Here is a 57,369-nt window from a genome sequence, read left to right as displayed (position 1 = left end):
CCGGCAGCATCGTGATCTATGACGTGCCGCTGCTGGCGGAGAACAAGCTCGCCCCCATGTACGAGGTGGTGATCGTCGTCGACGCCGCCGACGAGGTGCGCCTCGCCCGGCTGATCGAGCTGCGCGGCATGAGCGAGCAGGACGCCAGGGCCAGGCTCGCCGCCCAGGCGACCCGCGAGGAGCGGCTGGAGATCGCCGACATCGTCGTCCCGAACGAGGGGACCCTGGAGGAGCTGGAGGCCCGGATGGACGGCATCTGGGCCGACCTGACGGCCCGCGCCGCCACCTGAGAGGAAAAGCCGTCCGGGGGACCTCGGCGTGCGCGCTGTTCGTCGCGGCGATCCTGCTGGAGCCGCCGATCCGGTTCGCCGCTCTGGGCGGAGCGGCCCTGATGGTCGCCGCCTTCGCCTGGTGCGACCGCTCGAAGCTCACCCTCGCGCTGTTCCCCCGGCGGCTGCTCGTCTTCGTCGTCGGCCTGTTCCTGGTGGTGCCCACCCTGAGCCGGTACGGCCTGGCCTCGGCGAACACCTCGTGGGCTTCCCTCCCCACCCTGTTGTGGTTCGAGTGGTGCCGCCAGATGGGAGCGCGGGTGCCGATGCTCACGTTCGTCCTGGCGGGGACGGCGCTGGTCGCGGTGGGCGTGATCGCCACGGTGACGGTGCTGTTGCTCACGGTCTGAACAGGACGCGGATCATGCGGACGTCCTGATGAAGTCCCTGAAGCCTTTCTTCCCGGGCCCTCGTTGACCTGCGATCACCCTGGTGATCGTGTTGCGAAAGCCGACGTCTCACGCATCCGCCGGGCGATCTCTCTGGCTTCCGGGACTCCCATGGGAGAGAGAATGTCGAAAGCTGTTTTCCACTGGGTAGTGGCCTTTTCGGTGCTGCCGAGTGCGTGTAGCGCATGGGCGAGATGGTCGCGAGCCAGACCTTGCCGATACCGATCTTTAACGGTGATGGCTATATCCAGAGCGGCATGTTGATTCTCCAGCGCTGACTGTTTTTCTCCAATTCCCAGGAGGGCTGTTCCGAGATTCATCAAGATATCGCACTCGGCATACTGGTCTCCCACCTCCCTTATCTGAATAAGAGCCTGTCTGTGCTGTTTTATGGCCTCGCTATATTGCCCTTGTTGTCTGCGTATCCTGCCGATGTTGCTCATGGCGTTTGCTTCAAATCGCCGGTTTCCCACTGCTCTGTTCAGCAGAATCGATTGTTGTTGGAATTCCAGAGCCGTCTCCAGATCGTTCAGGATTTCGTGAACTTCCCCCAGAATCGCCAGCGTGTAAGCCTCGTCGTTTTGGTTTTCTGTCTTGCGGTCGAAGGCCAGACAGCGTTCGAGACAGCGAAGCGCCTCCAGTGGGCGGCCCAACCGGAGATGGGCGATTCCCAGAGTGAACATCGCCGTCACCTCGCCCTGCTCATCGTCAAGCCGCTGGAACAACCCGATCGCCTCCAGACAGCTCTCCCTGGCCTGACGGAAGCCACCGGTCCAGAGCAGGCTGTATCCGATCCGGCCCAAGGCATAGCCCTCGCCCTTCCGGTCCCCGATCGTCCGGCTGAGGTCCAGTGCCTGCCGTTGATACTCAAGACATTCATCTATTTTCCCGGCAAACATGTTCGCCGCACCCAGGGCATTCAGTATCCGTCCTTCCCCATGCTGGTCGCCGACCTCGCGGACGGCAGACAAGGCGGTCTGAAAAACTGTCAACCAATCATCGGTTCTATCCCTGAGGTAGAAGAAGTAGTCCAGCGTGTATGCGATCTGCCACGCGTAACCCGGCCATCCGTGACCCGCCGCGTAGTTGACAGCGGAAATCAGTGCCGGATATTCAATGTCCAGCCATGTGGTGGCGGAACCATAATCGTCAAAGGCTGGAATGCCGCGCGAGGGGGGTTCCGAGACGAGCTTGATCTCGCTGTGGTCGGCATGCACCTGGTTCATGGCGGCTCTGGCGGTGTGCAGATACCAGTCGAACAGCCGGATCAGCGCGCCGTGCCGAGTCGCCTCTGCGTCTTCGGCCTCGCCTTGCTCGCGGGCGAACAGGCTCACCAGGTCATGGACGACGAAACGCCCGTCGGTGCCGTGCTGGACGAGGTGCGCGCCGATGAGCGTGTTGAGAGCGGCGTTCACGGCTCCGATGGACGAGCCGGTCAGGGCGATGACCTCATCGACGCCGATGTCGGGGCCGGGGTGGATGCCCAGCAACCTGAAGGTCCGCCGGGCGGGTTCGGGCAGGCCTCTGTAGGACATCGTGAAAGCGGCCCGGACGCCTATGTGCGGGTCCTCCTCGATGTCCAGCGCCGTCAGCCGGTTCTCCCGGAGAAGCCTGGCCGTGAAGTCGGCGATGGGCAGCGTGGGCTGGCCCACCAGATGCGCTGCGGCCAGCCGCAGTGCGAGCGGGAGATATCCGCAGAGGTGAGCGAGTTCGAGTACGGCGTCGGCCTGGTCGTTGATCCGGTCCTTCCCCAGGACGGCGACGAGCAGTGCCTTCGCCTCATCGGATGAGAGCAGGTCGAGGGTGAGGGTGTCGACATCGTGCGTCGCCGTAAGTCCCCGCAGAGAGTCCCGGCTGGTGATGATGACCTTGCACAGCGACGAGCCGGGGAGTAACGGACGTATCTGTTCCGGCTTGGCCGCGTTGTCGAGCACCACGAGCATTCGTCTGTCCGCCAGAAGCGATCGGTACATCGACGCCCGCTCGTCGGCCTCGTGGGGAATCTGGTCCGTGGCGACCCCGAGCCCCCTCAGGAGCTGATGCAGCGCCTGCGTACCCGTGACCGGCTCTCCCTGGGAGTAGCCGTGGAGGTTCACGTACAGCTGCCCGTCGGGAAACCGGTTCGCCACACGGTGTCCCCACCGCGTGGCGAGCGCGGTCTTCCCGATCCCGGGAGTGCCGGTGATGGCGGTGATCACCACGGCTGACGCACCGTTCCGATCTGCGGAGAGCAGGAGGTCCAGACGTCGCAGACTCTCCTCACGACCGGTGAAGCGAGCGATGTCGGCCGGCAGTTGCCTGGGCACGGCCGTCGTGGGCGGTGCAGCGGGAGAGGGAGATACCGGAGAGGAGGGGATGGGCCCTTCCGAGGTGGTTTCAGCGGTCGGTCCACCCGCCAGAATCGACCGGTGGATCCGGGCGAGTTCCTCGCCCGGATCCAGTCCGAGTTCCTCGCGGAAGTGCTGCCTGGCGATCCTGAATTCCTCCAGTGCCTCCGCCGTGCGGCCGATTCGGTGAAACGCCCGCATCAACTGACCCCGGAAGCCCTCGTGCAGGGGATGCTCAGCTACCAGCAGACGTAGTTCGCCGATCAACTCCGCGTGCCGCTTCAGGATGAGATCCGCCTCGATACGGTTGAAGACCGCGGCGATGCGTAATTCTTCGAGTGCGCCTCCTTCCGCGGCCTGAAATTCGGGTTGGGTGCCGTCGAGTGCGGGGCCGCGCCAGAGCGCCAGCGCCGTACGGAAGTGATCAGAGGCTTTCGCGGGTTCACCTTCGACCATGGCGGAGCGTCCCGCCGTTGTCTCGGTGAGAAAGACATCTAGGTCGGAGCCGCCCGGCAACAGCCGCAGGGAGTATCCGGTGGGCGTGCCCACCAGGGCGTTCGCGTCGTCGAGCAGGCGCCGTACGGACCACAGGTGATTGTGGAGCAGTCGCCGGCCGGTCGCCGGAATGGCTCCTCCCCACAGGGCCGTCAGTAATCGGTCGTGGGGGACGATCTGATTCGCCTGCAGCACGAGAAGGGCGAGCAATGTTCGTTGTTTGGGCCCTACGACATTGACCGAACGCTCATCGCGCCATACGTCGACCGGACCAAGGACGCGAAGCTGTGTTTCGACTCTCCGTACGGTCATCGCTGAGTGAAGTGGTGCGTGTGCGCCCCGCACATATTTCCTGCCCTGGACTGCTTCATACGTGACTCATCCCCTGTTTAATGCGCAGAATCCGACCGTATAGCAAGATCAAGACATTCTATACGACAAGATCAACAGCACTGGCCGAGATGCTTACCGCGATCATCTTCGGCCGGGCCCTCCCATTTCCTTGCCCGGCCGGTTCAATCTCCCTTTCACGATGGAGGCACCGGTGGGGTTCCCCTTACCGAACCGTCCCTTCGCACCGCCCCGGCGGCGCAGACCGAACAGACGGGTCACGACCACGGTCGTGACCGTCTCGGCCCTGGCGGCCTCGCTCCTGGTGTCGGGCGGCGTCCTGCCCGCACAGGCCGCCGATCCCGAACCCGCACCCTCGGCGCCGCTCCAGACGCCGTTTCCCCGCCCGAAGGACCCCGACGCCCCGCTGCGCGCGGCGATCGAGGAGGCCAGGAAGCAGAACAAACCGGTCGAGGCCATCGGGGCCTTCACCGAGGCCTCGCGCACCTGGGCCTTTCCGGACGGCAGCCTGAAGACGGAGTCGTACTCGGGCCCGGCGCAGGTCAGGCAGGACAACGGCCTGTGGGCGTGGATCGACACCACGCTGGTGGAGAAGGACGGCGTCCTCAAGCCCAAGGTGGGCAAGGCCGACCTCGCCTTCTCCCTCGGCGGGGACGACGCCCCGTTCGCCGTGATGAAGCGTGACGCGGACCAGAGCCTCAGCCTCTCCTGGGACGGGAAACTGCCCCGCCCGGCGGTGAAGGGCAACGTCGCCACCTACCCGGACGCCGCCGGACCCGGGGCCGACCTGGTCGTCACCGCACTGCCCACCGGTTTCCGGCACGACGTGGTGCTGCGTGAGCGTCCCAAGAAGGCGCTGGAGATCCGCATTCCGGTCGAGTCTCCGGAGCTGACCCTCGCCATGTCCAAGCGGGGCGGACTGGAGCTCACCGACGGCAAGGACAAGGTCGTCGCCCAGGCGCCGAAGCCGGTGATGTGGGACAGCACCGGCGTCGGCGCGCGGGATCCCAAGGCCACCGCGGTTCCGCGCAACGCCCCGATCGCCACCTCTGTCATCGAGGACGGCGGCAAACGAACGCTGGTCCTCAAGCCGGACGCCGGCTGGCTGGCCGACCCCGCCACCGTCTACCCCGTCGTGGTGGACCCCACCTCCACGCTGACCGTCAAGACCGACACGCTGCTCTCCAGCGGTGCGGACTGCACCACCTACGACCAGCCGGGCGCGACGCTGCTGAAGATCGGCGCCGCTTACTCCAGTTGCAACGGGGTGAGCGCGGTCAACTACTGGCGCTCGTACCTGACGTTCGACGTCGCCGGCCTGGCCAACAAGCCCATCATCTCCTCCACCATGCAGCTGTGGCGCACCGAGTCACCCGGCTGTCACCAGCGCGGCAACGGCAGGGTGTACGCCACCCGGGTCAACACCGGCTGGACGGCGGGGAGGATGACCTGGTCCAACAAGCCCGCCAGCCTCGACTTCGTGGCCACCCCATGCCCGACCACGAACGTCCTCACGCCCGGCGTGATGACCTGGCCGATCACCAACTGGGTAAAGGACTGGGCCGCTGGCCAGCCCAACTACGGTATCGGGCTCGAAGGTCCCACCGAGAGCGTCGACCGCTACAGCGGCTACTCGGCGGTCTACCACTCCGCGGAGACCACCGGCACCGGCGCCACCCCGCCCAAGCTGATCACCCAGTACATCCTGCCGCCCGAGATCCCCACGGTCACCGCCGAGTCGGTCGACTCGATGGACGGCGACCACGCGATCGTGCGCAAGAGCTCGGCCAAGGTCGGCTACAAGTCCACCTCCGTCGACGGAAGGAACATCGACTACTACGTCTCCGTGGTCGAGTCCACCGCGCCGCTTCCCTCCTGGACGACCGGCGGCGGTGAGGTCGGGAAGTGGAGCTTCACCGACGGCACCGGAGGCACCGACTCCAGCGGTAAGGGCAACCTCCTGACCTTCGTCGACGGGCGCTACTCGTGGATCGACGGCAAGGACGGTAAGGCGCTCCTCCTGAACGGCACCGCCGGGAGTCCCTCCCAGGCCTCGACCGCAGGTCCGGTGCTGCGGACGGACAAGAGCTTCTCCGCGGCGGGTTGGGTCAGGCTGGACGTCGGGACCTCCACGATCCCGCTGATCAGCCAGAACGGAACCGTCAACAGCGCCTTCAGCGTCGGCTACGACTCCACCGCTCGCAAGTGGAACATGCAGATGTACCACGACAACACCGCCACCAGCCCGGTGACGGAGATCAAGTCCTCCACGACGGCGTCGACCGGCACCTGGACTCACCTGGCCGGTGTCTACGACGCCACCGCCAAGAAGATCCGCCTGTACGTCAACGGCGTCCAGGCCGCGGAGGCCGACCACACCGTCACCCCGTGGCAGGCCGACCGGTCCTTCGAGCTCGGCAACGGCAGGCGCGGCGGCGTCGCCTACTCCTCGGTCAAGGCCGCCTACGACGAGATCCGCGCCTACGACCGGGCCCTGAGCCCCACCGAGATCCAGTGGATGCTCAACCTCACCCCGCCCACCAACGCCAACCTGCCCTCCGGCCAGAGCGCGTCCATCACCTACGACGTCAGCAACGTCGACAGCTTCAAGTTCTCCGTCAGGGCCTGCATCAACGGGGCCACCCCCATCACCTGCAGCGAGAGCCCGTACTACCGCATCACCACCGACGCGCCGTACGTTCCCACGGACGCCGAGACCGGTATGGCCGACCCGACCAGGCCGATCCTGTCGGGCATGGTCAACCGCCCCTCGGGCGGACCGGTCACCGCCAAGTACTTCCTGTACGACAACGCCGGCACGCCGATCGGATCGAGCCCCCTGGGCGCGAGGTCGGTCAACGGCGGTCAGCGCGCGTCCTTCCAGGTGCCGGAGAACACCGTCCAGGCCGGTCGCACCTACAAGTGGCAGATGCAGGCCTGCGTCGTCGGCAGCGGCACGTCACCCGACCCGGACCCCAATCCGACCCCGACGCCCACTCCCACGGTCACTCCCACTCCGTCGGTCACCCCGACCCCGACCCCGACCCCGACGCCGACGCCGACCCCGACTCCCACTCCTACGGGAGACACGACCCCTCCCACGGTGGTGGGAACCGCCCCGGTCAACGGTGCGACAGAGATCGGCCCCTACACCGATGTGGTGGCGACGTTCAGCGAGCGGGTGACGGGTGCCCAGATCGAGGTTATGGAGCACAACCCCGAGTTCTCCCGGCCGGTATCTGGCACGGCGCAGATGGACACCACCGGCAAAATACTGACCTTCGAGCCCTACTACCTGCAGGAAGAGGGGCGATTCGTAGTCAAGGTGACCGGCGCGAAGGACCTCGCCGGCAACACCATGGCTCCTTACCAGTGGACGTTCTACACCCCCGGCGGCCAGGCCCCCGCGGCCTCGAAGTCGAACACCGCACCTCTGGTCCGGGAAGGCGCGGCAGTGACCGCGCAGGACGAAGGCGTGGAGGAAATCTGCACGGCCAAGACCGCCTTCGTCACCTTCACTGTGCCCGGTGAGGCGCCGCCGGAGGAGTACGATCCCACACCGATTGCGCTCCAGCAGGATCACTTCGTCATGAAGACAGCGAAGATTGAGCCCAATGCGTGTATTGGTGTCGCCTGTACATTCGCCAACAGCTCAACGATCCGGGTTGGCGGACTGGGCAACGAAAAACTGGCAAGCGTTGTGAAGATCAGACTGGATGAGATCCCCGCCGGAGCCATCCCCGTCGAATCGCTGCTGGACCTCGGCACACCTAGTTGTGGAGAAAGCACTTGTCCAGCAGATGCCACAATTAAGGTTACCCGTATAGATAATGAGGTTAACGCCGAAACCACGACTGCGGATCTGTCTAGAACCATCAATGCTGATTCGATGTACAGCATCAGCATCACTGAACCTAGGCGCGATATTGTTGGGGACGAACTGACATGGCTGCTGTTGGAATCTGACAGTGAGACTGTTGTCAGTTTCGGTGCACCAAACGCAGCTACCAAGATGTCACTCACGGTCGGTTACCTGCCTCCAGGGCCACCAAGCGCGGTTCGCAATTTGACGGCAGTTCCTGGAGATGGGGGAGCCATCGCGACGTGGGCGCTGCCGGAAACGACTGGTTCGCTGGCCCTTTTGGACGGCTACGATGTGGAAGTTCTCGCACCTGGTGGTGATGTTGTGCGCACGCTTCAGGTCGAGGATCCTTCGGTTACCGTCACCGGCCTGTCTAACGGCACCACCTATAGCCTTCGTGTTGCGGCGCGGACCCGCTTTGGTGAAAGCCCTTGGGAGAGCGTTACAGTTACGCCCAGGCGCGTAGAACTACCGCCCCAAACGCCAGGCGCTCGGATATGTCCCACATCTGTGGGAACGCAGACGCTCACGGTTAAACTGGAAGAATATTACAATATCCAAAACGGTGTTCTGGAGGGTCACTATCCAGATGTGTGGAGCAGCACGATCGGTGGCATCTCGCGCGCAATCATCCAATCGGACGGAACGTTGGATTCCAATCATTCAATGGCAGCCAAGCTTGCGTTGGCCAACAGCAACCTCGTCGCCGCCAAAGAAGATATGGATGCAGAGAATAGGAGGAGGGAGGACTCATCGGTTTCCATCAGTAATGCCGTCGCTTACAACGCATCGAGCGGCGACATCACCGTCAGAGCCACAGTCCAGCACAGCTGGACCGATGTCGCTGTCGACAGCGAGGGGCGTGAGGATCGTCAGGTTAATTCCTTAGGTGGCCTCTACGACTTTTCTTTCGGAAAATGTGGCGGCTGGGGAACACTTGTCTCGGTGGCGATCGAGGTGGACACCGATGGGATGGACATGGTCATCGAAGGCCCCGGCCCCGATGGAGAAGGCGGTACGTGCGGTGCACAGGAGGGATTCGCGGTAGGGAAGATGCAGGCGAGCGGATGCGGCGCGGCAGGTGGGCCCAGAGGGCCGAACCCGAACGATGTCACGGGCTATCAACATAAATGTGCTGGTGACGGTTGCATGTTCGATACTTACGCGAAGCAGAATGTCATGGCCGGCATGGTTCTCGAAGCCGGAGGCGCGCTCCGCTATAAGGGTTATCAAAACTGGATTACGTTCGGCCCGACGGCGATTGACGTTACCGACCTAAGAGGTTGGGCTCGAGTCAATGTGACTCCTGCATTCGCCAAGGCCAAGAAGAACAAGACTCTACTCAAAAGCCTCGTAGTGAAGCTGGATACCATCGCAGGCTTCTCTATCAGAGGCGGAAGCGTTTCCATGGATGGGGGAGGTCCCGGAATAGGCTTCAGTACTTCGAACTCGTCGGCTCAATATTCAAAGCAAGGTAGCGCTAGTAGTAGGGCTATCGCCACTCCAGCGCCAGATAAGATCAGGCCGTTCACCGTCGGTTGTGATGGATTGGCATGTTCGTTCGATTCCATCCGGCATGCGATGAACGTTAGTTTAGATTATAAGGCAACCGGAAACCCCGAGGACTGGGATATAGGGGACCCTATGAGGCTGGAGTCCCCATGGCGGGCGGCCGTTACAAAATGGATTTAAACGGATGTGAGCTAGCCCTCTAGGGCGAACCTTTGGGCCATGCAGGCGCGAAACGATGCTTCGTGCCTGCATGGCCCTCTCGTCGAAAAGGAGTGTTCGATGTCTGAACCGTATTTTTCCGGGAAAACGTCAAGGGCTATATCGACCGTACGGATCCTTCTGTTGGTCGCATCTATTATCTGGACCTCTTGCTTTGTAAATCTCCTGATTCCGCCGCCACCTCCGCTGTGGCTATGGCGGCTTTTGCCGCCGGTGAATATTTTTTCCGTTCTCTTCGGTGCCTTTTACGGGCTGCTTGCGTTCTATTGTTCTTCCGGGCGGAGCTGGGTGAGAATAGTAGCTCTAACAACAGGAGGAATCTCATTTTTTTATGGGTTACTTGCCTGGAAGATCGCCACGTTGGCCCTATCTATACTAACCGTCGTGATCATCGCCTTGCTGCTCAGCGCCGAGGCCAAAAAGTGGTTCAGTGAATAGATTTTCGACATAAGTTGCCCCGCACGCCAAGAGCGTGATCCTAGGCAGATGTTGGGTCGATCGGCTAAGCGTCGAGGTCGCTGGTGCCCGCTCGCCTCTGGACGGATCGCCGACGCTGGAAGGCTGTGTGGCACACCAAAACAGCATCCGACCGCTGGAACGGCAGGGGTGCGTGACTCTCAGAGAAGGGTGAGTCTCTGATCAGCTGTTTGAAACCAGAGCAGAGGTCAGCCGAATCGACCCGACTTCACGGTGGTGAGGAAAGCCCTCCACTCGCCTGGGGTGAAGGCGAGCACCGGGCCCGCGGGGTTCTTGCTGTCGCGGACGGCGACGGCTCCCGGGAGGTTTCCGGCGACCTCGACGCAGTTTCCGCCGCTCCCGCCGCTGAGGGAGCTCTTCTTCCAAGCGGCCTCGGAGAGGTCAAGGCGGGTCAGGTCTGCTGCTTCCATTGGTCCCTCGCTTCTTTGATCATCTCTAGCGACTGGCCGGGACGATGCGCCTCTGCTCGGATCCTGTCATATCTGTCCCAGACGACGCCTACCAGTTTGTGTTCCGCTGAAACTTCGCCTTCTCCCGCCGACTCCACGGAGACGGCGGTCGGCGCGTCCGCCAGCTGGGCTAGCACGAATCCGGACATCATGCCAGCCGTGCAGGCGGCGTCGTGCGGAACGATCTGCACCGTCACGTTCTGGCGACCGGCGATGGTCGCGAGGTGGTCGAGTTGCTCGCACATGACCTCGGGACCTCCGACGGGGCGGCGGAGCACCCACTCGTCGAGAAGTGCCCACAGCACGGGTGGGTTGTCCTTCTTGAGGATCAGCTGCCGTCGCATGCGGGCGTCGACCTGCTCTTGGACCTCCTCCTCCGAGCCCGCCAGGTCGCCACGGAAGACGGCTCGCGCGTAGTTCTCCGTCTGGAGCAGGCCGGAGACCAGCAGCGGGTCCCAACTGCGCAGCACGCGGGCCCGGGGCTCGATCTCGTCGGACCATCTGAGGAACCAGGCCGGTCCGGTGGGGGCGGTGATGTTCCGGCAGAGGTGGGTGAAGAGGTCGTCCGTCTTGAAGAACCTGTCGCAGTCGGCCGCCAGCTTGGTGCCGGGCCTCCGGTTGCCGGTCTCGATGTGCCCGATGAACGACGACGAGACGCCCAGGTGATCGCCCAGCCGGGCCTGCGACAGACCCGCCTCCCTGCGGGCCCGTCCCAGCTCGCGGCCGAAGCGCTGAGCCGGTGTCAGGCGTGGGTCGAGGTCGTTTCCCATGTTCGCCTCTCAATCGTCGTGATGACGTCGGCCGTCGAATGAACGACAAACGCCTACAGCCTGTGTGGCTTTTTGTCGTCAATTCGTCGGCCGATTTGTTCTGCAACGGCAGCATAACTGTGTGCACTCTATAGGCCAAGACTTTATCCGGGCGATGCAAGGGAACTAAAAGGACAATTCGCCTGGTTATTGGAGTCATTGGGGCAGGCGAATTTTCGACGCCTGCTACCTCACAGGAATGGCGGTGATCCGATGGGTGCCGAAACGGTTCCCGCGCTCGGTCTGCTGGGCCGAGTGGATCTGCCCGGGGTGGCCGAGTCGGTTTCCACGGCCCGGCGATACGTGCGGAGCGTGTTGGAAGACTCGGGTCAGCTTGATGCGTACGACGCCGAGCTTCTGGTCAGCGAGCTGATCTCCAACGCGGTCAGGCACTCGGAGTCGGGACGCGCCGGCGGCCGGGTGACGGTCGTGGTGGCGAACCTCGGCGACGTCATCCGGGTGGCGGTGATCGACGAGGGGTCCTCCACCTGCGTGCCCAGGCTTCCGGCCGAACCGGACGAGCCCGACGAGGAGGCCGAGGGTGGTCGTGGGCTCTGGCTGGTCAGCGAGGTGGCTCTGTCGTGGGGCTGGTACGAGGGTGCGGCAGGGCGCGGGCGCGTCGTCTGGTTCCAGCTGGCCCGGCGATGACCGGCACACCGGACGATCCGAAACCCGGGACGATAGCCATCCTCGTCGCCCGGTACGGCAGGCACTGGCTCATCTCCGAGGCTGCGGGAGGCGGCTATTACGCCGTACGCCGCCACAGCCTGTCCGAGGAGGTTCTCGACAGGAGAAACCTGTCCAACGTGATGTGCGCCGTCACCCTCGGGGGAATGGCACGCCGCCTGGCGGCCGAGAATGAGCGCGAGGGGCGAGTGCCGGGACAATGATCCGGGAGGCGGAAGTGGAAGGTTTTTGAATTCGGTCGCGGTTCTTCGTGTGCGGATGGCGCGGCAGGCGAGCCGAATTGTGATTCTCGGTCGTTCGAATGCCCGCTGAATCTTCTGAATGCGCCGATGTTCGCCTGACGGATCCAAACCGTTCCCCGGAAAGGCGAAACCCTGAAATTTCGGGTTTTGACCGGCTTGGGTCCCGACGAGCGGGAACCAGGCCGGTGGACGGGGCGACGGGGCTGCGGGGCCGGGGGAGTCCGGGAGGGGGTTACGAGACCTTGGAGGAGGGAGCCACCCAGGTCTTGCAGGAGCGAGGGTCTGAGGTGGAGTAGCCCCGCTTGGTCCAGTAGACGAGGTTGGCGCTCTTGCCGAAGTAACGGAACTCGCCCTTGGCGTCGGCCTCGGCCTTGGCCAGGTCCAGCAGGCGCCCGGCGTTCTTGGCGGGGTAGCCGAGGGCCGACCACAGGCTCTTCGCGGTCATCCCGCCCAGGCACTTCGCCTGCAGGTTGAAACGGCGCAACTGCTCCAGGATCTCGTCGCTGTCGTCGGCGTGCAGGGCGTTGTAGCCCTCGGTGACGTCGACCAGGCTCAGCACGTGCTCGGCGTAGGCGGAACTCAACTCCGCGAGGATCGGGATGTCATCGGATGCTTTGATCCAGTCGGGACGGACGCGTATGGAGAGGTTGGTCCCGAAGCAGTGGACGGCCTCCGACTTGGCGGGATTCATCTTGGCCCCGAAGCAGTAGCGCTCGTACTTCTTATCCAGGGCGGTTCCGTGCACCTCCACCCTGGGCGGCACGAACTGGAGGTTGGCCTTCTTCATGTAGGGGCCCCAGGTGTCGTTCATGCAGGTGATGAGCGCGTTGACGTGCTTCTTCACCGAGGCGAGGCTCTTGCCCTTGGCGGGTTTCCTCGCGCACCCCGCGGCGGGGAGCTTGCCGGCGGCGTAGAGGGCGTTGCCGGTCAGGAGCGGGGCGTCCTCGACCGGATATGCGAGGGCGGTGGCCGTACCGGGGAAGAGCAGGACGGAGGCGGCGGCCGTCGCCATGATCACGCGGATTTTCATGGTCATGGACATTAGGGCATATGTCTGCTGTTCGTCCGGTCGTCTAATTCGTTTGCCCGTGGACCAGGGGTGAAGAAATGATCGAGCATGGCGATGACACCGGAACTGCTCGCCTACTACGAGCAGGACAAGGAAGACGGCAGGCTCCGTGCGGGGCGCGGGCGGCTGGAGTTCTGGCGGACGCAGGACGTGTTGCGCAGGGCGCTGCCTCCGGCTCCGTCCAGGGTGCTGGACGTGGGCGGCGGCACCGGGGTGCACGCGGAGTGGCTGGCCGTCGACGGATACCGGGTCGAGCTCATCGACCTCATGCCGTCGCACGTGGAGCGGGCGGCGCGGCTGGCCGGGGTCACCGCGCGGCAGGGTGACGCCAGGCGACTGCCGGTGCCCGACGAGAGCGTGGACGCGGTGCTGCTCCTCGGCCCGCTCTACCACCTCGCCGACCGCGCCGACCGGGTCCGCGCGCTGGCCGAGGCGGTACGGGTGGTGCGGCCCGGCGGCCTGGTGGCCGCCGCGACCATCAACCGCTACGCGGCCGTGCACGACATGGTCTACCAGGGGCTGTACCTGCGGGAAGAGCCGAGGGAGACGGTGAACGCGGCCCTGGTGGACGGGGTCCTGTCCGGTCCGGGTATCGGCTTCACCGCCTACATGCACGACCCCGACGACGTTCCGGCCGAGTTCGCCGACGCGGGACTTCCCGAGGTCGCCCGCTACGGCCTGGAGGGAGCCTTCTGGCTGTACGGTGACGTCGACGACTGGCTCGACGACCCCGAGCGCCGCGCTCTCATGCTCGACGCCCAGCGCCGCCTGGAGTCGGTCCCCTCCCTGCTGGGCGTCAGCGGCCACGTGCTCACTCTCGCCCGCAAGGTGAGCCCGGTGTCCACGAGGTTCACCGGGACGGGACAGTGCTGAGCACCGACTCCGGGAAACCCGGGCGACAAGCGCGACATGCTGTGATGATCATTGCTGTCCGTCGCGCGGAGCGGGCCGATCGCAAGAGCCGTTCTTGGCAACCGTGAGAACCGCGGACATCCGCCCCGCGATCGATGCCGCGCTGGTCAGGCGCCTGGTCGACACGCAGTTCCCGCAGTGGGCCGGGGCGCCCTTGGAGCTGCTCGACCCGGCCGGATCGGATCATGTGATCTACCGGCTCGGGGAGGGACTGGCCGTTCGGCTGCCCCGCCACGCCGACGCCATCGGGCAGGCCAGGAAGGAAGCCGAGTGGCTGCCCCGGCTCGCCGCCCACCTGCCGCTGGCCATCCCGGCACCGGTGGGGGTGGGGGAGCCCGGCTTCGGCTATCCGTGGCCGTGGGCGGTGTCCCGCTGGCTGGAGGGCGAGGTGGCGACCGTCGAGGCACTGGCCGACTCGTCCGAGGCCGCCGTCGAACTGGCGGAGTTCCTGACCGCCCTTCAGGGGTTCGCACCCGAGGAGCTCCCGGCCGTGGAGGCCCGGGGGGACCTCGTCATCCGGCCGTTGGCCGACCGGGACCACGCGACGCGGGCCGCCATGGCGAAGGTCGGCGGCGCGTTCGACACCGCGGCCATGACCGAGCTGTGGGACGCGGCGTTGAGCGCCCCCGGATGGGGGCGCCCTCCGGTCTGGGTGCACGGCGATTTCCACACCGGCAATCTGCTGGTCGACGGCGGCCGTCTCAGCGCGGTCATCGACTTCGGCGGGCTCGGCGTCGGCGACCCGGCCTGCGACCTGATGATCGCCTTCACCCTGATGTCGGCCAGGAGCCGGGCGGCCTTCCGCGCCGCGCTCGGCGTGGACGACGCCACCTGGACCCGCGGCCGCGGCTGGGCACTGGCCACCGGCCTGAACGCCTACACCCACTACGCCGCCGTCGACCCTCGGGTCGCCGTACAGACCACCCGTCAGATCACCGAGGCCCTTGTCGGCTAGACACACGGCGGAAGGTCCGCGCCCCTCGGACCGAGAGACGCGGCTTCGATCCGGACGTCGCAGCGGTCAACGCGATCCGAGTGCTTCCCCGGCCAGGACATCGGAGGCTCTGGAGCCACGGACACCGCCTGCGGTGACATCCACGTACGGGCCCTGACGCGTGTGTCACGCTCCGCGCCCTGTGGGCTCACTTCGGCAGGGCGGGAAGCGGGGGGACAGGGTCGAGGCCGAGATGGCGGCCGGTGGCTTCCAGAGCCCTGCGGAGATCGTCGGAGACCTGCCGGGTGACGGGTGCCTCGAAGCCCTCGTGGGAGTGACCGAAGTCGATCCAGGCCTCGGCCGTGGTGCGGCCACGAGAGATCCGTTCCGTGTACGCGCCTGGCGTGAGCTGCCCGAAAACGGTGAGTTCCTGCAGGTTGGCGGGACGCCACCACGCGAGCCAGGCCGGTGCCTCGTTGACGGCCAGGACGAGGCGTCCCGCCACGTCCGCGTAGGCGGTGTCGTCCGGCAGGCCTTGGTCCTCGATGCTCCAGTACGCCTGCAGCCACTGCTTCTTCTGGTCGGAGAAGTCCGGGACAAACGGGACGGGTGGATCCTGCGGCTCACCGTGGAGGGCCTTGCGGTACGGCTCCAGGTGCTCCAGGAACGCCTGCCAGTCCCCGGCCTGGACCTCCATGAGCCAGTTGTCCCGCGAACGGGTGGCCAGGGCGAACGCGGCGACGGCCAGCCGGCGCAGGTCGTCGGAGACGGTGAGGGGGGTGCGGTCCAGCCAGTGATGGGCGGCCTCGTCGGGGGCGATGCCGGAGATCCGGGCGGCGACCAGGCACGCGAACGCCAGCGCCTCGTCCACGGCCCCTTCCTCGGCGTACTCCTCGTTCTCGCGCACGAACGTGTCAAGCGACTCGGCCATCGTCGTGGCGGCGTCGTCCTTCCCCACCAGGTCCGCGATGGCGTCAGAGCCCTCGTCGCTGTCGAAGGGGCCTTCGAAGAAGGGAGGGGTGTCGTCCACGCCACAGGTCCTTTCCCGAGATTCGGTGATCAGGCACGTGCTGATCATCTTCTAACCTCGGTCTGACATTTCTGGGCGAATCGCCTGGGATGGGGGATGCGCCTGCTGTCATGATTACGTCGCCGCGTGCCTCACCTCGCTCACCCCTCGGTTCTCGGCTTTCGCGAGGCCCCCCGGAACCGGAAGATGGAGTCACCTTGTCGATTCAGATCGTCCCGCTGGCCGATCCCCAACCGAGCGCGTCCAGCCGCCGCCTGGTGTGGCTGGCCTCCGACGACGACGGGGTCCCGGTTGGAACGGCGTTCCTGCGCCTGTTCGAACGGGAGGGCCAGGACCACCTGGCCGAGCTGGAGCTGAACGTGCACCCGGCCGAGCGGCGCGCGGGCGTCGGCTCCGAGCTGCTGGCGCGGGCGGTGGCGGGCGCCGAGGCGGAGGGACGGCGCTGCGTGCTCGCCCAGGCCGACGCCGGTACGCCGGGTGACCACTTCCTGGCGGCCAGGGGGTTCAGGAAGGTTCTCACCCTGACGTACGCCAGGCTCGCGCTGGCCGACGCCGCCGTGGACACCGCCGTGGACACCGCCGCGCCGGCCCACGCCACCGTGGACACGGTCACCGGCAGCCCGCCCGCCGGATACCGGCTGCGTTCCTGGGACGGGACGGTGCCGGACGAGCTGGCCGACACCTTCACCGCCTCCCGCCGGGCGATGGACGACATGCCGATGGACGACACCGACTACGGGGTCGTGGTCTGGGACGTCGAGCGGGTCAGGGCGGCGGCCAAGGCCATCGCGGACCGTGGCGAGTCGCTCCACACGGTCGTCGCCGTCGATGAGTCCGATGGCTCGATCGCCGGGTTCACCGAGCTGGTCGTCCCCGGTGACGGCAAGGGCGACGGCCAGCACTACGGTACGGGGGTCCTGCCGGAACACCGCGGCCACGGCCTGGCCAGGTGGATGAAGGCCGAGGCGATCCGGCAGGCCCGCGAACGCTACCCGGACCTGGGCGGGCTGCTGGCGGACACGGCCGACGGCAACACCCACATGCGGGCCGTCAACGACTCGCTCGGCTACCGGCCCACCCACAGGACGTTTCAGTACCAGCTGGACCTGTGACCCCCTCCAGGGGCGCCGGTGGCGGCGACCGCTGAGCGCCTCGCCGCCACCGGGAACGATATGGCGGCAAGCTCGGTCCGTGGTGGCAGGACGCCGATCAGCCGACCGGCCGAGCGTCCCACCGCCCGGGGACGGCTCACCGGACGACGCGGAACCGGATGCTCGTCGCGTGCGGCACGTGGTTCAGGGCGATGCGTTCCAGCCTCACGTTGGTCCCGCCCGGGTGGTCGAACAGCCGGACGCCGTCGCCCAGCATGACGGGCGCGATGAACACGAGGATCTCGTCGAGCACACCCGCTTCGAGGCACTGCCGGGCGACGTGGGCGCCGAGGATGTTGACGTACCTGTCACCCGCGGCGGCCTTGGCCGCGGCGACGCCGCTGCCGAGGTCGTCGACGAAGGTGATACCCGGCAGCGGCGTGTCCGGGATCTGGTGGATGAGCACGAACTGCGGCCCGGTCCACCCGCCGCCGAACGGCTTGCCCTCGCTGTCCGTGCCCCGGTGGGGGTCGTCGCCGCGGAAGGTGCGGTTGCCGACGAGAAGCGCACCGATCTCGCCGATGAGCTCGTCCACCGCCGGGTCGGGGCCGAGGTGCTCGGCCAGCCAGGACATGTCACCGCCGGGACCGGCGATGAAACCGTCCAGTGACATGGTGACCGAATACAGCATCTTGCCCATGAGGTGCCTCCGTCGGGATCAATTGTGGTTGACCCGTTCTGAGACGGCGGATCGCGCGAGAACTCATCGGTCTCCGGGAGGCAACGTCGCGGGCAGGGCGAACGCCGGGAACAGGCTCAGATCGTGGAAGGCGGTCATCTCCGCGATCCGGTCGTCCTCGATCCGCAGCACGCCGATCGCGAAGGCGCTGTAGACGGGCTCGCCGAGGCGCCGTACGTAGGATGCCACGCCCGGCTGCCGGTTGGCCCGGACGGGCACCATCCGGAACCGGCCCACGTAGTCGGGCGACCCGGCGTCCCAGCTCTCCGCCAGCGCCGCCACGACCGCGTCGCGGCCCCGGAACCACATGGGCCACGGCGGCATCTCCGCCCGTACGTCCTCGGCCAGCAGGTCGGCGACCGCGGCGAGGTCGGCGCGTTCCATCGCGTCCATGTAGCGCCGCAGCACCGCCCGCTCCCGCCCGGTGGGCTCCGCCGGCGGCGCCCAGTCCAGGCGGCGCTGCGGCAGGTGCTCTTTCATCGTCGCCCTGGCCCGCTGCAACGCGCTGTTCACCGACGCAACGCTGCCCTCCAGCAGCGCCGCGGTCTGCTTGGCGGGCCAGCCGAGCACGTCGCGCAGGATCAGCACCGCCCGCTGCCGGGCCGGCAGGCGCTGGAGCGCGGCCAGGAACGCCAGCTCGATCGTCTCCCTGGTGACGGCCACGGAATCCGGCTCGGTCTCGCTCGGCGCGACCGGCTCCCACAGCCGATCGGGGAACGGCTGCAGCCACGCGATGTCCGCGGGGGGCGACAGCGAGGCACTCGGATCCGACGGCCCTGACAGGTGGCGGGGGAGCACCCGGTGCGCCCGGCCGTCGAGGGCGTCGAGGCACACGTTCGTCGCGATCCGGTACAGCCAGGCCCGGAACGTCGAGCGCCCCTCGAAACCGCCGATGCTCTTCCAGGCGCGCAGGAACGTCTCCTGCGTCAGGTCCTCCGCCTCGTCGAACGAGCCCAGCATCCGGTAGCAGTGCACCCGCAGCTCGCCCCGATGACGCTCGACGAGCGCCGCGAACGCGGACTCGTCGCCCGCCCGCGCGGCGGCCACCACCGCGTCGCCGTCACCCGCGCCCACCCGACCGCCCTTCGCCCGTACTCCGGCCACCGGCCGGCCTTTGCGGGGAACCCTACGACAGACATGGCGGAGGCGCGGCCCAGCGCTCCTCACACGTCGTGCGAGCAGCGGAACGCGCCGTGTGAACAGCGAAACGGGTGTGCCCCGTCAGTCAGGGCACACCCGCACGCACGCGAGGAAGGCTAGAACCAGCCGCGCTTCTGGGCCATGGACTGCAGGCCGCCGCGCAGCGACTGCTCCACCTGGCCCGGGTGGTCGTCGTAGCGGACGGTGAAGCGGCTGTAGGTGTCGTGGCTGGAGCCGAAGCTGCCGCGCTTGTCGGCCTCCAGGATGATGTCCATCGCCTGGGGGCCGGCGATGAAGGTGAGCTCCAGCTCGTTGAAGTGGCGGCGGTACTCGTGGCCCGCGTAGTACTCGATCTCCTGGAAGAACGGCATCCGCGAGCCGTGCAGGGTGCCCCGCTCCAGGTCGGCCTTCTTGAAGCGGAAACCGAGGTTGTCCAGCGCGCCCAGGACGTGGTCCTGGGCGGGCAGCGGGTTGACGAACAGCGGGTCGAGGTCGCCCTTGTCGAGCGCGCCCGCGAGGGCGAGCTCGGTGGAGACGCCGAGCTTCATGCCGCGCAGCGGGTGGCCGCCGATGGCGCTGATCGGGGTCTCCCAGGGGACCTGGATCTCGAAGGGCGCCGACTGCGGGGCGCCCGCGGCGAGGTGGAAGGAGCCGGTGATCTGCTGGCGCAGGAAGCTGTACGTCGACTTGTACTCGTTGTCGCCGCTCTCGACCTCGACGACGGCGGTGAAGTCGATGAAGATGCCCTCCACCTTGTAGTCGGAGCCGCCGCCGCGGAAGTTGACCTGTCCGCGCAGGACCTCGCCGGGCCGCACCTGCGAGTTCTGCAGCACGGTGTCGACCTCGACACCGGCGCCGAACGCGGCCATCAACTTACGGAACACCATCTAGGACTCCCAGGGGTTGGAGATTTTTTCTCATCAAGGGGCTTGGTTCTGCGGCCTGGCCTGGCCGTTGCCGCCGCCGTTCAGCTGGGGCAGGATCTGGGCCAGCAGCAGGGTGGACAGGGCGGAGGTGTCGCCGGAGGCGCCGGAGGTGCGGACGACGACGGGGCGCGGGGCGCTCTCGGCGAGCCTGGCGCCCACGTCGAGCCTGCGGCGGGCCAGCTCGTACTGGAGCACCGCGCGGTTGTCGCGGTAGGAGTCGGCCAGCCTGCGCAGCCCCTTCGCCTCGTTCTCGGCGGAGGTGAGCTCGGCCCGGCCCTTCGCCTCGATCTCCCAGCGCACCCGCTGCGCCTCGGTCTCGTGCTCCTCCAGCATGCGGGCGACGTCCTTACGGGCGGTGTTGGCGGCGGCTCTCACCTCGACGATACGCGCGTCACGCGTCTTTTTGGAACGTTCGATCTCCATCAGCAGGGTGTCGATCCTGCGCTTGCGGGTGAGCTCCCACTCGCGCTCGAAGGCCGACAGCTCCTTGGCGACCTTCTCGCGGGTGGCCAGATGCTGCTGGTACTGGTCGGGCAACTGCACGTCGGGGATGTTGGCGCCGGTGATGCGCACGCCGTACCGGCCGAGCTGGCGGGTGAGGAGCTCCTGCATGTCACCGACGTCGGACCCGCGCAGGTCGTAGGCGCGCTCGGTGTTCACCAGGCGGCTGCGCTGGCGGATGGCGTCCTGTACGGCACTGCTGAGCACCAGGTCGAAGTTACCGGCGCCGATCGTACGGACGAAGGCCACCGGGTCGACGATGCGGAACTTCAGGAAGAACTCGATCGACTTGAGCGGAACGTTCTCCGCCGTCGGGCAGGCCACGATCGGCGCGGAGTAGGGGATCTCGGTGGAGGTGTCGACCACCGCGTCCACCCGGTCCCACGGCAGCCACAGGTAGTGGCGTCCCGGGGGCAGCGTGCCGACGATGGCGCCCCACCGGCTGCGCACGCCCGTGGTGCCCTCCTCGATCTCGATGATCGCCCGACGCCACAGCCACACCAGCGCCACGACCAGGGAGAACACCGCTCCGACCGCGGCCAGGAAGGAGATCGCCCCGCCGGCGAACACCGCCGTGCCGGCCAGGTAGAGGGCGAAGAGGAGCAGTGCCACCCAGGCGAAGCCGCGGCGGTCCTTGGGGATCACCACGGGGACCAGCTGGCCCGACTCGCCGCCGCGCAGCAGCTGGCGGATCTCCGACCAGGAGGCCAGGGATTCCTTGATCTTGGAGAACTCTCTGCCGCTCATCGGACCTCTTCCTGGACTTCCTGGGCGGCCCGGCCCGCGACGGGGACGGGGACGGGCACGGTGGTGTCGGCGGGCGGGTTGAGCAAGGAGCTGATCTCCGCCCCGCGCTCCTCGACACGGCTGCCGATCTCGCTCATCCGCGCCCTGATCGCGGCCATGTCCGCCTGGGAGAACAGCTGGGCCTCGGGGTTGCCGACCAGTTGCCTGGCCAGGGCGAGCAGGTCGATGTCGACGGCGTCGCCGACCTGCACCAGGCGCGGCAGGTGCGAGGCGACGGACTCCAGCTTGTCGAGCAGGTCCTGCTGGAAGCGGTAGTCGAGGATCTCCGGCGCCTCGGCGGCGCTCAGCGAGCGGATGTCCAGCGCCTGCGCCTCCAGCAGCGCCGCGTTGGCCTTGGCGGTGGACTCCGCCTCCACCAGCCGCTGGCCGCCGGCGGCCTTGGCCTGGTGGGAGGCGCGCTCCAGCGCGGTGTCGATCCTGGCCTGGTGCCCGGCGATCTCGGCGTGGATGGCCGACAGCTGCTCCTGCAGCCCGGCCAGCTCCTTGATCAGGTCGCCCTCGTTCTGCTCCTTGCGCAGCTGGAGCTCGTACTCGTAGGTGTACGCCTCCTTGGCGACTCTGATCATCTCGGGGGCGGCCAGGTCCATCCGGTACTCCTGGCTGGACGGCTCGGCGTGCGTGATGTTGACGTCGGTGAGCCGTACGGCGGGCAGGAACTGCTGGTTGAGGTTGTCCAGCATGCCCATGGTGCTCTCGCCGACCAGGTCGTAGATCTCCTCGGCGCGCTGGGCGTAGATGAGGGAGCGGGTGACCTCGCTGATGGCGTTCTGCAGCTTGGCCTGGAAGCCGCTCACCGAGCCGAGCACGAAGATGAACTCGGCCGGGTCCTCGATCCGGAACTGCAGGAACAGATCGACGCTGGCCTTGACGCCCTGCTGGGTGGGGGCCTCGCGGATGGGCGCGTTGAAGGGATACTCGCGGGTGGTGTTGACGATGTAGCTGACCCGCTTCCACGGGTTGAACAGCGTCACCCGGCCGGGCTCGGCGATCTGCACGAGCTTGCCGAACTTCGTGATCAGCGCCTTGCAGCCCTCGGGCACCATGACCACGCTCCTGCGCCACCACAGGAACGCCGCGGCCAGCACGAGCACGGCCCAGTAGTGCGGGCCGAACAGCACCCGGGCCCCCTCGGGCAGGCCGGTGGCGACGAGCCCCACCAGGCCGAGCCCGGCCAGCACGACCAGCGGGACGACCACCCTGGCGGTGGTGCCCTTGGGGATGACCACGGGGGAGATGACGTGGACCGGCTCGCCGTTCGGGCCGTTGCCGCTGAAACTCCGGTTGACGATCTCCCCGGCCTCGTTGAGCGGGGCGCTGCGGGCCTCGATCACCGTGCCAAGGGACGAGCCCTGGTCGCGGGCGGCCATGAAGTCGGAGGGGTTGAGCGCGAAGCCCTTCTCGCCGGCGGAATCGCCGGAGCCGGTGTTCGCGCCCGCCTGGCCCATGAACTGCTCGGCCACCTGCCCGGCGTACTGTCCCGCCGACTGGCCGGCGTACTGCCCCACGACCTGCCCGACGACCTGGCGAACGTCGCCGCCCTGTCCTATGGCCTGGGCTGCGGCCCTCGCGTACTGCGCGGCTTCTCTTGGCCGGGACATCACACCTCCGGGTTGGTGATAGATCGAGAGCCCGATATATCACGCTTTGTGATCATTGGCACGCGAGACAGTCAAGGGGATCCCGCTTGCGGATCGCTTGCCACGCGGTTGACGGCGGTCCGCCCGTACACGGACCTGTGCGGTTGACGGCGGTCCGCCCGTACACGGACCTGTGCGGTTGACGGCGGTCCGCCGGTGCGCGGACCTATGAAGAAGGATTGTCGGTCACGCCACCTACAGTGGGACAGGTGAGGCCGGTAACAGATTTGCAGCGCAGGGTGGCGCCCTTCGAAGTCGTCACCGACATGACCCCATCGGGCGACCAGCCCGCCGCGATCGCCGAGCTCGAACGGCGCGTCAAGGCCGGCGACAAGGACAACGTCCTGCTGGGCGCCACGGGCACGGGCAAGACCGCCACGGTCGCCTGGCTGATCGAGCGCCTCCAGCGGCCGACCCTGGTCATCCAGCCCAACAAGACGCTCGCCGCCCAGTTCGCCAACGAACTGCGCGAGATGATGCCCAACAACGCGGTCGAATACTTCGTCTCCTACTACGACTACTACCAGCCCGAGGCGTACGTCCCGCAGAGTGACACCTACATCGAGAAGGACTCCTCGATCAACGAGGAGGTCGAGCGGCTGCGCCACTCGGCGACCAACTCGCTGCTCACCCGCCGCGACACGATCGTGGTGGCCTCCGTGTCGTGCATCTACGGCCTGGGCACCCCGCAGGAGTACGTCGACCGCATGGTCAGGCTCAAGGTCGGCCAGGAGATCGACCGCGACACCCTGCTGCGCCGCCTGGTCGACATGCAGTACACCCGCAACGACGTGGCCTTCACCCGGGGCACCTTCCGGGTGCGCGGCGACACCGTCGAGATCATCCCCAAGTACGAAGAGCTCGCCGTGCGGATCGAGATGTTCGGCGACGAGATCGAGAAGCTCGCGACCATGCACCCGCTCACCGGTGAGGTGATCACCGAGGACGAGGAGCTCTACATCTTCCCCGCCTCCCACTACGTCGCGGGCGCCGAGCGGATGGAGAGCGCGATCCGGGGCATCGAGGCCGAGCTGGCCGAGACCCTGGAGACGATGGAGCGCCAGGGCAAGCTCCTGGAGGCCCAGCGGCTGCGCATGCGCACCACCTACGACCTGGAGATGATGCGCCAGATCGGCACCTGCTCCGGCATCGAGAACTACTCGCGCCACATGGACGGCCGCACCCCGGGCAGCGCGCCCAACACCCTGCTCGACTACTTCCCCGAGGACTTCCTGCTGGTCCTGGACGAGTCCCACCAGACCGTCCCGCAGATCGGCGCGATGTACGAGGGGGACGCCTCCCGCAAGCGCACCCTCGTCGACCACGGCTTCCGCCTGCCGTCCGCGATGGACAACCGCCCGCTGAAGTGGGAGGAGTTCCTGGAGCGGATCGGCCAGACGGTCTACCTGTCGGCCACCCCCGGCTCCTACGAGCTGGGCCGCTCCAAGGGCGACGTGGTCGAGCAGGTCATCCGGCCGACCGGCCTGATCGACCCCGAGGTGATCGTCAAGCCGACCAAGTCGCAGATCGACGACCTGGTCCACGAGATCCGCACCCGCACCGAGAAGGACGAGCGGGTCCTGGTCACCACGCTGACCAAGAAGATGTCCGAGGACCTCACCGACTACCTGCTGGAGCTCGGCATCCGGGTCCGCTACCTGCACAGCGAGGTCGATACCCTGCGCCGCATCGAGTTGCTGCGCGAGCTGCGGATGGGCGAGTTCGACGTGCTGGTCGGCATCAACCTGCTCCGGGAGGGTCTCGACCTGCCCGAGGTGTCGCTGGTGGCCATCCTCGACGCCGACAAGGAGGGCTTCCTGCGCTCGGAGACCTCCCTGATCCAGACCATCGGCCGCGCGGCCAGAAACGTCTCCGGCCAGGTGCACATGTACGCCGACCGGGTCACCCCCTCCATGGAGCGGGCGATCGACGAGACCAACCGCCGCCGGGCCAAGCAGATCGCCTACAACGAGGCCAACGGCATCGACCCGCAGCCGCTGCGCAAGAAGATCGCCGACATCCTCGACTCGCTCAACCGCGAGGACGCCGACACCGCCCAGCTCCTCGGCGGCAGCGGCCGCCAGCAGTCGCGCGGCAAGGCCCCCGTCCCCGGCTTCGCGATCAAGCAGGCGGGCCAGCACGCCAGGGCGATCGCCGGAGAGATGCCCAGGGCCCAGCTGGAGGCGCTGATGGAGTCGCTCACCGAGCAGATGCACCAGGCCGCCACCGACCTCCAGTTCGAGGTCGCCGCCCGGCTCCGCGACGAGATCAAGGAGCTCAAGCGGGAGGTGCGCGACATGCGCGAGGCCGGGGTCTCCTGACCTCGCCTTCTTCCTGGCCGCCGCGGCCGGTAGGGTCGCCTGATGCGACGATGCGCCGGCTGCGGCTGCTGGGAGTACGGCGGGGCGCCCGGCTGTGCCCGGTGCGCGGCGCTGGTCGACCGGATCGTCGAGGACGGCTGGCGGGGGTTCCTGCAAGAGCGATTCGGTGGGACCGGACTGTCCGCCGAGGAGGAGTCGGCGATCGCCGAGATGGTCGCCGACGAGCCCGACCGGCACGACTGGCGGGTCGTCGACGGCGCCCTCGACCGGCTGACCTGCCCCGGCTGCGGGGACCGGCTGGGCAGGGGCCCGCTGGGCTGCCCGCCCTGCGACCTCGCCGACGGCTTCCGCTACTCGGCCGTCGAGACCGACCGCCCGGACGTCCCGCCCGGCAACGAGCACGCGATCAGGGTCGGCGTCTCGGTGATCCGGGCCGGGCACCGGCAGTCGCCACGCGCCCTGCTCGGCTGGCGCCTCGGCCTTCCCGCCCTGCTCGACGGCTTCCTGCCCACCACCGCCCAGGCCCAGGCCATGCGCGCCCGCATCAACGCCGGAGCCGGCTACGACGACCTCGCCGGGATGTGGGACTCGTCGAACGCCTCCGGCGCGGAGGCCCCCGGCCCCGGCCGCCGGGAGGATGTCAGGAACCGATGAACTCACCGAGGTCGAGATCGATGTCGACCTCGAAGCCGACATCCGTCTTCAACCGCCCCCGATGGATGCCCGTCGGGACGTAGGCCTTGACGGCGGGCTCCAGCTCGAAGGTGTAGACGACGGGCCTGTCGTCCTCCTGCTCCACGCGCCAGAGGTGCCTGATCCCGGCGTCGGAGTATTCGATGGGCTTGGTGGTGCGGTCTCGCTCCAGCGACTCGGGGGAGACCACCTCGACCACCAGGTGCACGTCCTCGGGCTTGAACGAGGTCGTCCTCAGGCTCGTCAGCGCGGAACTCGCCACCACCATGATGTCGGGCTCGGGCCGCTGCCTCATGCCCAAGGTCACGGTCATCTCCCGGACGACCCTGAGATGAGCCGGCGGTCGTATGCCACGTTGCTTATCGATCATCAAGTTGATGACGAACATGTGGAAAGCGGTCTGCGGAGACCTCATGACGAGCGACCCGTCGATCAGTTCGACATGCCGGGGCGCGCCGGGGGAAGGTGATCGAGCATGTCGGCGGTCCATCCGCCGACCGGCCCCGGGTGGAACCACTCGGGGAGAACGGCTGCCATCAGAGAACCGCTTTCGGCGACATCCGGAAACATTACCTGACGGAGTCATCCTGACACTCACCGTGTGCGGCTCGCGGGCCGTTCGGGATGCGACGACCACGAGAGGTCATCTGCGGGTTTCGCCGGCGACCGGCCCGGCGACGGTCCCCTCGCGGCGGGAGCCGCCGTGAGGGGACCGTCAGCGGGAGTCGTCGGGGTGGGTGCGGTTGATCATCGTGCGGTTGTAGAGCTCGTCGATCTGGTCCAGCGGGTCGGGGGCGCGGCGGCGTGCCTCGATTTCCAGGTCGGTGCGCCCCTGGATCTCCTCGATGCTCCCGGCCGAGTGCGCCATCTGGTCGTCGCGCAGGTCGGCCCTGATCCTGGCGCAGGACGTGGTCAGCTTGGCGTGGTGCTCGCGCAGGCGGCTCAGCGCCGTGTGGTCGACGTAGGGCGAGACCCGGCGCTCCTGGGCGTAGTGGGCAAGCTGGGCGTCGAGCTGGTCGGCGTGCACCGAGATCTCCGCCACGAGGTGGGGCAGGTCACCCAGGCCCCAGCCGTCGCGCAGCGCGTGGTCCACGGCCTGGCGGGTCAGGGAGACCTCGCGCCGCAGGTCGATGCGCATCCGCTCGGTCTCCGCGGCGTCGCCGGTGCCCATCGCCGCCATGTGGGTCGCGACCCTGGTGGAGACGGCCCTGGCCTTCTTCGTGGCCTTCCTGCCGACCTTGACCAGAAGGTAGATCCCGACTCCTCCCAGGAGGAGGAAGAAGAACAGGATCACCAGCAGGACGATGAGGAAATCGCCGATCGGAGCCACCTCCCGGCAGGGACTGGACGGGCTGGACAGGGTGTTTCGAGCATAGCCCGCGCCGCGGTCCCCGCGCGGGCCTCAGTCCTCGCGGGGTCGGCCGGTGCGGACAGGGGTGCCACGCCCCCGGCGGGGGGCGTGGCACCGGTCATGACGGGCACCGCGGTGTGGTCCGTGACACGGACCGCGCCGGGGCCTGTGACGGTGTCGCGCGAGTGCGGTCTCATCGCAGGCTCGGGGCGGCCTCTCGCCGCCGTCGCCGTATCCTGCGGGTCGCCCACCAGGCGAACAGCGCCAGCCCCGCCACCACCACGACGACCAGGACCGGCAGGAAGATCGCCACCAGGCTGATGCCCAGTGCCCCGGCGTCCTCGACCGTGCTGACCACGGGCGCTCCCACCCCGGCGGTGGTGGCGTTGACCACAGGTCTGGTGGTCGCCTTCATGGTGTGCACGGCGAGGGCGATCGCGATGCCCAGTACCCAGCTGAGCCAGGGGTTGTGGGCCATCCAGGTCGAGCCGTCCAGCCGGGCGGCGGCCTCGGTGGCACTGAAGACCACGCCGCCGGAGGCGGGGCGGACGACGGTCTGGATCATGTCGTTGACGCTGTCGACCACCGGGACCTTGTCGAGCACGAACTCCGCCAGGAGCAGCACGCCGATGATCCCGAGCACCCAGCCGTTGGACAGCCAGGCGAACTCCTGCGGCAGCCGCACGTGGTCGGTGAAGTTGGCGAGCAGGCCGACCACCAGCAGCGGGATGTAGGCGTTGAGCCCGGCCGCGGTGGAGAGTCCGAGGCCTGTCAGTGCCGCGAGCATCGCACCTCCGTAGTGTCTCTCTCCTCCATCAACGGTTCCCGGCCGTCGATCGATCCCGATCCGTCCCCTATCGCGATATCACTCCGGTCTCGGCGTCCTCGGCGTCCCTGGCGTCCCTGGCATCCCTGGTGTCCCGGGCGTTCCCGGCCTCCGCGACCTCCGGGTGGGGTGGCAGCCACCCCTGGCCCGGCACGTAGTGGCGCACCACCTTGGCGGGGATGCCCGCGATCACGCTGTGGTCGGGGAACTCCCCGCGCACCACCGCCCCGCCCGCCACCACGCACTGCCTGCCGATCCGGGTGCCCGGCAGGATGATCGCGCCGGTGCCCAGCCACGAGCCCGACCCGATCGACACCGGGTTGTTGCGCGGCCACTGGCGGCCGATCGGCGCCTCGGGGTCGTCGTAGACGTGGTTCTGGTCGGTGATGTAGACGTACGGGCCGGTGAAGACGTCGTTGCCGATGTCGATCGACTGGTGGCCCACGATGTGGCTGCCCCTGCCGATGGAGCAGCCCCCGCCGATCCGCACGATCGAGTCCGGGCCCAGGTCCACCCCGGGGCCCATGCCCGTGGAGATGGAGACCCGCTCGCCGATCAGGGTGTGCTCGCCGATCTCGATCCAGGCCTCGCCGAAGACGGCTCCGAGCGGGAACGACAGGCAGGCGCCTTCGCCGAGACGGCGGAAACGGTATCCGGCGGGGCTGGCGGGGGTGACGTCGCCGACCTTGCGGACCGCCTCCCAGATCCGGTGGACGAGGCTGCCCAAGGCACGCCGTACCACACCATGAAGTGACATAACGGATCAAATTACCGCTTGGTTGGGTTTGAGGAGAATGCGGGTGGGGGGTTGTTCGGGCACTTCGCCTGCACCGTTTGATATTCTGAGAGCCCGTGGACCTGTAGGCCATTCATCAGGGTGCGCCGACGATCTGTAACGACCACGGGAGCCTTCTTGCGCAGCGCCGCACACACCAAGCATCTGTTCGTCACCGGCGGCGTCGCCTCCAGTCTTGGGAAGGGACTGACGGCCTCCAGCCTCGGGCGCCTCCTCAAGCTGCGCGGCCTGCGGGTCACCATGCAGAAACTCGACCCCTATCTCAACGTCGACCCCGGCACGATGAACCCGTTCCAGCACGGTGAGGTGTTCGTCACCGACGACGGCGCCGAGACCGACCTCGACGTCGGCCACTACGAGCGGTTCCTCGACACCGAGCTGCACGGCTCGGCCAACGTGACCACCGGCCAGGTCTACTCCAACGTCATCGCCAAGGAGCGCCGCGGCGAGTATCTCGGTGACACCGTGCAGGTCATCCCGCACATCACCAACGAGATCAAGGACCGCATCCGGTCGATGGCCGGGCCCGACGTGGACGTGGTCATCACCGAGGTCGGCGGCACCGTGGGCGACATCGAGTCGCTGCCCTTCCTGGAGGCCGTCCGGCAGGTCCGCCACGAGGTCGGCCGCGACAACGTGTTCTTCCTGCACGTCTCGCTGCTGCCGTACATCGGGCCGAGCGGCGAGCTGAAGACCAAGCCGACCCAGCACTCGGTCGCCGCGCTGCGCAGCATCGGCATCCAGCCCGACGCGATCGTGTGCCGCTCCGACCGGCCGATCACCAACTCGCTCAAGCGCAAGATCAGCCTGATGTGCGACGTGGACGAGGACGCGGTCGTCTCCGCCATCGACGCCGCCAGCATCTACGACATCCCCAAGGTCCTGCACTCCGAGGGCCTGGACGCCTACGTGGTGCGCCGCCTGGGCCTGCCCTTCAGGGACGTCGACTGGAAGGAGTGGGAGCAGCTCCTGCGCCGGGTGCACCGCCCGGCCAACGAGGTCACGATCGCGCTCGTCGGCAAGTACATCGACCTGCCCGACGCCTACCTGTCGGTGACCGAGGCGCTGCGCGCGGGCGGCTTCGCCAACGACGCCCGCGTCAACATCCGCTGGGTCAAGAGCGACGACTGCGAGACCCCCGAGGGCGCGGCCCGCGAGCTCGACGGCGTCGACGGGGTCCTGGTCCCCGGCGGCTTCGGCGTGCGCGGCATCGAGGGCAAGGTCGGCGCGATCCGTCACGTCAGGGAGAACAAGATCCCGCTGCTCGGCATCTGCCTGGGCATGCAGTGCATGGTCATCGACGCCGCCCGCAACCTCGCGGGCATCGAGGACGCCGGCAGCACCGAGTTCGACGCCGAGACCACCCACCCGGTCATCTCCACCATGGCCGACCAGGAGGACGTCGTCTCCGGCGAGCGCGACATGGGCGGCACCATGAGGCTGGGCCTCTACCCGGCCAGGCTCGGCGAGGGCACGCTCGCCCGCCAGCTGTACGGCATGGCGAAGGTGGACGAGCGCCACCGCCACCGCTACGAGGTCAACAACTCCTACCGCGAGCAGCTGGAGAAGGTCGGCATGGTCTTCTCCGGCCTCTCTCCCGACGGCCGCCTGGTGGAGTACGCCGAGCTGCCCGCCGACGTCCACCCCTTCTTCATCGGCACCCAGGCGCACCCCGAGTTCCGCTCCCGGCCGACCCGGGCGCATCCGCTGTTCAAGGGCCTGATCGGTGCCGCCCTGACGTACGCCGACATCCGCGGCACCGCCGCCAAGGCGGGGCGGGGAAAGTGAGCGGCTCGCGAGAGGAGGCGGGCACGGGGGAAATCCAGGAGGGCCGGGACGGCCGGGACGTCGTGGACGTTCCCGAGGAGTGGAAGGTCGCCTCCTCCACCGAGCACTTCCGCGCCCGCGTCATCGCCGGGGTCACCGACGCGGTCGTGATGCCGGACGGTGAGGTCGTCGACCGCGACTACGTGACCCACCCGGGCTCCGTGGCCGTCGTCGCCCTCGACGAGCGGGAGCGGATCCTGCTGATCCGCCAGTACCGTCACCCGGTGCGGCGGCTGCTGTGGGAGCTGCCCGCGGGACTGCGTGACGTCGAGGGCGAGGCCTTGCAGGCGGGGGCGGCCCGCGAGCTCGCCGAGGAGGCGGGCTACCGGGCGGGCACCTGGCACACCCTGATCGACGCCTTCACCTCGCCAGGGATGAGCGACGAGCGCACCCGCATCTTCCTCGCCAGGGACGTCAGCCCCATCCCGGAGGGGGAGCTGGACTTCGTCCACCGGCACGAGGAGGCCGACATGCCGGTGGTCTGGATTCCCCTGTCCGACGCGGTTCGGCGTGCCATGGCGGGAATGATCCACAATTCCCAAGCCGTGGCCGGTATTCTCGCCGCATACGCCGCTTCGGCGGACGGATTCGCCTCACTGCGGCCCGCTGACGCACCGGAGGCATGACAGGAGGACACCCTGAGCGAGACGGAGGCCGTCCTGTCCAGTTACCTCGCCCACCTGGCCGTGGAGCGGGGCCTGGCCGCCAACACCCTGGCCTCCTATCGCCGTGACCTCCTGCGGTACGTGGAGCACCTCAAGCAGCGCGGCCGCGTCACCTTCGGCGAGGTCGCCGAGGGTGACGTCACCGCCTTCGTGGCGGCGCTCAGGGAGGGCGACGGGGGGCACCAGGCCCTCGTCGCCGCCTCGGCGGCGCGGGCGGTCTCCGCGGTGCGAGGCCTGCACCGCTTCGCGCTGAGCCAGGGCGTCTGCCGCCACGACCCGGCCCACGAGGTGCGCCCGCCGCGCCAGCTCAGGCGGCTTCCCAAGGCGATCAGCGTCCGCGACGTGGAGCGCCTGATCGCCGCCTCGGGGCCCGACGGAGCCCCGCTCACGCTGCGTAACCGGGCGCTGCTCGAGCTGCTGTACGGCACCGGGGCGCGCATCTCCGAGGCCGTGGGGCTCACCGTCGACGACGTCGACCTGGGGGCCGAGGCCCAGCGGGTGCGCCTGCGCGGCAAGGGCGGACGCACCCGGCTGGTGCCCCTGGGCGGCTTCGCGGGGGAGGCGCTGCGCGCCTACCTCACCCGCGCGCGCCCGCGCATCGCCTCACACGGCCGGGGCACCTCGGGGCTCTTCCTCAACGCCAGGGGCGGGCGGCTCACCCGCCAGGGCGCCTGGGAGGTCCTCCAGGCCGCCGCCGAGCGTGGCGGGCTCGAAGGAGTGTCGCCACATATGTTGCGACATTCGTTCGCAACCCACCTCCTTGACGGGGGTGTGGACGTTAGGGTGGTTCAGGAACTACTCGGCCACGCCTCGGTGACCACCACCCAGGTGTACACACAGGTCACGGTCGACAAACTCCGCGAGGTCTATGCCGCCGCGCATCCGCGCACGCGGGATTGACCTTGCTTATGTCCGGGCGTGCCGCCTTGCCGCATACGTGTTGACGCCATAGTGTCCGTCCGGACGGTCCGGTTAGAGGCCGTCAGGGAGGTTCGACTGGTGACTGTGACCACCGACGGTTCTATCCGGGGAACGACCCCGGCAAACCCCGAGAATCCCTGGGGCGACACCAAGACCGCCGGGACCCCTCGCAGCGGGGGAGTCCTCGGCCCGACCGGGCGTCCCCGGCCGGTCTTTCCCGACCCGCCTCCCCGTACGGTGCACGGGCCGGCGAGGGTCGTCGCCATGGTCAACCAGAAGGGCGGCGTCGGCAAGACGACGACCACCATCAACCTGGGCGCCGCGCTGGCGGAGGCCGGGCTCAAGGTCCTGCTGGTCGACTTCGACCCGCAGGGTGCCCTCTCGGTCGGCCTCGGGATCAATCCCCTCCAGCTCGACCTGACGGTCTACAACCTCCTCATGGAGCGGCAGATCACCGCCAGGGACGTGCTGCTGGAGACCGGTGTCGAGGGCATGGACCTGCTGCCCAGCAACATCGACCTGTCGGCCGCGGAGGTCCAGCTCGTCACGGAGGTCGCCCGCGAGCAGGTGCTCGGCCGGGTCATCAAGCCCCTCCTGCCCGAGTACGACGTGTGCCTGATCGACTGCCAGCCCTCCCTGGGACTGCTCACGATCAACGCGCTGGCCTGCGCGCACGGCGTCATGGTGCCGCTGGAGTGCGAGTTCTTCGCGCTGCGCGGTGTCGCGCTGCTCATGGACACCATCATCAAGGTCCAGGAGCGCATCAACGACGAGCTGGTCATCGAGGGCCTGCTCGCCACCATGTACGACGCGCGCACCCTGCACGGCCGCGAGGTGCTGGCCCGGGTGGTCGAGGCCTTCGACGAGAAGGTCTACCACACGGTGATCAACCGGACGGTTCGCTTCCCCGACGCCACCGTGGCCGGTGAGCCCATCACCAGCTTCGACTCGTCGTCGCTCGGCGCCAGCGCGTACCGCGAGCTCGCCAGGGAAGTCCTGGCCAGGTGGGCCGCGCTGGAGCGGTGATCCCACCCCTGGGTGCGGGACAATGGCGGGATGACCGAGCAGCCGAAGACCGACGATGACACCTTCAAGGTGCATCTGGAGGTCTTCGAGGGTCCTTTCGACCTCCTGCTCGGTCTGATCTCCAAGCACAAGCTGGACATCACCGAGGTCTCGCTCAGCCAGGTGACCGACGAGTTCATCTCCTACATCCGGGCCAGGGGCCCGGAGTGGGACCTGGACCAGACGAGCCACTTCCTGCTCGTCGCGGCGACCCTGCTCGATCTCAAGGCCGCCAGGCTGCTGCCCTCGGGCGAGGTCGACGACGAGGAGGATCTGGCCCTCCTGGAGGCCCGTGACCTGCTGTTCGCCCGGCTCCTGCAGTACCGGGCCTACAAGGAGGTCGTCAAGGTCTTCTCCAGCCGGATGGCCGAGGAGGCGCTGCGCTTCCCCCGTACCGTGCCGATGGAGGCCGAGTTCGCGAGCCTGCTGCCCGAGCTGATCCTCGGCATCGGCCCCGACCGCCTCGCGGAGATCGCTCAGCGGGCCTTCGCCCCCAAGGTGCCCCCGTCGGTCTCGACGGCCCACATCTACCAACCGCTCGCCAATGTCCGCGAGCAGGCGGTTATCCTTGTCGAGCGGCTGCGGCGGATGCGCCGGGCGACTTTCCGGGCCCTCACCTCCGACTGCGCCGGAACCTTCGAGGTCGTGGCGCGTTTCCTGGCCGTCCTGGAGCTCTACCGGGAGGCGGCCGTGTCCTTCGAGCAGGTGGAGCCTCTCGGAGAGCTGCACGTGACCTGGACCGGCAGCGACGACGGCGACGTCGCCGTGGCCGACGACTACGACGAGACCCCGAACAGCCCGAAGAGAGAGCCCGCCGATGACTGACCTGGCACCCGAGCCCGGTTCGCGTACCGAGGCCGGCCCGTCCGCCGAGCCGGGTCCGCGCGCCGAGCCCGGTCCGCGTGCCGAGCCGGACCTGCGCGCCGGGTTGGAGGCCATCCTGCTGGTGGTCGACGAGCCCGTCGCCGAGGTGACGCTCGCCCAGGTTCTGGAACGGCCCGTCCACGAGATCGGGCGGGCGATCCGTGAGCTCTCGGCGGAATACACCGCCGCCGGACGGGGTTTCGACCTGAGAGAGGTCGCGGGCGGCTGGCGGTTCTACACGCGGGCCGAGTGCGCGCCACTCGTGGAGCGGTTCGTCCGCGACGGCCAGCAGACGCGCCTGACCCAGGCCGCTCTGGAGACCCTGGCCGTGGTCGCCTACCGGCAGCCGGTGAGCCGGGCCCGGGTGGCGGCCATCCGCGGTGTCAACAGTGACGGCGTCATGCGCACGCTGATGACGAGGGGGCTGGTCGAAGAGGCCGGCACCGAACCGGAGAGCCAAGCCGTGCTCTACCGGACGAGTTCGTATTTTCTCGAGCGGATGGGCCTGCGGGAGCTCGACGAGCTTCCCGAGCTGGCACCCTTCCTGCCCGACGACATGGAATCCCTAGAGGAGCAGAAGTAGTGAACAACAGGCGCAGTACCCCGTCCGGTGATGGACGCGGTCAAGGCCGTGGCGGAGCCCCGCGCGGTGGCAATCCCCGTGGGGGCTCGCAGTCCGGTGGATTCCGCGGCGGCTCCTCCCGAGGCGGGTCCTCCTCCGGGGGGTCCCGCGGTGGCTTCCAGGGCGGTTACCGTTCCGACGGTCCGCGTCGTGATGATCGCGGCGGTTCGTCGTCCGGTGGTTTCCGTTCGGACGGCCCGCGTCGTGATGATCGCGGTGGGTTCCGGGCGGAGCGGGACGGTTCGAGGAGCCAGTACGGCGGTGGCAGGCCCTCGGGCGGTTCCCAGGGGGGTTCGCAGGGCGGTTACCGTTCCGACGGTCCGCGTCGTGATGATCGCGGCGGTTCGTCGTCCGGTGGTTTCCGTTCGGACGGCCCGCGTCGTGATGATCGCGGTGGGTTCCGGGCGGAGCGGGACGGTTCGAGGAGCCAGTACGGCGGTGGCAGGCCCTCGGGCGGCTCCCAGGGGGGTTCGCAGGGCGGTTACCGTTCCGACGGCCCGCGCCGCGACGATCGCGGTGGCTTCCGTTCGGACGGCCCGCGCCGCGACGACCGTGGGGGTTCGTCGTTCGGTGGTTCGCGGGGCGGTTACCGCTCCGACGGCCCGCGCCGCGACGACCGCGACGGCTTCCGCTCCGACGGCCCGCGTCGCGACGACCGCGACGGTTTCCGTTCGGACGGCCCGCGTCGTGATGATCGCGGTGGGTTCCGGGCGGAGCGGGACGGTTCGAGGAGCCAGTACGGCGGTGGCAGGCCCTCGGGCGGCTCCCAGGGGGGTTCGCAGGGCGGCTATCGCTCCGACGGCCCGCGCCGCGACGACCGCGACGGTTTCCGTTCGGACGGCCCGCGTCGCGACGACCGCGGCGGCTTCCGCGCCGACCGTGACGGCTCGCGCGGCAGGCCCGGCTCCGACCGCGGCCGCGGCGACGCGCCCGCCGGTGGCTCCCGCGGCCGCTTCGGCAGGACCGGGCGCCGGGACGACGTCCAGACCATCGGTGGCGGCAGCGCCGGGGCGTACGGCGAGCGCCGGCCCCCCGCGGGCCGCTCCGGTGATCGATCCACCGGCCGGGCTCCCGCGGCGAAGGGGCCGCTCAGGCCGGGCGCGATCGCGAACGACCGGTTCAAGACCGCTCGCCAGCCCAAGCGCGACTCCGACTTCTACGACCGCGACTACGTCGACGAGCGCGACACCACCGAGGTTCCCGACGGCATCCGGCTGCAGAAGGTCCTCGCCCAGGCGGGCGTCGCCAGCCGCCGGGCCTGCGAGGACATGATCGGTGAGGGCCGGGTGACGGTCGACGGCCAGGTGGTCCGCCGCTTCGGCGCCCGGGTCGACCCCGCCAAGCAGGTCATCCACGTCGACGGCAAGCGCCTGCCGACCATGCCCGACCTGGTCTACCTCGCGATCAACAAGCCGATCGGCGTCGTCAGCACCATGTCCGACCCGGACGGCCGCCCCTCGCTGGCCGACTTCGTGGCCGACCGCACCGAGCGGCTGTTCCACGTGGGACGCCTCGACACCGAGACCGAGGGCCTGATCCTGCTCACCAACGACGGCGAGCTGGCCAACAGGCTCACCCACCCGAGCTACGGCGTCCAGAAGAAGTACTGGGCGAAGGTTCCCGGCCGGATCGAGCGCGACCTCGGCCGCCGCCTGAAGAAGGGCGTCGAACTGGAGGACGGCCTCGCCAAGGCCGACTCCTTCGCCCTGGTCCAGGAGCACGGCCAGCAGGCGCTGATCGAGATCGTGCTGCACGAGGGTCGCAAGCACATCGTCCGCCGCATGCTGGAGGAGGTCGGGCACCCGGTCATCGACCTGGCCCGCATCGAGTTCGGCCCGGTCAAGCTCGGCCGCCTCAAGCCGGGCACCGTGCGTGCGCTGACCCTCACGGAAGTCGGGGAACTCTACGCCGCCGTCGGGTTGTAGCCTTCCCTGAACGCGTGTTAGGACGCGCTGGATCATCCTCGGGGGTGGTCCGGCGCGGAGGGACTGGAGGAACGACGATGGTGCGGGCGATCCGCGGTGCGATCCAGGTCGAGTCCAACGATCGGGACGACATCCTGTCCGGGGTCACCGAACTGGTCGCGGAGGTGATGGGGCGCAACAGGCTCACCACCGACGACGTGATCAGCGTGATCTTCACGGCCACGCCCGATCTCACCGCCGAGTTCCCCGCCCTGGCCGCCCGCAAGCTCGGCTTCCACGACGTTCCGCTGATCTGCGCCTCAGAGATCGACGTTCCCGGCGCGCTGCCCCGTGTGGTGCGGCTGATGGCCCACGTCGAGGTCGACCGGCCCCGCCAGGACATCCAGCACGTCTACCTGCGTGGCGCGGTCGCCCTTCGCGTGGACATCGCCCAGTGAGCGCCTTATGCGGCACCACCTCCAGGGAGTGCGGGTGAGCGGCCTCGGAAGCGTCCTGGTCGTCGGCACGGGACTGATCGGCACCTCGATCGCGCTGGCCCTGCGCGAGCAGGGCGTGGCCGTCCACCTGGCCGACCGCGACGCGGGATCCCTGCGGCTGGCGCGGGAGCTGGGCGCGGGCGTCGAGTGGGCCGAGGGCGTGACGGTGGACGTCGCGATCATCGCGGTCCCGCCGCAGGCGGTCGCGGAGCGGCTCGCCGCCCTCCAGCAGGCCGGTGCGGCCCGTTTCTACACCGACGTGGCCAGCGTCAAGGCGCTCCCGCTCAGGGAGGCCGCGAGCCTCGGCTGCGACCTGACGACCTATGTCGCCGGGCACCCGCTCGCCGGACGCGAGCGCTCCGGGCCCGCCGCGGCGCGGGCCGACCTGTTCCTCGGGCGCCCGTGGGCGCTGTGCCCGACCGAGGAGACCTCGCCCGACGCCGTGGAGGCCCTGTACGGGCTCGTCAAGCTCTGCGGCGGCGAGGCGGTCAGGATCGGCGCCGAGGAGCACGACAGGGCCGTGGCGGTCGTCTCACACGCCCCCCACGTGACCGCCTCCGCGGTGGCCGCCCGCCTCGCGGAGGCGTCGGCCGCCGCGCTCGGCCTGGCCGGGCCGGGGGTGCGCGACGTCACCCGCATCGCGGCGAGCGACCCGAGGCTCTGGACCGGGATCCTGTCGGGCAACGCGCTGCCGGTGGCCGAGGTGCTGGAGGCGGTGGCGGCCGACCTGGCCGCCGCGGCGGCCTCGCTCCGTACCTCGGCCGGCTCCGGCGATCCCGACGCCATGGCGCGCGTCACCGAACTGCTGCACCGGGGCGTCGCGGGTACGGGCCGGATCCCCGGCAAGCACGGCGGTCCCGCGCGCACCTACGCGGCCGTCCAGGTCATCGTCGGCGACCGGCCCGGCGAGCTGGCCCGGCTGTTCCAGGCGGCCAAGGAGGCGGGCGTCAACATCGAGGACGTCCGGCTCGAGCACGCCCCCGGCCTGCCGCTGGGCGCCGCCGAGCTCTGGGTGCGGCCGGAGGCGGTGACGGCGCTGGCCGAGGCCCTGCGGGAGAACGGCTGGCACCTGCCGTGACCTCTCCCGCCTGACCTCGCCTCCGCGTGGCCTTTCCCCTGGTCCCCTGGGCGATCTCGCTTCCGCGTGATCGCCCAGGGGTTCTTCCGCGCCCGTGCTTCCGGGCGTCCGCCTTCTCGCTCGATGCGTGGTTCCTTCCCGGCTCCCGGTAGCCTCGTACGGACAACTGAAGCGGGCTGCAAGGGAGAGGCGTCGTGACCGGACTGGTCGTCGCCATGGACGGTCCTTCGGGATCGGGTAAGTCGAGCGCGTCACGAGGGGTGGCGCGAGCCTTGGGGCTGCGTTACCTCGATACCGGCGCGATGTACCGGGCGATCACCTGGTGGATGCTCCAGAAGGGCGTCGACCTCGCCGATCCCGAGGCGATCGCCGCCAGGGCGCTCGACCCGGTCCTCACGCTGGGCACCGACCCGGACCTCGCGGTGGTGGCGGTCGACGGCGTCGACGCCGTCGCGCCGATCCGCACCGCCGAGGTCACCGCGGCCGTCTCGGCGGTCAGCGCGGTGCCCGAGGTACGCCACCGCCTGGTGGCCGAGCAGCGTGAGATCATCGGTTCGGGCGGCATCGTCGTCGAGGGCCGTGACATCGGTACGGTGGTGGCGCCCGGTGCCGCGGTCAAGATCTACCTGACCGCGAGCGCGGACGCCAGGGCACTGCGCCGCACGGCGGAGCTCACCGGCACCACGGTGGCGGCGCAGCGGGCCGCGATGGCCCGCCGCGACACCCTCGACTCGACCAGGAAGGCAGACCCGCTGGCGAAGGCGGCCGACGCCGTCGAGCTCGACACCACGGCGCTGAACCTCGAAGAGGTCATCGCCGAAATACTGCGTGTGATTAAGGAAAAGGCGTGACCGGGGTATACGACGACGACAACGGCTGGATCGACGCGGAGCTCGCCGATTCAGGGACCGACGACAGCTCGCAGCGGGATGTGGGGCCCGACACGGCCCCGCAGCCGGTAGTGGCCGTGGTGGGCCGCCCCAACGTGGGCAAGTCCACCCTGGTCAACCGGATCATCGGCCGCCGGGAGGCGGTCGTGGAGGACGTGCCGGGGGTGACCCGCGACCGGGTCACGTACGACGCCACCTGGCGGGGGCGCCGGTTCACGGTGGTCGACACCGGAGGCTGGGACCCCGACGCGACCGGCATGGCGCTGAAGATCGCCGAGCAGGCCCAGGTCGCGGCCGAACTGGCCGACGTGATCCTGTTCGTGGTCGACGCCGTCGTGGGCGTGACCGACGCGGACGAGATCGTCGGCCACGTGCTGCGCGGGTCCGGCAAGCCGGTCATCCTCGCCGCCAACAAGGTCGACAACCAGCAGATGGAGCTGGAGGCCGCCGGGCTGTGGGCCCTCGGCCTGGGCGAGCCGCAGCCGGTCTCGGCCCTGCACGGCCGCTCCAGCGGCGACCTGCTGGACGTGATCCTCGACAAGCTGCCGGAGACGCCCGAGCAGCGTTTCGGCCCCGAGCGCGGCCCGCGCAGGGTCGCCCTGGTCGGCAAGCCCAACGTGGGCAAGTCCTCGCTGCTGAACAAGCTGGCGGGCTCCGAGCGCGTGCTCGTCGACCCGATGGCGGGCACCACCCGCGACCCGGTGGACGAGCTGGTCGAGCTCGGTGGCAAGACCTGGCGCTTCGTCGACACCGCCGGGATCAGGCGGCGCGACCGCGAGCTCAAGGGCGCCGACTTCTACGCGAGCATGCGCACCCGGGGAGCCCTGGAGCGCTCGGAGATCGCGGTGGTGCTCATCGACGCCAGCGACGTGCTGACCGAGCAGGACCTGCGGATCATCTCCCTGGTGATCGAGTCCGGCCGGTGCATGGTCGTGGCGTTCAACAAGTGGGACCTGCTCGACGAGGACCGCCGTTACTACCTGGAGAAGGAGATCGACCGCCAGCTCGTCCGCGTGCCGTGGGCGTTGCGGGTCAACATCTCCGCGAAGAACGGCTGGCACGTCGACCGGCTCGTCCCGGCGATCGAGAAGGCGCTCGACTCCTGGTCGACCCGGGTGCCCACCGCCCGGCTCAACGCCTTCCTGACCGACCTGGTCGCGGCCACCCCGCCACCGGTCCGCAGCGGCAAGCAGCCCAAGATCCTCTTCGCCACGCAGGCGTCGACGGAGCCGCCGAAGTTCGTGCTGTTCACCTCGGGCTTCCTGGAGGAGACCTACCGCCGCTTCATCGAGCGCCGGATCCGCGAGGAGTTCGGCTTCGCCGGGTCGCCCATCGAGGTCACCATGAAGATCCGCGAGAAGCGCCAGGGGCAGAAGAAGAAGTAGGAGCCCTGTCCCGAACGGGAGTTCCGCCCCGGGCGGGAGCCCTGTCCGGGCAGGAATCCCGCCCGGACAGGAGTCCTGCCCCGGGCAGCGGTTTCGCCTGGGACGGGAGCCCCGTCCGGGGTGGGAGTCCCGAACGGCCCGGCCCGCGCCGGGCCGTTCGCGTTTCGCCCCGGACCCCTTCTCCGAAGGTTCTCAGGGTTCGATCAGGCCCGCCCGGATGGCGTACCGGGTGAGGTCGAGCCGGTCGCGCATGCCGAGCTTCTGCAGGATGTTGGCACGATGCCGGTCGACGGTCTTCACACTGATGAACAGGGTCTCGGCGATCTGCTTGGCGGAGTTGCCCTCGGCGATCAGCTTGACGATCTCCTCCTCGCGCGGGGTCAGGATGCTCTCCGGCATGCTCTGTCCCAGCTTGTCGCGCTGCAGGTAGTGCCGGATCAGGGCGGTGACGGCACCCGGGTACAGGAACGGCTCGCCGCGCATCGCCGCCCTGCACGCCTCGAGCAGGTCGCGGTCGGCCACGGACTTCAGCACGTAGCCCGAGGCTCCGGCCTTGAGCGCCTCGAAGAAGTACTGCTCGTTGTCGTACATCGACAGGATCAGCAGCCGGATGCCGGGGGCGCGCCGGGAGATCTCGCGGGCCGCCTGCAGGCCGGTCATGCGGGGCATCGCGATGTCCAGGATCGCCAGGTCGACCGTCTCTGGGGCGGCCGCCTCCACCGCCTCGGCGCCGTTGGCGGCCTCGGCCACCACCGTGAGATCGGGTTCGGCGTCCAGGATCAGCCGCAGCCCGCGGCGGACCAGGGCGTGGTCGTCGGCCAGCAGGATCCTGATGGGACGCGCGGGGCTCGCGGAACTCACGGGACTCCCAGGGTTCACAGGGTTCACAGGGCTCTCCGCTCGGTGTCGGGCGGTACGGTGAGGCGGACGTCGGTGCCGCCGTCCGGCGGAGAGGTCACGGTCAGCCGGGCGCCGATGAGCAGGGCGCGCTCCCGCATCCCGCGGATCCCGGCCCCCTCGTGGCGTACGCCGCCGCGGCCGTCGTCGGTGATGCGCAACTCCAGGCCGTCGGGCCCGGCGGTCAGCGAGAGCTCGACGCGGGACGCCCGGGCGTGCCTGGCCGCGTTGGTCAGGCCCTCCTGGGCGATGCGGTAGAGGACCAGCTCGACCTCCTCGCTCAGCGAGGGCAGGTCGGCCTCGACTCTGCGGATCACGGGAACGCCGCTGCTCTGGGAGAAGTCGCTGCTCAGCGCGCTGAGGGCGCTCTGCAGGCCGAGGTCCTCCAGCACGCCGGGACGCAGGCGGCGGGCGACCTGCCCCACCTCGTCCAGGCTCGCGCGGACGCTCTCCTGCACCCCGTGCAGCTCCTCGCGCAGGTCGTGGGGCGCGTGGTCGGCGGCGTGTTTGAGACTCAGCAGGACCCCGGTGAGGCTCTGGCCGATCTCGTCGTGCAGCTCGCGGGCGATGCGGCGCCGCTCGTTCTCCTGGGCCGCGAGGGCGTGGGCGCTGCTGGCGCCGCGCTCGGCCTCCAGCCGGTCCAGCATCGCGTTGAAGGTGTCGATCAGGTGGGCCAGGTCGCGGTTGCCGCCGCTGGGCAGCCGGTCGTGGGGGTGCAGCAGGTCCACGCGCTGCATCAGGGTCGTGAGCGCGTCGAGCGGGGCCAGGCTGGTGCGCAGGAGGATGGCGTTGGCCGCCAGCATCAGCGCCAGGCCGACCGTCAGCACCGGGATCTCGGCCAGGAGCATCGGCGAGGACACGGTGGCGGGGGAGAGGGCGAGCACCAGCGTACCGACCGCGAAGACCAGCCCGTTGATCGCGAACAGCCGTCTGAACAGGATCCGCCCCGGGCTGTGCGCTCCTGCTCGCCGATGGGTGCGTTCGCTCATCTGACTAGCTTCCCCGCTGCGGGACGGGCCCGTCCATGCGGGGTGCCTCCCATCCCGGCGTGTCGCTCCTACATGTTCCACCCCTGCTCATATGGGTGCCGGCCCCGATGGCGGCGGAGAGACGACGCCGGTGGGATGGAGGAGCGACGAACACCGGCAGACGGGAGAGGGCGATGGGTACGAGCGATGTCGGCATTCTCTGGCTGGACGCCGTCACCCGTGACGGCGTCACGATCACGGTCAACGGGGCCGCCCGGGCCTTCGTCGCCGATCCCGTGGCGTACGCCGCCTACCCGGGCTCGCCGGGCGACGCCAAGCTGGCCGCCGCCGAAGCGGAGATCCGGCGCTATGTCGGGAAGCACGACCTGTCCCGGCTGTCCAAGCGGGTCGACCTCGCCCGCGGAGCCGGCGAGGGGAGCCGCCACTGGGGCGTCGAGGTGGCGCTGGTGGCGATCACCCGTGTCGAGGTGCGGCGCCGGGAGGACCTCATCCGCTGGGCGGAACGGCTCGCGTCGTGACGGCGGCCCCGGGCGGGAGCGCGAGGGCGGCCACGAGCGGGAGGGAGTGATCGCCGACATGGGCGTCACCCGCACGACCGTGCCCGGCCCGAGCCCGGTTCCGTGCCGGGCTCGGGCCCGTATCCGGTTCCGGCCCGTACCGGGTTCCGGTCCGCGGCCGGGCGTCAGGCCCCGTCCACCCGCCCGGACCCGCGTGGCAGCAGCAGCGCGACCAGCACGCCCACCCCGCACAGGACGGAGGTGATCAGGAAGATCTCGCTGTACTCGGTGTGCAGCGCCTCCTTCACCCTGCTCTGGTACTCGGCGAGCCGCCCGGCGTACACGACGGGGTCCACGCCGAAGGGCAGCGGCGTGTCCAGGTCGGCGGTGAGCGACTGGAAGCGGTGGAAGCCCCACGCCGACAGTGCGGCGACGCCGAGCAGCATGCCCATCATCCTGGCCACGACCACCGCCGCCGAGGCCACCCCGTGCTGGGCGGCGGGTACGGCCCGCAGCACCGCGGAGGAGACCGGGGCGATCACCAGGCCGAGCCCCAGGCCGGCGACGATCAGGTCGGCGTCCATGCGGTATCCGGCCGAGGCCAGGTCAAGGGGCCACTGGCCGATGCGGACGTATCCGGCGGCGGCCACCGCGAGGCCGATCACCGTCACCGCGCGCTCGCCGTAGCGGCGGGCCATGAGACCGCCTGCCAGCGCGGCCACGGAGAGCGCGACGAGGAAGCGGGACAGCACCAGGGCGCCGTCCAGGCTGTCCAGTCCCAGCAGCGTCTGCGCCGACAGCTGCACGTCGACCAGGGTGACCAGCAGCGCGGCGCCGGTCAGGAAGCTCACCCCGAGCGTGGCGAGGAACGGGCCGCGCGACACCCCCGTCATGTCGATCAGCCTGGTCCTGGAGCGCCACTCCCACGCGACGAACGCGGCGCCGGACACGACCCCCGCGACGATCATGGGCATGCCCCACGGGGGAAGGACCGACCCGCTGGGATCGGGGTTGTAGAGACCGGCCACGAGCAGGCCGAGCGCGAGCGCGAGCAGCAGCCCGCCGACCACGTCGACGCGCCTGGCCGCCCCGCGGGCCCGGTCGCGGGCGGGCGGCGGCACCGACCGCTGCACGGCGATCGCCGCCAGGGCCACCAGCGGGACGTTCAGCCAGAAGATCGACCGCCAGCCGCCGAGCTGCACGCCGCCGATCTGGAGGGTGGCCGGGACCAGGGCGGCGAGGGCCGCGCCGTACAGGGGGCCCAGCACGCTGCCGAGCTCCTGGGCCGACCCCACCGCGCCGAGCGCCACCGGGCGCTCGTCCTCGTCCCACAGGTCCCCGATCAGGGCCATGGTGATGGGCAGCAGCGCGCCGCCCGCGACGCCTTGCACGGCCCGTCCCACGACCAGCCAGGGCACCGTGTCGCCCAGCGCGGTGACGACCGAGCCCACGGCGAAGCCCGCCAGGCACAGGTGGATGAGCGGGCGCCTGCCGTAGCGGTCGGAGAACTGGCCAAGCAGCGGCATGGCCGCGATGTAGCCGAGCAGGAAACCGGTGACGATCGGGGTGGCCCGCTCCAGGTGGTTGAGGGGGACGTCGACGTCCCTGGCGATGTCGACGAGGACGGTGACCACGACGTACGCGTCCAGGGCCGCCAGCAGCACCGCCGTGCCGCCGACGCCGAGGGCGGTCCGCCGCCGGGCCGTGGGAGCGCCCTCCGGGGCGGCGCGGGTCACCGTCACTCCGCCGGAGCGGTGACCTGGACCGGCACGTCGTAGTCGCTGAAGGCCACGATCACCTTGCCGCCGGTCAGTGGCAGCTCCGCCTTGAGCAGCCGGCCGGTGGCCTTGTCGATCCAGAGCACGGCGTCGACGCTCTGCGTGAGACCGGGCACCATCGTGGCGAGCACCTGCTGGGAGAGCGTCGCCGAGACCCGGTAGGTGTCGACGCCGTCCAGCTTCTCCGCCGCCTGGGTCTTCGCGTCCAGCGCGTTGGCCAGCAGCTGTACGACGCCCTTGTCCGGGTTGAGGATGGCGGAGGGGTCGTAGATCGCCGCCAGCTGGCTCCGCGACATCCGCTGGAAGCCGCCGGTCACACCCTTGAAGTGGACGGTCTCTCCGATCAGTACGAAATTGATCTCCTGGAGACTGCCCATCACGTCGATCTGGAGGGTGCCGTCCGCGTCACCGGTCCCGCTGAGACGGCCGGAGGCCTTCTTGACCGGTACGGGGGGCGTGCCCTCCGTCTCCATCGAGAAGGCGGCTGACTTCACGGTGCGCGTCACGTCCGCGGACTTCCTGAGCAGGTCGGCCCCGTCGGGAAGGGCCGTTGTGCCGTCGGAGGCACCACTGCCGCTGCACGCGGTGACCAGGAAGGACGCGGCGATCACCGCGGTGATGAGGATCCGGCGAGCAGACATGGGCGGATCGTAACGACACTCCGGTCTACTAAGGAGTAACGACCGGTATCGGTTTCGCGTCGGCGGACGCCTTCGCCGGTTTCACCGCCCGGTTTCGCGCCGGCGGACGCCTTCACTGAGCCCTTTTCATCCTGAGCCACGGCGCTCCTCGACGAGCCGCAGCACGAGGATCGCTTGAACGGGTGCGGTCGCGCGGTGTGGGCGACAGCGCAGCTTGCTCAGTGCCTTCCAGGACTTCAAGGTCGCGACGGCACGCTCGCCGATGGCTCGGATACGGGCATGGGCGCGGTTGACGTCCCGCTGCCCGCGTGACGGCCAAGGCCGATGGCGATGCCGTTTGAACGGCGTGCGGATCGTGCCGCCCGCTCCTTGATAGCCCTTGTCTGCGAAGGTCTTCACACCGGCGCGGGTCAAGGCGTCGGTCAGGCCGACCGTCCGAGTGGCGGTCACGTCGTGAACGGCGCCCGGCAGCGCCGGCGAGACCCACACCGGCCGACCTACGGGATCGGCCGGCAGTTGCACGTTCATCCCGTGCTGCTTGTGTTTCCCGCTGTAGTACGGCCGCTTGGCTCCGTAGGTGAATTTGAGAGCCAGATGTCGGTCAGTGGCTCTGTGGCGCTCGGTGGGGATGAAATCGTGTTACCGAATTCCAGAGCCACCTGAGGGTTAACGGTGCGAGTATCAAGGCGTTACTCCGTGTGAGGAGACGCTGGTGACACATCCCCAGTCCAAGGTGGAGGTATTCGCCGGGATTCTCGTGCGGGGCTGTCGGGTCGGCAGATCGCGATCAAGTATCGGGTCAGCCGGAACACAGTGGCTGAGGCGTTGCGTCAGCCGTGGCCGGAGCCGAGGAAGAAGATGGCGCCGCGGGCGAGCCGGCTGGATGCGTTCAAACCACTGATCGACGAGATGCTGCGGGCCTACCTGGATGCGCCACGCAAACAGCGGCACACGGCGAAGCGGATCTTCGCGCGGCTGGTGGATGAGCACCAGGCGATGGAAATCTCGTATCAGATCGTCCGCGCCTATGTCGCTCACCGGCGGGGCGAGATCCGGGTCGAGGCAGGCCGGGGTCCGCCGGAGGCGTTCGTCCCGCAGTCGCATCTGCCGGGAGTCGAGGCCGAGGTCGACTTCGGAGACGTGACGGTCCGGATCGCGGGAGAGCAGGTGAAGTGCTTCCTGTTTTCGTTCCGGCTGTCGTATTCGGGCAAGGCAGTCCACCGGGTGCTGGCCACCGGAGGGCAGGAGGCGTTCTTTGAGGGACACGTCCACGCTTTCAGGGTGCTGGGTGGAGTCCCGACGGGCAAGGTCCGCTACGACAACCTCAAGGCTGCGGTCTCCGCGGTGCTGGGGTTCACCCGGGCCCGGACGGAGTCCGCCCGCTGGACGGCGTTTCGCGAGCACTACGGGGTCGAGGCGTTCTACTGCCAGCCGGGGATCAAGGGCGCCCACGAGAAGGGCGGGGTCGAGGGCGACATCGGCTGGTTCCGCCGCAACCACCTGGTCCCGATTCCAGAGATCGGCTCGCTGGATGAGCTGAACGAGATGATCGATCGCTGGGACGAGGCCGACGAGGGACGGCGGATCGGGGCGCGGGCCAGGACGGTTGGCGAGTACTTCGCGATCGAGCGGCCGCTGCTGCGGACGGTCTCGCAGGAGCCGTTCGAGACCGGCCTGCTGCTCCCGGTCCGGGTCGATCGCTACAGCCAGATCACCGTCCGGACGAACCGGTACTCGGTCCCAGCCCGGTTCATTGGCCGCCAGCTGCGGGTGATGCTGCGCGCCTCCCGCCTGATCGTCTATGACGGACAGCAGGTCGTCGCCGAGCACGATCGGTTGTTCGCCAAGGGCGGCCGGCGCCTGGAACTGGACCACTATCTGGAGGTCCTGATCCGCAAGCCCGGCGCGCTGCCGGGCGCGACCGCTCTGGAACAGGCGCGGGCCGCGGGCAAGTTCACCCCGGTTCACGACACTTGGTGGGCGGCGGCCTGCAAAGCCCACGGCGACCGCGACGGCACCCGCGCGCTGATCGAAGTGCTGCTCCTGGCCCGTCACATTCCTACCGAGCATCTGGTTACCGGCCTGGCCGCCGCGCTGCGGGCCGGCGCCCTCACCGCGGATGCGGTCGCTCTGGAGGCCCGCAAAGCCGCTGAGGAAGACGAACAAGCTGCTCCTGAACCTGCCCAGCACGACAACCACGAGGCAACGGTGACGTTCCTGACTGAACGGCGCCTGGCCCAGCCTCCCCGCGACACCCGGCCGCTGCCCTCGGTGACGGCCTATGACCAGCTCCTCAAACGCGCCCGGCCACCCGGCGAGCGCCCAGCCCAAGGAGAAACACCATGAGCGTCCCCCACCGCGGCATGACCGAACAGGCCGCCCAGGCCTCCATCGACCAGGCCTGCCGGATGCTCCGCCTGCCCAGCATCCGCACCGCTTTCCCCGAACTGGCCGAGCAGGCGACCCGCGAGCAGATGTCCTACCTGGGATTCCTCGCCGAACTCCTACTGACCGAATGTGATGACCGTGCTCGTCGCCGCTCTGAACGTCGTATCAAGGCCGCCCAGTTCCCCCGCGACAAGTCTCTGCGCGCCTTCGACTTCGACGCCAACCCCAACATTGACCCCGCTACCATCCACACGCTCGCCACTTGCGAATGGGTGAAAAAGGGCCAGCCCCTCTGCCTGATCGGCGACTCCGGCACCGGCAAGTCCCACCTGCTCATCGCCCTCGGGACCGAGGCGGCGATGAAGGGCTACCGGGTCCGCTACACCCTCGCCACCAAGCTCGTGAACGAACTCGTCGAGGCCGCCGACGAGAAGGTCCTCGCCAAGACCATCGCCCGCTACGGACGCGTCGACCTGCTCTGTATTGACGAACTCGGCTACATGGAACTCGACCGGCACGGCGCCGAGCTCCTCTTCCAGGTCCTCACCGAACGCGAAGAGAAGAACAGCGTCGCCATCGCCAGCAACGAGTCCTTCTCCGGGTGGACCCGCACCTTCACCGACCCGCGCCTCTGCGCTGCGATCGTCGACCGGCTTACCTTCGCCGGCAACATCCTCGAGACCGGCACCGACTCCTACCGCCTTGCCCAGACCCGAGCCAGAGCCGAACAAGCCAGCTGACCCGTGCTCGGTACTGGTGGGGTCGCGTATTCAACTGTCGCGAGTTGTCGTTCCCCTGGGCCCTACTGGTGACGTTCCGTGCTCGCCGGAGGCGTGGCGGTTCAGTCGTGGAACCCGCGGAAGACGCCGTCTGCGTCGGCGCTCTCGGCGAACTCGCCGAAGTCCATGTTGCCGATGGAGAGGTTGGCGTGAATCCCGGGGATCTCGGAGGGGATGACGCGCATCTCCCATGTGAATTCCAGCTCGATGACCAGGAACGGCATCTCCTGCGAATCGACGGTGACCTTGTCGGCGATGACGAGGATCGGGTCCTGGTAGCCGTCCGGAAGCAGGGCGAGGATCTGCTGCGCGGTGAGGTCTTGATAGGCGGGGTCCTCGACGACCTCGAACTCCTTTGCCCAGCCGTCGTTGTCGATGTCGCCGAGCGTGTTTCGTACGGCCTGCCATCGTTCCTGGTCAGAGAAGTCGGTGCGCACCACGAGCAGGGCGTCGACTTTGGGCAACATGTCCATCTGACGATCTTCGAGGCGATGTCAGTGGCTCCGCAAGCTCACCGACGACCCTGATGTCCGTAGTGGCGGTTGGAATAGGCGAGCACATCAATCAGTACCGCAGGCTCATGGGGGTTAAGCAGTGCCATGATCAGACTCAGGGCCGCCTGCCGCTTTCAGCTGCTCGAGTATAGCGCTGAGGCTCTTCCCGGGCTGAGGCTCTTGTGACGGTGGCAGGTCGGCGATCGCGCCCACCAGGAACGGTCCGTCCAGCAGATCGGCGGTGAACGTCACGCCGGTGAGGCGGGCCGCCATCGCGAACATCCGCGCGAGGCCGTGCCGGGACAGGTCGTCGTAGTGTTGATCCCAGTCCTCATCTGAGCCCTCCTCGAGAGGCAGGCCGAACTCGCGCATGAGGCCGGCGAGCCGGTCGGTGTCGGCACCGGAGCGACGCTCGGGAAAGGTCGGGTCGAAAGCCGTGATCAGCATGCCGTCCGCGGCGTAGTGGAAGTAGTCGCAGGCATAGTTATGCCGCAGGACGGACACCACGTCGGTGCCGGCCGACAGCCGCGCCAGCGTCGGGTCGCCCGTCCCCGACCAGCCGTACGGTTCCACCGCCGCGCACCCGTCGCCGGTTGCGACCACTCCGACATACCCCCCTCCGTCACCACCATCGGTCGCCACCGTGAAGTCGGAGACTGCCAGCTTCAGCTCGGTGAAGCTCATCTGCGTGCTCGTACGGGCGCCGAACCGGCGCAGCACCTCGGCCGGGTCGAGCCCACGCACCAAGGTCACGCAATAGATCTCGCCGAGCGGGTCGCCCCGATCGCCGTACGGCGGTTGCAGCCAGCGGAACGGCGTCAGCGCATCGATTGTCATGTCGCGATCTTGGCAGGCCCCACCGACATAGTCAGGCCCACTTCGCCCTTCCGCGCGCACCCGCTGCCCGAGAGCCCGGCTTGTTGCCGCCGACATCACGGAAAGTCACTACCACGGCCCTCGGCATCGAGAACTCGCGATAGTCGAATAGGTGACTCCACCAGTACCGAGCCCATGACCACACTCACACAGCGTCACAAGAGCCATGTCCCGGACCCACGGGCATGGCTCTCTTTTTCACTAACACTCCAAGGCAGTTGATCAGCAAATGGCTCTCAAACCGACCGACACGTGGCTCTCGGATCCACCTTCATAGCCAGCCGCTCATCGATCAGGCGATCGATGGGGATGAGGGTGCCGTCCACGATGGCGTAGGCCGGCCGGAGCGCCCGCTGAACGGCGGCGTGCACGTCATCGGCCAGTGCAGCCAGCGGATCGACGCTTTCACGCACGTGGCGCCAGGCCGTGGTGGTGCCGATCGCGAAGCCTGCGGCCAGCCGGGCGTAGGTGTCACCATTGCGCAGGTGAGCCAGGACCAGCGGCGCCTGCTGGGCCGGGTCCAACCGCCGCCACCGACAGCGGCGTTCGGTCCGCTGCGCGCGGATCAGTTCGGCCAGGCGGACCAGGGTGCGGTTGGACAGCGGAATCGAGGCACGGTAAGACAGCAACGAGGCTCCCGGTCGGGGCATCGGATCTTGGTCGACTGCTGTCTTACCGGGAGCCTCCTCTCACCCGCCACCGCTCTGCGCAGGCCCGTCGCGGCCAGGACCGTCAGGTTGAAAAGAGCTCAGTGAACGCCTCAGTTCTCGAATGCCGCTCCGGTCTGTGATGTCGAGGTCGATCTCGGCACGGCGACGCGCGCCCAACGTCAGCCATGAGAAGTCCATGATCATATGTCGTGTCGGCACGAAAACGGCCTCCGAGAGAGCCACTGGCGGACAACCAGCGCAGTGCCGGTATCAGAGTCGGTGGCTGCGCGACCTGGAGAGGACGCCGACGAAACCGGCGCCGTCGATCGTCCGGCGCACGATGTCGGAGGTCGCGGCTGTCGCAGGCAGGAGTTCCGCGGTTGCCGGCCGGCACTCGGCCGGCCGGACATCGGCTGCTGGGCGGCCCAGGTGTGCACGGGCCACGCTTCGGAGTAAATCGGATCGACCTCGATCAGACCCGCGGACGTGGCCGAGCGGATCTCCGCCGCGGCGATGACGATTCGCTCTGTCAGCCTGCTCCGGCGGCAGGCCGACAGGCCGGCAGCGGCTCGCCGAAAGCGTTGCGGGCTGCGGACTCGTGGTGTCCGCCATGCATGGATGCCGCGACCGTGTCCGTCCCGTGTCCGTCCCTGGGCCGAAGGTCTTCTCACCAGCGAGAGGGTTGTCGCGCACCGGGCTCGGGAAAGGACCGAAGCCTTCGCCCGTAGGGACCTCGGTCGCTGGTTCCGATCATGTCGCGTGGCGATCCTGACGATGAAGGGCCCGGTTTCGGCGAAGGGAGAGGCGATGTCCACCAGAATGACGACCAAGGTATCCATGTCGAGGAAGCTGCTCGTCACGCTTCTGCTCATCCCGCTGGTCATCCTCGTGACGGCCGAGAACCCCAAGGACATCGGCGTGCTGGTGGGTAACATCATCACCCTCGGCGGGCAGTTCCTCTACGCGTGCGCGGACTTCGTGAGCAGGGTCGTCCGTGAACTGACGAGTTCGTCGGGTGTGTGATGATCGTGCCCGCGCTTTTGCTCGCCTGCCTGGCCATCGTGATCGGACGAATGGCCTTACCCGCTCGGTCGCCGCCGCGTCCGTCGAGCCCATTCCGCGCCAGGGCGCGACCGGCTGGAGGCTCTGGGGGTGTGGGTCGCCGTGGCAGTCGTCGTGGCGAGCCTGTGGCCCGCGGTGCTCCTGGCGGGACGGGTGGCGGACCAGGAACGTGCGAACCGTGCCGTCCGCCACCAGGTCGAGGCGACCCTGACGGTGGACGCCTCCCCGATGATGTTCTCCTTCGGAGAGTTCGTCGAGCAGTGGACGCACGTGACGGTGAGGTGGCCGTCGCCGGACGGTACGGAACGGACCGGCCAAGTCGTCGTCAACACCCCCATGCCTGCCTGCTCGACCACGGACGTCTGGATCGACGCCGACGGTCAGCTGACCGAGGCGCCCCTCGACGAGGCCGGAGCCAGACTCAGGGGCATCCACAGCGGGGTCTTCGTCGTGCTGAGTTCCGCGGCCGTGCTGTTCTTCGCCTTCCTCTGCTTCAGGCGGGCGCTGAACCGGCGGCGCTACGCCGAATGGGATCTGGTCCGGGAGAAGGCGGACACGAGAAGGACACCGTCTTCGGCCTGGCCCCCCGGATCCTTGCGGCGGGCTGGGCGGTCCTGCTCGCCTTCGTCCTTCTCGGTGAGCTGGGCCCGTTGCTGAAGCTTGACCGGTGGGTCATGGACCTGTCGCCGTTCGCCCATACGCCACGACTTCCCGGAGCGGCCATGGACGCGGCCTCGGTGGCGGCGGTTGGACCCGGCCCAGCAGGCGCCGCTGGTCCTGGCTCACCTGCGCAATGGTGACACCTACGCCCGGCTGGCCGCAGGCTTCGCGATCGGCACCACCACGGCCTGGCGCCACGTGCGTGAAAGCGTCGATCCGCTGGCTGCACTGGCCGATGACGTGCACGCCGCCGTTCAGCGGGCGCTCCGGCCGGCCTACGCCATCGTGGACGGCACCCTCATCCCCATCGATCGCCTGATCGATGAGCGGCCGTACTACAGCGGGAAACACAAGCAGCACGGGATGAACGTGCAACTGCCGGCCGATCCCGTAGGCCGGCCGGTGTGGGTCTCGCCGGCGCTGCCGGGCGCCGTTCACGACGTGACCGCCGCTCGGACGGTCGGCCTGACCGACGCCTTGACCCGCGCCGGTGTGAAGACCTTCGCAGACAAGGGCTATCAAGGAGCGGGCGGCACGATCCGCACGCCGTTCAAACGGCATCGCCATCGGCCTTGGCCGTCACGCGGGCAGCGGGACGTCAACCGCGCCCATGCCCGTATCCGAGCCATCGGCGAGCGTGCCGTCGCGACCTTGAAGTCCTGGAAGGCACTGAGCAAGCTGCGCTGTCGCCCACACCGCGCGACCGCACCCGTTCAAGCGATCCTCGTGCTGCGGCTCGTCGAGGAGCGCCGTGGCTCAGGATGAAAAGGGCTCACTGGTCTCACCGCCCGGTCTCGGGTCAGCGGATGCCTTTGAGGTGGTCCACCACCGGTGCGTACGCCGCTTCCAGCTCGATCAGCTGGTCGTCGGTGAGCAGGTCGATGAAATGCCGTCGCACGCTGGCCACGTGGTGCGGCGCGACCTTCTGGATGGTGGCCCAGCCGTGCTCGGTGAGGACGGCGAAGGTGCCGCGCCGGTCGTCGGCGCAGGTCTCCCTGGCGACCAGGCCGGCGGCCTCCATCCGGGAGATCTGATGGGACAGGCGGCTGCGCGACTGGATCGTGGCGTCCGCCAGGTCGCTCATCCGCATGCGGTGACCGGGGGTCTCCGACAGGTTCACCAGGATCTCGTAGTCGTTGACCGAGAGCCCGAAGGGCTGGAGCTCACGGTCGAGGCGGTGGTCGAGGAGCTTGTGCACGGCGAGGTGGGCGCGCCACGCCCGCTGCTCGATCGAGGACAGCCAGCGGGGCTCCTGGTCGCTCACCGGTCGCTCACCACTCTCGTTCGCCGCGCGTGTGGTCGCGACTCCGGCGGATCCGTCCCCCGGCCGACCGCCCCGCCCGCCGGGCGGGGCCTGCTTCAGGGTCATAGATCAGAACTTACCTCAGAAGGTGCCGATCGCTCGTGGTAGGCGATGTGGCAACATGACAAAACCCGAGTGTTTCCCCACCCCCGGACGCTCATCCCGCGAGGCCTGAGCCCTCCATCCACCTCTCCACCTCGTCGGGGTGGCGGGGCAGCCCGGCCGACATGAGACGGGCGCCGTCGGCGGTGACGACGAGATCGTCCTCGATGCGCACCCCGATGCCGCGCAGTTCCGGCGGCAGCGTCAGGTCGTCCGGCTGCAGGTAGAGGCCGGGCTCGACGGTCAGCACCTGCCCCTCCTCCAGCACGCCGTCCAGGTAGACCTCCGAGCGGGCCCTGGCGCAGTCGTGCACGTCCATGCCGAGCATGTGGCCGCTGCTGCACAGCGTGTAGCGGCGGTACAGGCCGCTTTCCGGCTCCATCGCCTCGTCCGCGCCGATCTTCAGCACGCCCCAGTCGTGCAGTCCCTCCGCGATGACGCGCATCGCCGCGCGGTGGAAGTCGCGGAAGCGCGCACCGGGGCGCAGGGTGGCGATCGCCGCCTCCTGGGCCTCGTACACCAGCTCGTATACCTGGCGCTGGACCGGGCTGAAGCGCCCGGACACCGGCAGGGTCCTGGTGATGTCGGCGGTGTAGAGGTGGTCGGTCTCCACGCCCGCGTCGAGGAGCAGCAGCTCGTTCCCGTCCAGCCGCCCGTCGTTGCGGATCCAGTGCAGCACGCACGCGTTGGCGCCGGAGGCCACGATGCTGTCGTAGCCGACCGCGTTGCCCTCCAGGCGGGCGCGGAGGCCGAAGACCCCCTCCAGGTAGCGCTCGCCGCGCCGGTGCCCCAGGGCGGTGGGCAGGGCCCGCGCCACGTCCTCGAACCCGCGCGTGGTCGCGTCGACCGAGAACTGCAGCTCGGCGATCTCCCACTCGTCCTTGATCAGCCGCATCTCGGAGAGGAACGTCTCCAGCTCCTCGTCGCCGCCGCCGGGCGAGACCCGTCCGTCCACGGACGCGTCCACCCCGCGCAGCACCCGCGCGGGCCCGGTGAGCGCGTCGCCCAGCCTGTCGATCGGCGCGCAGGCGATCTGGTGGATGGCCTCCGCCTCGGCCAGGTCGGGGCGGCGGCCCACCCAGAACTCGCCGTAGCGGCGGTCGCGGTAGAACTCCTGCCCGGCCTGGCCCGGCGCCGATCTCGGCGAGCGGGGGCGCAGGAACAGCGTGGCCTCCCCGGAGGGCTCGATGACGAGCACGTCGTCGGGCTCCTGGTCACCGGTGAGGTAGGCGAACGCGCTGTGCGCCCGGAACCGGTAGTCGCTGTCATTGCTGCGAGCCTTGAGCGTGCCGGACGGGATCACCAGCCGCTCGCCGGGAAAGCGGGCGGCGAGCGCGGCGCGCCGCTTGGCGGTGTAGGCGGCCTGCGGCAGCGGAGCGAGGTCGTCGCGGTGCGTGTCGGCCCAGCCGGTGTTCATGAACGCGGCGAGGGCGTCGGAGACCGGCAGGTCGTGGCTGCCGGTGTTGAGCTTCTGGGTCATCGTGTCCCCGGGCCGGATGTCTTCTGGATGCCCCCACGCTAGTCCCGGAGCGATGCGGCCCGCACCCCGGCAGGTACGGAGCCGCACCGCGGATCGCGGGTCAGCCCACCGGGACCTGGTACTCCTTGGCCAGGTCGGAGGTCGCGGCCTCCTTGAAGACGACCGCGCCGCCGAGAGCGGCCTTGTCCGGCTTGGCCACGTACGACAGCAGCGAGGCGGGCTTGTCGAAGGTGGTGAAGTCCATGACCGTGCCGAACTCCGCACCCCAGGACGACTGGCCGCGGTGCGCGGTGACCACCGCGGCCCGGGTCAGGTCCTTGCCCTCGCAGGCCTTCTTGAGCGCGTCGACGACGATCGCCGCCGCCGAGTAGCCCGAGGGGACACCGCTGTCGATGGCCGTGTCCGGATACTTCGCCGCGTAGTCGGCGGCCAGCTTCTTCATGGCGGGCATGTCGGCGCTGATCGGCGTGCCGGCGGTCATGTAGTAGAAGTCCTTCAGCAGCGCGGGCCCGGCCGGGGTGGGCAGCAGCTGCGGGGAGTAGGCGGAGTTGCTGCCGACGAACGGCACGTCCATGCCCTTGGCGAGCGAGACGCCGACGAGCGAGGCGGTCTGCCTGGGGCCGACGGAGACCAGGATGGCCTTGACGCCCTCCGCCTTGAACGCGGCCACCTGGGCGCTCATGTCCTGGTCGGTGGCCTTGATCTTCTGCTCCACGAGCGTGAGGCCGAGCTTCTCCGACGCGTACTTGGAGCCGTTCAGCGCGCTCTCGCCGTAGTCGCCCTCGAAGTACAGGTGACCGATCTTGTCCCCGGACTTGATGCCCTTCTCCTTGGCCAGGAAGTCCACCCCGTTGATCATGTCGATGTCGTAGGTCGTCCCGGTGACCTGGATGGACTTGCTGCCGAGCAGCCCGGTCGCCCAGGCCTGCGGGATGGTGAGCATCTGGTCGGCCTCGATGCGCTGCTTGAGCGCGTTGACCATGGGCGAGCCGACGAAGTGGGCGATCGCCACCGTCTTCGGGGCGATCTCGGTGTAGGCCGCGATCGCCTTCTGCGCGTCGTAGCCGTGGTCGCGCACCAGTGCCTCCAGCTGCCGCCCGCACACGCCCCCGGCCGCGTTCGTCTGCTCGAAGTACAGCTGCTGCGCCTGGGTCAGGCTCTTGCCGAACGAGGCGTACGGGCCGGTGAGGTCGGTCATCAGGCCGATCGTGATCTTGTCGGCGCTGACGCCGGGGCCCGTCTTCACGCCGTCCCCCCCGACGGCGGAGGGGGCGGCCGCGCCGCTGCCCCCGGTGGCCTTCTCGCTGGCGCACGCGGTGACGGCGAGGGCGAGGGCGGCGAGTGCCGCGATGCGTCGGACCGGGGTTCTTGGGATTCCCATGTCATCAGTTCCTTGTGTCGGGGGAGGGGGAGGGAGACAGCGGAGCCTTTGTTGTCGCGGGGGCCTGGCGGGCGGAGGCGGGGGTGAGCCGCCGGTCGACGGCCAGGCGCAGGCGCCCGGCGAGGCCGAGCAGCCCGCCGGGCAGGAAGAGGACGACGACGACCACGGCGGCGCCGTACAGGATGCGGGCCGCCTCGGCGGGCGACACCCCGCCCGAGCCCGGCTCGGCCACCAGCGGCAGGGCGTCGCTGTAGCGGCTGAGCAACTGGGGGAGCATCGAGATGAAGATCGCGCCGATCACCGCGCCGGCGACGGAGCCGAGCCCGCCAATGATGATCATCGCGAGGTAGTCGAGGGAGAGCAGCAGACCGAAGTAGTCGGGTACGGTGCGCTGGAAGACCAGCGCGATCAGGACCCCGGCCAGGCCGCCGTACATCGACGACAGCACGAACACCCCGGCGCGGTAGCGGGCCACCGGCACGCCCATCACCCCGGCCGCTATCTCGTGGTCGCGGATGGTGTTCATGGCCCGGCCGGGACGGCCGCGCAGCACCCCGCGGGCGAACAGCGCCGCGCCGGTCAGCAGGACCAGCCCCAGGAACCAGAGCCGCTCCAGCGACCCGAACGGCACCTGCGCCACCACCAGCTCGGGGGTGTCGGCGAACGCGAACCCGAACAGCTCCATCGGCGGCACCGTCCGCCCGTTGTACCCGCCCGTCACGGGTTCGGCGTTGAACAGCACGTGCTGGCCGA

The 57,369-nt window shown here is 68.8% G+C and carries 52 protein-coding genes and 2 pseudogenes (2 of these 54 cut by a window edge); 28 read left to right on the top strand and 26 right to left on the bottom strand.

Annotated features, from left to right (window positions below):
• A protein-coding gene (coaE, locus tag ACTOQ1_RS05545) for a dephospho-CoA kinase (protein WP_440064934.1) crosses the window boundary here: on the top strand, positions 1-290 show its final stretch. It extends 310 nt beyond the left edge of the window; 290 of the gene's 600 nt are visible here — the last part of the coding sequence; its start codon lies beyond the left edge, outside the window; the stop codon is at positions 288-290.
• Positions 291-391: 101 nt separating this feature from the next.
• Complete coding sequence (locus ACTOQ1_RS05540) at positions 392-679, top strand: hypothetical protein (RefSeq protein WP_440064932.1); 288 nt, start codon at positions 392-394, stop codon at positions 677-679.
• Between the two features lie 74 nt (positions 680-753).
• On the opposite strand, the gene ACTOQ1_RS05535 is transcribed toward ACTOQ1_RS05540, so the two are convergent.
• Positions 754-3,750: a BTAD domain-containing putative transcriptional regulator gene (locus tag ACTOQ1_RS05535; protein WP_440064930.1), complete on the bottom strand. Its 2,997-nt coding sequence runs from the start codon at positions 3,748-3,750 to the stop codon at positions 754-756.
• Positions 3,751-4,162: 412 nt separating this feature from the next.
• On the opposite strand from ACTOQ1_RS05535, the gene ACTOQ1_RS05530 reads away from it, so the two are divergent.
• Positions 4,163-9,445: a LamG-like jellyroll fold domain-containing protein gene (locus ACTOQ1_RS05530; RefSeq protein ID WP_440064929.1), complete on the top strand. Its 5,283-nt coding sequence runs from the start codon at positions 4,163-4,165 to the stop codon at positions 9,443-9,445.
• Positions 9,446-9,544: 99 nt separating this feature from the next.
• Complete coding sequence (locus ACTOQ1_RS05525) at positions 9,545-9,922, top strand: hypothetical protein (RefSeq protein ID WP_440064928.1); 378 nt, start codon at positions 9,545-9,547, stop codon at positions 9,920-9,922.
• Positions 9,923-10,149: 227 nt separating this feature from the next.
• Here the strand turns inward: ACTOQ1_RS05525 and ACTOQ1_RS05520 are convergent, their stop codons facing one another.
• Both ACTOQ1_RS05520 and ACTOQ1_RS05515 read right to left on the bottom strand, forming a co-directional pair.
• A complete protein-coding gene (locus tag ACTOQ1_RS05520) occupies positions 10,150-10,371 on the bottom strand; it encodes a DUF397 domain-containing protein (protein WP_440064927.1) in 222 nt (73 codons plus the stop codon).
• The gene (locus ACTOQ1_RS05515; RefSeq protein WP_440064926.1) at positions 10,353-11,180 is read right to left on the bottom strand and encodes a helix-turn-helix domain-containing protein; all 828 of its coding nucleotides are present in this window, start codon (positions 11,178-11,180) and stop codon (positions 10,353-10,355) included. Before ACTOQ1_RS05515 ends, ACTOQ1_RS05520 begins: the two co-directional genes overlap by 19 nt.
• 252 nt (positions 11,181-11,432) lie before the next feature.
• Between ACTOQ1_RS05515 and ACTOQ1_RS05510 the strand changes: the two genes are divergently transcribed.
• Entirely contained in the window at positions 11,433-11,867 is a 435-nt protein-coding gene (locus tag ACTOQ1_RS05510; RefSeq protein ID WP_440064924.1) for an ATP-binding protein, read from the top strand.
• Complete coding sequence (locus ACTOQ1_RS05505; protein ID WP_440064923.1) at positions 11,864-12,109, top strand: hypothetical protein; 246 nt, start codon at positions 11,864-11,866, stop codon at positions 12,107-12,109. Before ACTOQ1_RS05510 ends, ACTOQ1_RS05505 begins: the two co-directional genes overlap by 4 nt.
• 271 nt (positions 12,110-12,380) lie before the next feature.
• Here the strand turns inward: ACTOQ1_RS05505 and ACTOQ1_RS05500 are convergent, their stop codons facing one another.
• Positions 12,381-13,178, bottom strand: coding sequence for a hypothetical protein (locus ACTOQ1_RS05500; RefSeq protein ID WP_440064922.1), 798 nt, complete (start codon positions 13,176-13,178; stop codon positions 12,381-12,383).
• An 87-nt stretch (positions 13,179-13,265) separates the two neighbouring features.
• Here ACTOQ1_RS05500 and ACTOQ1_RS05495 point away from each other — a divergent pair, with 87 nt between their 5' ends.
• Complete coding sequence (locus ACTOQ1_RS05495; protein WP_440064921.1) at positions 13,266-14,090, top strand: class I SAM-dependent methyltransferase; 825 nt, start codon at positions 13,266-13,268, stop codon at positions 14,088-14,090.
• Between the two features lie 103 nt (positions 14,091-14,193).
• Positions 14,194-15,084: an aminoglycoside phosphotransferase family protein gene (locus ACTOQ1_RS05490; RefSeq protein WP_440065450.1), complete on the top strand. Its 891-nt coding sequence runs from the start codon at positions 14,194-14,196 to the stop codon at positions 15,082-15,084.
• Positions 15,085-15,271: 187 nt separating this feature from the next.
• Here the strand turns inward: ACTOQ1_RS05490 and ACTOQ1_RS05485 are convergent, their stop codons facing one another.
• Complete coding sequence (locus ACTOQ1_RS05485) at positions 15,272-16,093, bottom strand: DUF4259 domain-containing protein (protein ID WP_440064919.1); 822 nt, start codon at positions 16,091-16,093, stop codon at positions 15,272-15,274.
• Positions 16,094-16,290: 197 nt separating this feature from the next.
• Between ACTOQ1_RS05485 and ACTOQ1_RS05480 the strand changes: the two genes are divergently transcribed.
• Positions 16,291-17,205 carry an N-acetyltransferase family protein gene (locus tag ACTOQ1_RS05480; protein ID WP_440064917.1) on the top strand — a complete coding sequence of 305 codons (915 nt, stop codon included), beginning with the start codon at positions 16,291-16,293 and terminating at the stop codon, positions 17,203-17,205.
• Positions 17,206-17,341: 136 nt separating this feature from the next.
• Here the strand turns inward: ACTOQ1_RS05480 and ACTOQ1_RS05475 are convergent, their stop codons facing one another.
• The 5 genes from ACTOQ1_RS05475 to ACTOQ1_RS05455 form a co-directional block, all read right to left on the bottom strand.
• A complete protein-coding gene (locus tag ACTOQ1_RS05475) occupies positions 17,342-17,884 on the bottom strand; it encodes a dihydrofolate reductase family protein (RefSeq protein ID WP_440064915.1) in 543 nt (180 codons plus the stop codon).
• 63 nt (positions 17,885-17,947) lie between these two features.
• Positions 17,948-18,997 carry a sigma-70 family RNA polymerase sigma factor gene (locus ACTOQ1_RS05470; protein ID WP_440064913.1) on the bottom strand — a complete coding sequence of 350 codons (1,050 nt, stop codon included), beginning with the start codon at positions 18,995-18,997 and terminating at the stop codon, positions 17,948-17,950.
• Between the two features lie 182 nt (positions 18,998-19,179).
• The gene (locus ACTOQ1_RS05465) at positions 19,180-19,950 is read right to left on the bottom strand and encodes a sporulation protein (RefSeq protein WP_440064912.1); all 771 of its coding nucleotides are present in this window, start codon (positions 19,948-19,950) and stop codon (positions 19,180-19,182) included.
• Positions 19,951-19,983: 33 nt separating this feature from the next.
• A complete protein-coding gene (locus ACTOQ1_RS05460; RefSeq protein WP_440064911.1) occupies positions 19,984-21,237 on the bottom strand; it encodes an SPFH domain-containing protein in 1,254 nt (417 codons plus the stop codon).
• Positions 21,234-22,895: an SPFH domain-containing protein gene (locus ACTOQ1_RS05455; protein WP_440064910.1), complete on the bottom strand. Its 1,662-nt coding sequence runs from the start codon at positions 22,893-22,895 to the stop codon at positions 21,234-21,236. Before ACTOQ1_RS05455 ends, ACTOQ1_RS05460 begins: the two co-directional genes overlap by 4 nt.
• Positions 22,896-23,143: 248 nt before the next feature.
• Here ACTOQ1_RS05455 and uvrB point away from each other — a divergent pair, with 248 nt between their 5' ends.
• Together uvrB and ACTOQ1_RS05445 are read left to right on the top strand one after the other, a co-directional pair.
• Positions 23,144-25,255, top strand: coding sequence for an excinuclease ABC subunit UvrB (gene uvrB, locus ACTOQ1_RS05450; RefSeq protein ID WP_440064908.1), 2,112 nt, complete (start codon positions 23,144-23,146; stop codon positions 25,253-25,255).
• Between the two features lie 42 nt (positions 25,256-25,297).
• Complete coding sequence (locus ACTOQ1_RS05445; protein ID WP_440064906.1) at positions 25,298-25,909, top strand: hypothetical protein; 612 nt, start codon at positions 25,298-25,300, stop codon at positions 25,907-25,909.
• On the opposite strand, the gene ACTOQ1_RS05440 is transcribed toward ACTOQ1_RS05445, so the two are convergent.
• From ACTOQ1_RS05440 to ACTOQ1_RS05425, 4 genes are all read right to left on the bottom strand, one after another.
• Complete coding sequence (locus tag ACTOQ1_RS05440; RefSeq protein WP_440064905.1) at positions 25,896-26,363, bottom strand: Uma2 family endonuclease; 468 nt, start codon at positions 26,361-26,363, stop codon at positions 25,896-25,898. The genes ACTOQ1_RS05445 and ACTOQ1_RS05440 overlap by 14 nt on opposite strands.
• Before the next feature lie 300 nt (positions 26,364-26,663).
• The gene (locus ACTOQ1_RS05435) at positions 26,664-27,278 is read right to left on the bottom strand and encodes a hypothetical protein (protein ID WP_440064904.1); all 615 of its coding nucleotides are present in this window, start codon (positions 27,276-27,278) and stop codon (positions 26,664-26,666) included.
• 214 nt (positions 27,279-27,492) lie between these two features.
• The gene (locus ACTOQ1_RS05430) at positions 27,493-28,086 is read right to left on the bottom strand and encodes a DUF4126 domain-containing protein (RefSeq protein ID WP_440064903.1); all 594 of its coding nucleotides are present in this window, start codon (positions 28,084-28,086) and stop codon (positions 27,493-27,495) included.
• Between the two features lie 67 nt (positions 28,087-28,153).
• On the bottom strand, positions 28,154-28,882 hold the full coding sequence (locus tag ACTOQ1_RS05425; protein WP_440064902.1) for an acyltransferase: 729 nt from the start codon (positions 28,880-28,882) through the stop codon (positions 28,154-28,156).
• A gap of 156 nt (positions 28,883-29,038) precedes the next feature.
• On the opposite strand from ACTOQ1_RS05425, the gene ACTOQ1_RS05420 reads away from it, so the two are divergent.
• The 11 genes from ACTOQ1_RS05420 (at position 29,039) to der (ending at position 40,639) form a co-directional block, all read left to right on the top strand.
• On the top strand, positions 29,039-30,709 hold the full coding sequence (locus ACTOQ1_RS05420; RefSeq protein WP_440064901.1) for a CTP synthase: 1,671 nt from the start codon (positions 29,039-29,041) through the stop codon (positions 30,707-30,709).
• Positions 30,706-31,374: an NUDIX domain-containing protein gene (locus ACTOQ1_RS05415; RefSeq protein WP_440064900.1), complete on the top strand. Its 669-nt coding sequence runs from the start codon at positions 30,706-30,708 to the stop codon at positions 31,372-31,374. The genes ACTOQ1_RS05420 and ACTOQ1_RS05415 overlap by 4 nt, the downstream gene beginning before the upstream one ends.
• Before the next feature lie 12 nt (positions 31,375-31,386).
• Positions 31,387-32,313, top strand: coding sequence for a tyrosine recombinase (locus ACTOQ1_RS05410; protein ID WP_440065449.1), 927 nt, complete (start codon positions 31,387-31,389; stop codon positions 32,311-32,313).
• A 99-nt stretch (positions 32,314-32,412) separates the two neighbouring features.
• Positions 32,413-33,360 carry a ParA family protein gene (locus tag ACTOQ1_RS05405; RefSeq protein WP_329093373.1) on the top strand — a complete coding sequence of 316 codons (948 nt, stop codon included), beginning with the start codon at positions 32,413-32,415 and terminating at the stop codon, positions 33,358-33,360.
• A 30-nt stretch (positions 33,361-33,390) separates the two neighbouring features.
• Entirely contained in the window at positions 33,391-34,224 is an 834-nt protein-coding gene (locus ACTOQ1_RS05400) for a segregation and condensation protein A (protein WP_440064898.1), read from the top strand.
• Positions 34,217-34,846 (top strand): SMC-Scp complex subunit ScpB, encoded by a 630-nt coding sequence (gene scpB, locus ACTOQ1_RS05395; RefSeq protein WP_440064897.1) that lies wholly within the window; start codon positions 34,217-34,219, stop codon positions 34,844-34,846. The genes ACTOQ1_RS05400 and scpB overlap by 8 nt, the downstream gene beginning before the upstream one ends.
• On the top strand, positions 34,846-36,810 hold the full coding sequence (locus ACTOQ1_RS05390) for a pseudouridine synthase (protein WP_440064896.1): 1,965 nt from the start codon (positions 34,846-34,848) through the stop codon (positions 36,808-36,810). Before scpB ends, ACTOQ1_RS05390 begins: the two co-directional genes overlap by 1 nt.
• 77 nt (positions 36,811-36,887) lie before the next feature.
• Positions 36,888-37,247, top strand: a complete 360-nt coding sequence (gene aroH / locus ACTOQ1_RS05385) for a chorismate mutase (RefSeq protein ID WP_362676088.1) — start codon at positions 36,888-36,890, stop codon at positions 37,245-37,247.
• A 7-nt stretch (positions 37,248-37,254) separates the two neighbouring features.
• Positions 37,255-38,364 carry a prephenate dehydrogenase gene (locus ACTOQ1_RS05380; protein ID WP_440064894.1) on the top strand — a complete coding sequence of 370 codons (1,110 nt, stop codon included), beginning with the start codon at positions 37,255-37,257 and terminating at the stop codon, positions 38,362-38,364.
• 194 nt (positions 38,365-38,558) lie between these two features.
• Positions 38,559-39,215, top strand: coding sequence for a (d)CMP kinase (gene cmk / locus ACTOQ1_RS05375; RefSeq protein WP_440064893.1), 657 nt, complete (start codon positions 38,559-38,561; stop codon positions 39,213-39,215).
• A complete protein-coding gene (gene der / locus ACTOQ1_RS05370) occupies positions 39,212-40,639 on the top strand; it encodes a ribosome biogenesis GTPase Der (RefSeq protein ID WP_440064892.1) in 1,428 nt (475 codons plus the stop codon). Before cmk ends, der begins: the two co-directional genes overlap by 4 nt.
• 192 nt (positions 40,640-40,831) lie before the next feature.
• Here der and ACTOQ1_RS05365 read toward each other — a convergent pair whose 3' ends face one another.
• Positions 40,832-41,500: a response regulator gene (locus tag ACTOQ1_RS05365; protein WP_440064891.1), complete on the bottom strand. Its 669-nt coding sequence runs from the start codon at positions 41,498-41,500 to the stop codon at positions 40,832-40,834.
• Between the two features lie 23 nt (positions 41,501-41,523).
• Positions 41,524-42,525 (bottom strand): HAMP domain-containing sensor histidine kinase, encoded by a 1,002-nt coding sequence (locus ACTOQ1_RS05360; RefSeq protein WP_440064889.1) that lies wholly within the window; start codon positions 42,523-42,525, stop codon positions 41,524-41,526.
• Positions 42,526-42,698: 173 nt separating this feature from the next.
• Between ACTOQ1_RS05360 and ACTOQ1_RS05355 the strand changes: the two genes are divergently transcribed.
• Positions 42,699-43,043, top strand: coding sequence for a hypothetical protein (locus ACTOQ1_RS05355; RefSeq protein WP_440064888.1), 345 nt, complete (start codon positions 42,699-42,701; stop codon positions 43,041-43,043).
• 164 nt (positions 43,044-43,207) lie between these two features.
• Here ACTOQ1_RS05355 and ACTOQ1_RS05350 read toward each other — a convergent pair whose 3' ends face one another.
• From ACTOQ1_RS05350 to ACTOQ1_RS05340, 3 genes are all read right to left on the bottom strand, one after another.
• Positions 43,208-44,758, bottom strand: a complete 1,551-nt coding sequence (locus ACTOQ1_RS05350) for an MFS transporter (RefSeq protein ID WP_440064886.1) — start codon at positions 44,756-44,758, stop codon at positions 43,208-43,210.
• 2 nt (positions 44,759-44,760) lie between these two features.
• Complete coding sequence (locus ACTOQ1_RS05345; protein WP_440064885.1) at positions 44,761-45,441, bottom strand: LppX_LprAFG lipoprotein; 681 nt, start codon at positions 45,439-45,441, stop codon at positions 44,761-44,763.
• Between the two features lie 126 nt (positions 45,442-45,567).
• Positions 45,568-46,035, bottom strand: coding sequence for a transposase family protein (locus ACTOQ1_RS05340; RefSeq protein WP_440065447.1), 468 nt, complete (start codon positions 46,033-46,035; stop codon positions 45,568-45,570).
• A 147-nt stretch (positions 46,036-46,182) separates the two neighbouring features.
• Between ACTOQ1_RS05340 and istA the strand changes: the two genes are divergently transcribed.
• Both istA and istB read left to right on the top strand, forming a co-directional pair.
• Positions 46,183-47,787, top strand: a complete 1,605-nt coding sequence (gene istA, locus ACTOQ1_RS05335; protein WP_440065446.1) for an IS21 family transposase — start codon at positions 46,183-46,185, stop codon at positions 47,785-47,787.
• On the top strand, positions 47,784-48,569 hold the full coding sequence (gene istB, locus ACTOQ1_RS05330; RefSeq protein WP_440064883.1) for an IS21-like element helper ATPase IstB: 786 nt from the start codon (positions 47,784-47,786) through the stop codon (positions 48,567-48,569). Before istA ends, istB begins: the two co-directional genes overlap by 4 nt.
• Before the next feature lie 101 nt (positions 48,570-48,670).
• Here the strand turns inward: istB and ACTOQ1_RS05325 are convergent, their stop codons facing one another.
• The 3 genes and pseudogenes from ACTOQ1_RS05325 to ACTOQ1_RS05315 form a co-directional block, all read right to left on the bottom strand.
• Positions 48,671-49,081 (bottom strand): DUF6924 domain-containing protein, encoded by a 411-nt coding sequence (locus tag ACTOQ1_RS05325; RefSeq protein WP_440064882.1) that lies wholly within the window; start codon positions 49,079-49,081, stop codon positions 48,671-48,673.
• A 114-nt stretch (positions 49,082-49,195) separates the two neighbouring features.
• Positions 49,196-49,939: a DUF6461 domain-containing protein gene (locus ACTOQ1_RS05320; RefSeq protein ID WP_440064881.1), complete on the bottom strand. Its 744-nt coding sequence runs from the start codon at positions 49,937-49,939 to the stop codon at positions 49,196-49,198.
• A 320-nt stretch (positions 49,940-50,259) separates the two neighbouring features.
• A pseudogene (locus ACTOQ1_RS05315) lies at positions 50,260-50,607 on the bottom strand (helix-turn-helix domain-containing protein); the annotation flags it as partial.
• Between the two features lie 828 nt (positions 50,608-51,435).
• On the opposite strand from ACTOQ1_RS05315, the gene ACTOQ1_RS05310 reads away from it, so the two are divergent.
• The 3 genes and pseudogenes from ACTOQ1_RS05310 to ACTOQ1_RS05300 all read left to right on the top strand — a co-directional run.
• On the top strand, positions 51,436-51,651 hold the full coding sequence (locus ACTOQ1_RS05310; protein ID WP_440064880.1) for a hypothetical protein: 216 nt from the start codon (positions 51,436-51,438) through the stop codon (positions 51,649-51,651).
• A 114-nt stretch (positions 51,652-51,765) separates the two neighbouring features.
• A complete protein-coding gene (locus ACTOQ1_RS05305; protein WP_440065445.1) occupies positions 51,766-52,347 on the top strand; it encodes an Rv1733c family protein in 582 nt (193 codons plus the stop codon).
• A gap of 72 nt (positions 52,348-52,419) precedes the next feature.
• Positions 52,420-53,115 (top strand): annotated as a pseudogene (locus ACTOQ1_RS05300) (transposase family protein); the annotation flags it as partial.
• Positions 53,116-53,149: 34 nt separating this feature from the next.
• Here the strand turns inward: ACTOQ1_RS05300 and ACTOQ1_RS05295 are convergent.
• The 4 genes from ACTOQ1_RS05295 to ACTOQ1_RS05280 form a co-directional block, all read right to left on the bottom strand.
• Positions 53,150-53,614 (bottom strand): MarR family winged helix-turn-helix transcriptional regulator, encoded by a 465-nt coding sequence (locus ACTOQ1_RS05295; protein ID WP_440064879.1) that lies wholly within the window; start codon positions 53,612-53,614, stop codon positions 53,150-53,152.
• A gap of 196 nt (positions 53,615-53,810) precedes the next feature.
• Positions 53,811-55,235, bottom strand: coding sequence for an aminopeptidase P family protein (locus ACTOQ1_RS05290; protein ID WP_440064877.1), 1,425 nt, complete (start codon positions 55,233-55,235; stop codon positions 53,811-53,813).
• Positions 55,236-55,335: 100 nt separating this feature from the next.
• Positions 55,336-56,616, bottom strand: coding sequence for an ABC transporter substrate-binding protein (locus ACTOQ1_RS05285; protein ID WP_440064876.1), 1,281 nt, complete (start codon positions 56,614-56,616; stop codon positions 55,336-55,338).
• Positions 56,617-56,620: 4 nt separating this feature from the next.
• Positions 56,621-57,369: the 3' portion of a branched-chain amino acid ABC transporter permease gene (locus ACTOQ1_RS05280; RefSeq protein ID WP_440064875.1), read on the bottom strand. 388 nt of this gene lie beyond the right edge of the window; the window shows 749 of its 1,137 coding nt (coding positions 389-1,137); its start codon lies beyond the right edge, outside the window — the gene reads right to left on this strand; the stop codon is at positions 56,621-56,623.

The organism is Streptosporangium sp. OZ121, from assembly GCF_051918885.1.
Classification (GTDB): Bacteria; Actinomycetota; Actinomycetes; order Streptosporangiales; family Streptosporangiaceae; genus Streptosporangium.
This window is presented reverse-complemented; position numbering and strand designations above follow the sequence as displayed.

Bases quoted from the DNA above. Each gene is read 5' to 3' on its own strand.
- ACTOQ1_RS05445 (WP_440064906.1), top strand. From the start codon at position 25,298: ATGCGACGATGCGCCGGCTGCGGCTGCTGGGAGTACGGCGGGGCGCCC.
- ACTOQ1_RS05425 (WP_440064902.1), bottom strand. From the start codon at position 28,882: ATGTCACTTCATGGTGTGGTACGGCGTGCCTTGGGCAGCCTCGTCCAC.
- ACTOQ1_RS05290 (WP_440064877.1), bottom strand. From the start codon at position 55,235: ATGACCCAGAAGCTCAACACCGGCAGCCACGACCTGCCGGTCTCCGAC.
- ACTOQ1_RS05440 (WP_440064905.1), bottom strand. From the start codon at position 26,363: ATGAGGTCTCCGCAGACCGCTTTCCACATGTTCGTCATCAACTTGATG.
- ACTOQ1_RS05540 (WP_440064932.1), top strand. From the start codon at position 392: ATGGTCGCCGCCTTCGCCTGGTGCGACCGCTCGAAGCTCACCCTCGCG.
- ACTOQ1_RS05500 (WP_440064922.1), bottom strand. From the start codon at position 13,178: ATGAAAATCCGCGTGATCATGGCGACGGCCGCCGCCTCCGTCCTGCTC.
- ACTOQ1_RS05520 (WP_440064927.1), bottom strand. From the start codon at position 10,371: ATGGAAGCAGCAGACCTGACCCGCCTTGACCTCTCCGAGGCCGCTTGG.
- ACTOQ1_RS05355 (WP_440064888.1), top strand. From the start codon at position 42,699: ATGGGTACGAGCGATGTCGGCATTCTCTGGCTGGACGCCGTCACCCGT.
- ACTOQ1_RS05460 (WP_440064911.1), bottom strand. From the start codon at position 21,237: ATGAGCGGCAGAGAGTTCTCCAAGATCAAGGAATCCCTGGCCTCCTGG.
- ACTOQ1_RS05360 (WP_440064889.1), bottom strand. From the start codon at position 42,525: ATGAGCGAACGCACCCATCGGCGAGCAGGAGCGCACAGCCCGGGGCGG.
- ACTOQ1_RS05515 (WP_440064926.1), bottom strand. From the start codon at position 11,180: ATGGGAAACGACCTCGACCCACGCCTGACACCGGCTCAGCGCTTCGGC.
- ACTOQ1_RS05475 (WP_440064915.1), bottom strand. From the start codon at position 17,884: ATGGGCAAGATGCTGTATTCGGTCACCATGTCACTGGACGGTTTCATC.
- ACTOQ1_RS05380 (WP_440064894.1), top strand. From the start codon at position 37,255: ATGCGGCACCACCTCCAGGGAGTGCGGGTGAGCGGCCTCGGAAGCGTC.
- ACTOQ1_RS05320 (WP_440064881.1), bottom strand. From the start codon at position 49,939: ATGACAATCGATGCGCTGACGCCGTTCCGCTGGCTGCAACCGCCGTAC.
- ACTOQ1_RS05455 (WP_440064910.1), bottom strand. From the start codon at position 22,895: ATGTCCCGGCCAAGAGAAGCCGCGCAGTACGCGAGGGCCGCAGCCCAG.
- ACTOQ1_RS05465 (WP_440064912.1), bottom strand. From the start codon at position 19,950: ATGGTGTTCCGTAAGTTGATGGCCGCGTTCGGCGCCGGTGTCGAGGTC.
- istB (WP_440064883.1), top strand. From the start codon at position 47,784: ATGAGCGTCCCCCACCGCGGCATGACCGAACAGGCCGCCCAGGCCTCC.
- aroH (WP_362676088.1), top strand. From the start codon at position 36,888: ATGGTGCGGGCGATCCGCGGTGCGATCCAGGTCGAGTCCAACGATCGG.
- ACTOQ1_RS05430 (WP_440064903.1), bottom strand. From the start codon at position 28,086: ATGCTCGCGGCACTGACAGGCCTCGGACTCTCCACCGCGGCCGGGCTC.
- ACTOQ1_RS05495 (WP_440064921.1), top strand. From the start codon at position 13,266: ATGGCGATGACACCGGAACTGCTCGCCTACTACGAGCAGGACAAGGAA.
- ACTOQ1_RS05310 (WP_440064880.1), top strand. From the start codon at position 51,436: ATGTCCACCAGAATGACGACCAAGGTATCCATGTCGAGGAAGCTGCTC.
- ACTOQ1_RS05285 (WP_440064876.1), bottom strand. From the start codon at position 56,616: ATGGGAATCCCAAGAACCCCGGTCCGACGCATCGCGGCACTCGCCGCC.
- ACTOQ1_RS05505 (WP_440064923.1), top strand. From the start codon at position 11,864: ATGACCGGCACACCGGACGATCCGAAACCCGGGACGATAGCCATCCTC.
- scpB (WP_440064897.1), top strand. From the start codon at position 34,217: ATGACTGACCTGGCACCCGAGCCCGGTTCGCGTACCGAGGCCGGCCCG.
- ACTOQ1_RS05345 (WP_440064885.1), bottom strand. From the start codon at position 45,441: ATGTCTGCTCGCCGGATCCTCATCACCGCGGTGATCGCCGCGTCCTTC.
- ACTOQ1_RS05525 (WP_440064928.1), top strand. From the start codon at position 9,545: ATGTCTGAACCGTATTTTTCCGGGAAAACGTCAAGGGCTATATCGACC.
- ACTOQ1_RS05325 (WP_440064882.1), bottom strand. From the start codon at position 49,081: ATGGACATGTTGCCCAAAGTCGACGCCCTGCTCGTGGTGCGCACCGAC.
- ACTOQ1_RS05510 (WP_440064924.1), top strand. From the start codon at position 11,433: ATGGGTGCCGAAACGGTTCCCGCGCTCGGTCTGCTGGGCCGAGTGGAT.
- ACTOQ1_RS05400 (WP_440064898.1), top strand. From the start codon at position 33,391: ATGACCGAGCAGCCGAAGACCGACGATGACACCTTCAAGGTGCATCTG.